Annotated in this window: 52 protein-coding genes (1 of these 52 only partly in view); 21 read left to right on the top strand and 31 right to left on the bottom strand. The window is 71.5% G+C overall.

Annotated elements, in window-relative coordinates:
* From ABT001_RS18855 to ABT001_RS18865, 3 genes are all read right to left on the bottom strand, one after another.
* Nucleotides 1-267: the start of a maleylpyruvate isomerase family mycothiol-dependent enzyme gene (locus ABT001_RS18855; protein WP_351278567.1), read on the bottom strand. Its footprint begins 486 nt before the window's first position; the window shows 267 of its 753 coding nt (coding positions 1-267); the start codon lies at nt 265-267; its stop codon lies off the left edge, out of view.
* 21 nt (nt 268-288) lie between these two features.
* Nucleotides 289-654, bottom strand: coding sequence for an SCO4225 family membrane protein (locus ABT001_RS18860; RefSeq protein WP_351278570.1), 366 nt, complete (start codon nt 652-654; stop codon nt 289-291).
* 80 nt (nt 655-734) lie between these two features.
* Nucleotides 735-1955 carry an MFS transporter gene (locus ABT001_RS18865; protein WP_351278572.1) on the bottom strand — a complete coding sequence of 407 codons (1221 nt, stop codon included), beginning with the start codon at nt 1953-1955 and terminating at the stop codon, nt 735-737.
* Between the two features lie 122 nt (nt 1956-2077).
* Here ABT001_RS18865 and ABT001_RS18870 point away from each other — a divergent pair, with 122 nt between their 5' ends.
* On the top strand, nt 2078-3292 hold the full coding sequence (locus tag ABT001_RS18870) for an ROK family protein (protein WP_351278575.1): 1215 nt from the start codon (nt 2078-2080) through the stop codon (nt 3290-3292).
* 367 nt (nt 3293-3659) lie between these two features.
* Here the strand turns inward: ABT001_RS18870 and ABT001_RS18875 are convergent, their stop codons facing one another.
* The 5 genes from ABT001_RS18875 to ABT001_RS18895 form a co-directional block, all read right to left on the bottom strand.
* On the bottom strand, nt 3660-4241 hold the full coding sequence (locus ABT001_RS18875; RefSeq protein WP_351278577.1) for a DUF4865 family protein: 582 nt from the start codon (nt 4239-4241) through the stop codon (nt 3660-3662).
* Between the two features lie 10 nt (nt 4242-4251).
* A complete protein-coding gene (locus ABT001_RS18880) occupies nt 4252-4830 on the bottom strand; it encodes a TetR/AcrR family transcriptional regulator (RefSeq protein ID WP_351278580.1) in 579 nt (192 codons plus the stop codon).
* A gap of 88 nt (nt 4831-4918) precedes the next feature.
* Nucleotides 4919-5434 carry a GNAT family N-acetyltransferase gene (locus ABT001_RS18885; protein ID WP_351278583.1) on the bottom strand — a complete coding sequence of 172 codons (516 nt, stop codon included), beginning with the start codon at nt 5432-5434 and terminating at the stop codon, nt 4919-4921.
* A gap of 234 nt (nt 5435-5668) precedes the next feature.
* Nucleotides 5669-6193, bottom strand: a complete 525-nt coding sequence (locus tag ABT001_RS18890) for an ATP-binding protein (protein WP_351278585.1) — start codon at nt 6191-6193, stop codon at nt 5669-5671.
* A 163-nt stretch (nt 6194-6356) separates the two neighbouring features.
* Nucleotides 6357-6767: a hypothetical protein gene (locus tag ABT001_RS18895; protein ID WP_351278588.1), complete on the bottom strand. Its 411-nt coding sequence runs from the start codon at nt 6765-6767 to the stop codon at nt 6357-6359.
* A 238-nt stretch (nt 6768-7005) separates the two neighbouring features.
* On the opposite strand from ABT001_RS18895, the gene cds1 reads away from it, so the two are divergent.
* Nucleotides 7006-8139 (top strand): L-cysteine desulfhydrase Cds1, encoded by a 1134-nt coding sequence (cds1, locus tag ABT001_RS18900; RefSeq protein WP_351278590.1) that lies wholly within the window; start codon nt 7006-7008, stop codon nt 8137-8139.
* 18 nt (nt 8140-8157) lie between these two features.
* Here the strand turns inward: cds1 and ABT001_RS18905 are convergent, their stop codons facing one another.
* Together ABT001_RS18905 and ABT001_RS18910 are read right to left on the bottom strand one after the other, a co-directional pair.
* Nucleotides 8158-8592 (bottom strand): SRPBCC family protein, encoded by a 435-nt coding sequence (locus ABT001_RS18905; RefSeq protein ID WP_351278593.1) that lies wholly within the window; start codon nt 8590-8592, stop codon nt 8158-8160.
* 58 nt (nt 8593-8650) lie between these two features.
* Nucleotides 8651-9478 carry a DeoR/GlpR family DNA-binding transcription regulator gene (locus ABT001_RS18910; RefSeq protein WP_351278595.1) on the bottom strand — a complete coding sequence of 276 codons (828 nt, stop codon included), beginning with the start codon at nt 9476-9478 and terminating at the stop codon, nt 8651-8653.
* A 228-nt stretch (nt 9479-9706) separates the two neighbouring features.
* Here ABT001_RS18910 and ABT001_RS18915 point away from each other — a divergent pair, with 228 nt between their 5' ends.
* Nucleotides 9707-12109: a hypothetical protein gene (locus ABT001_RS18915; RefSeq protein WP_351278598.1), complete on the top strand. Its 2403-nt coding sequence runs from the start codon at nt 9707-9709 to the stop codon at nt 12107-12109.
* On the opposite strand, the gene ABT001_RS18920 is transcribed toward ABT001_RS18915, so the two are convergent.
* The 5 genes from ABT001_RS18920 to ABT001_RS18940 all read right to left on the bottom strand — a co-directional run bounded on the left by ABT001_RS18920 (nt 12079) and on the right by ABT001_RS18940 (nt 17940).
* Nucleotides 12079-14511: a right-handed parallel beta-helix repeat-containing protein gene (locus tag ABT001_RS18920; RefSeq protein WP_351278601.1), complete on the bottom strand. Its 2433-nt coding sequence runs from the start codon at nt 14509-14511 to the stop codon at nt 12079-12081. The genes ABT001_RS18915 and ABT001_RS18920 overlap by 31 nt on opposite strands.
* Nucleotides 14512-14718: 207 nt before the next feature.
* A complete protein-coding gene (locus ABT001_RS18925; RefSeq protein WP_351278604.1) occupies nt 14719-15336 on the bottom strand; it encodes an Rv1733c family protein in 618 nt (205 codons plus the stop codon).
* A gap of 117 nt (nt 15337-15453) precedes the next feature.
* Entirely contained in the window at nt 15454-16293 is an 840-nt protein-coding gene (locus ABT001_RS18930) for an MOSC domain-containing protein (protein ID WP_351278607.1), read from the bottom strand.
* Between the two features lie 45 nt (nt 16294-16338).
* The gene (locus tag ABT001_RS18935; protein ID WP_351278609.1) at nt 16339-16830 is read right to left on the bottom strand and encodes a DUF6643 family protein; all 492 of its coding nucleotides are present in this window, start codon (nt 16828-16830) and stop codon (nt 16339-16341) included.
* Between the two features lie 450 nt (nt 16831-17280).
* Entirely contained in the window at nt 17281-17940 is a 660-nt protein-coding gene (locus ABT001_RS18940) for a ScbR family autoregulator-binding transcription factor (RefSeq protein ID WP_351278612.1), read from the bottom strand.
* A 544-nt stretch (nt 17941-18484) separates the two neighbouring features.
* On the opposite strand from ABT001_RS18940, the gene ABT001_RS18945 reads away from it, so the two are divergent.
* Nucleotides 18485-19165, top strand: coding sequence for an HAD family hydrolase (locus ABT001_RS18945; protein ID WP_351278615.1), 681 nt, complete (start codon nt 18485-18487; stop codon nt 19163-19165).
* Between the two features lie 124 nt (nt 19166-19289).
* Here the strand turns inward: ABT001_RS18945 and dhaL are convergent, their stop codons facing one another.
* From dhaL to ABT001_RS18970, 5 genes are all read right to left on the bottom strand, one after another.
* Entirely contained in the window at nt 19290-19955 is a 666-nt protein-coding gene (dhaL, locus tag ABT001_RS18950) for a dihydroxyacetone kinase subunit DhaL (protein ID WP_351278617.1), read from the bottom strand.
* Nucleotides 19956-20013: 58 nt separating this feature from the next.
* The gene (locus tag ABT001_RS18955; protein WP_351278620.1) at nt 20014-21012 is read right to left on the bottom strand and encodes a dihydroxyacetone kinase subunit DhaK; all 999 of its coding nucleotides are present in this window, start codon (nt 21010-21012) and stop codon (nt 20014-20016) included.
* 451 nt (nt 21013-21463) lie between these two features.
* Entirely contained in the window at nt 21464-22207 is a 744-nt protein-coding gene (locus tag ABT001_RS18960) for a hypothetical protein (protein WP_351278623.1), read from the bottom strand.
* Nucleotides 22208-22353: 146 nt separating this feature from the next.
* Complete coding sequence (locus ABT001_RS18965) at nt 22354-22929, bottom strand: TerD family protein (protein ID WP_351278625.1); 576 nt, start codon at nt 22927-22929, stop codon at nt 22354-22356.
* A 151-nt stretch (nt 22930-23080) separates the two neighbouring features.
* Nucleotides 23081-23803: a FadR/GntR family transcriptional regulator gene (locus tag ABT001_RS18970; RefSeq protein ID WP_351278628.1), complete on the bottom strand. Its 723-nt coding sequence runs from the start codon at nt 23801-23803 to the stop codon at nt 23081-23083.
* Between the two features lie 197 nt (nt 23804-24000).
* Between ABT001_RS18970 and ABT001_RS18975 the strand changes: the two genes are divergently transcribed.
* The 3 genes from ABT001_RS18975 to ABT001_RS18985 all read left to right on the top strand — a co-directional run bounded on the left by ABT001_RS18975 (nt 24001) and on the right by ABT001_RS18985 (nt 27038).
* Nucleotides 24001-25266: an SLC13 family permease gene (locus ABT001_RS18975; RefSeq protein ID WP_351278631.1), complete on the top strand. Its 1266-nt coding sequence runs from the start codon at nt 24001-24003 to the stop codon at nt 25264-25266.
* 64 nt (nt 25267-25330) lie between these two features.
* Entirely contained in the window at nt 25331-25633 is a 303-nt protein-coding gene (locus ABT001_RS36095; protein WP_502967486.1) for a hypothetical protein, read from the top strand.
* A gap of 76 nt (nt 25634-25709) precedes the next feature.
* Nucleotides 25710-27038, top strand: a complete 1329-nt coding sequence (locus tag ABT001_RS18985; RefSeq protein ID WP_351278633.1) for a GDSL-type esterase/lipase family protein — start codon at nt 25710-25712, stop codon at nt 27036-27038.
* Between the two features lie 63 nt (nt 27039-27101).
* Here the strand turns inward: ABT001_RS18985 and ABT001_RS18990 are convergent, their stop codons facing one another.
* Complete coding sequence (locus ABT001_RS18990; RefSeq protein ID WP_351278635.1) at nt 27102-28121, bottom strand: hemolysin family protein; 1020 nt, start codon at nt 28119-28121, stop codon at nt 27102-27104.
* A complete protein-coding gene (locus tag ABT001_RS18995; RefSeq protein ID WP_351278638.1) occupies nt 28118-29455 on the bottom strand; it encodes a hemolysin family protein in 1338 nt (445 codons plus the stop codon). The genes ABT001_RS18990 and ABT001_RS18995 overlap by 4 nt, the downstream gene beginning before the upstream one ends.
* Nucleotides 29456-29841: 386 nt before the next feature.
* On the opposite strand from ABT001_RS18995, the gene ABT001_RS19000 reads away from it, so the two are divergent.
* Nucleotides 29842-30060, top strand: a complete 219-nt coding sequence (locus ABT001_RS19000) for a hypothetical protein (protein ID WP_351278641.1) — start codon at nt 29842-29844, stop codon at nt 30058-30060.
* Between the two features lie 247 nt (nt 30061-30307).
* Complete coding sequence (locus tag ABT001_RS19005; RefSeq protein WP_351278643.1) at nt 30308-31795, top strand: hypothetical protein; 1488 nt, start codon at nt 30308-30310, stop codon at nt 31793-31795.
* A 15-nt stretch (nt 31796-31810) separates the two neighbouring features.
* Here the strand turns inward: ABT001_RS19005 and ABT001_RS19010 are convergent, their stop codons facing one another.
* Complete coding sequence (locus ABT001_RS19010; RefSeq protein ID WP_351278645.1) at nt 31811-32239, bottom strand: DUF2267 domain-containing protein; 429 nt, start codon at nt 32237-32239, stop codon at nt 31811-31813.
* A 194-nt stretch (nt 32240-32433) separates the two neighbouring features.
* On the opposite strand from ABT001_RS19010, the gene ABT001_RS19015 reads away from it, so the two are divergent.
* Together ABT001_RS19015 and ABT001_RS19020 are read left to right on the top strand one after the other, a co-directional pair.
* A complete protein-coding gene (locus ABT001_RS19015; RefSeq protein WP_502967483.1) occupies nt 32434-33108 on the top strand; it encodes a type III effector protein in 675 nt (224 codons plus the stop codon).
* A 63-nt stretch (nt 33109-33171) separates the two neighbouring features.
* The gene (locus ABT001_RS19020) at nt 33172-34434 is read left to right on the top strand and encodes a TerD family protein (protein ID WP_351278696.1); all 1263 of its coding nucleotides are present in this window, start codon (nt 33172-33174) and stop codon (nt 34432-34434) included.
* A gap of 33 nt (nt 34435-34467) precedes the next feature.
* Here the strand turns inward: ABT001_RS19020 and ABT001_RS19025 are convergent, their stop codons facing one another.
* Nucleotides 34468-35652 carry a glycosyltransferase gene (locus ABT001_RS19025; RefSeq protein WP_351278647.1) on the bottom strand — a complete coding sequence of 395 codons (1185 nt, stop codon included), beginning with the start codon at nt 35650-35652 and terminating at the stop codon, nt 34468-34470.
* A gap of 58 nt (nt 35653-35710) precedes the next feature.
* On the opposite strand from ABT001_RS19025, the gene ABT001_RS19030 reads away from it, so the two are divergent.
* The 4 genes from ABT001_RS19030 (at nt 35711) to ABT001_RS19045 (ending at nt 39340) form a co-directional block, all read left to right on the top strand.
* Nucleotides 35711-36502: a glutamate racemase gene (locus ABT001_RS19030; protein ID WP_351278650.1), complete on the top strand. Its 792-nt coding sequence runs from the start codon at nt 35711-35713 to the stop codon at nt 36500-36502.
* A 69-nt stretch (nt 36503-36571) separates the two neighbouring features.
* A complete protein-coding gene (locus ABT001_RS19035) occupies nt 36572-37135 on the top strand; it encodes a hypothetical protein (protein ID WP_351278653.1) in 564 nt (187 codons plus the stop codon).
* A gap of 70 nt (nt 37136-37205) precedes the next feature.
* Nucleotides 37206-38837: an apolipoprotein N-acyltransferase gene (lnt, locus tag ABT001_RS19040; protein WP_351278656.1), complete on the top strand. Its 1632-nt coding sequence runs from the start codon at nt 37206-37208 to the stop codon at nt 38835-38837.
* Between the two features lie 23 nt (nt 38838-38860).
* Nucleotides 38861-39340, top strand: coding sequence for an NUDIX hydrolase (locus ABT001_RS19045; RefSeq protein WP_351278659.1), 480 nt, complete (start codon nt 38861-38863; stop codon nt 39338-39340).
* Nucleotides 39341-39465: 125 nt separating this feature from the next.
* Here the strand turns inward: ABT001_RS19045 and ABT001_RS19050 are convergent, their stop codons facing one another.
* Nucleotides 39466-40506, bottom strand: a complete 1041-nt coding sequence (locus tag ABT001_RS19050; RefSeq protein WP_351278661.1) for an NAD(P)-dependent alcohol dehydrogenase — start codon at nt 40504-40506, stop codon at nt 39466-39468.
* A 171-nt stretch (nt 40507-40677) separates the two neighbouring features.
* On the opposite strand from ABT001_RS19050, the gene ABT001_RS19055 reads away from it, so the two are divergent.
* A complete protein-coding gene (locus ABT001_RS19055; RefSeq protein ID WP_351278663.1) occupies nt 40678-41622 on the top strand; it encodes a helix-turn-helix domain-containing protein in 945 nt (314 codons plus the stop codon).
* A gap of 51 nt (nt 41623-41673) precedes the next feature.
* On the opposite strand, the gene ABT001_RS19060 is transcribed toward ABT001_RS19055, so the two are convergent.
* Together ABT001_RS19060 and ABT001_RS19065 are read right to left on the bottom strand one after the other, a co-directional pair.
* Nucleotides 41674-42783, bottom strand: a complete 1110-nt coding sequence (locus ABT001_RS19060; protein WP_351278665.1) for a polyprenyl synthetase family protein — start codon at nt 42781-42783, stop codon at nt 41674-41676.
* Nucleotides 42780-43877, bottom strand: a complete 1098-nt coding sequence (locus ABT001_RS19065) for a tetratricopeptide repeat protein (protein ID WP_502967484.1) — start codon at nt 43875-43877, stop codon at nt 42780-42782. Before ABT001_RS19065 ends, ABT001_RS19060 begins: the two co-directional genes overlap by 4 nt.
* A 275-nt stretch (nt 43878-44152) precedes the next feature.
* Here ABT001_RS19065 and ABT001_RS19070 point away from each other — a divergent pair, with 275 nt between their 5' ends.
* The gene (locus ABT001_RS19070; protein ID WP_351278669.1) at nt 44153-44371 is read left to right on the top strand and encodes an MbtH family protein; all 219 of its coding nucleotides are present in this window, start codon (nt 44153-44155) and stop codon (nt 44369-44371) included.
* An 88-nt stretch (nt 44372-44459) separates the two neighbouring features.
* Here ABT001_RS19070 and ABT001_RS19075 read toward each other — a convergent pair whose 3' ends face one another.
* A complete protein-coding gene (locus ABT001_RS19075) occupies nt 44460-45449 on the bottom strand; it encodes a bile acid:sodium symporter family protein (protein WP_351278699.1) in 990 nt (329 codons plus the stop codon).
* 132 nt (nt 45450-45581) lie between these two features.
* Nucleotides 45582-47195 (bottom strand): ABC-F family ATP-binding cassette domain-containing protein, encoded by a 1614-nt coding sequence (locus ABT001_RS19080; RefSeq protein WP_351278671.1) that lies wholly within the window; start codon nt 47193-47195, stop codon nt 45582-45584.
* Between the two features lie 414 nt (nt 47196-47609).
* Here ABT001_RS19080 and ABT001_RS19085 point away from each other — a divergent pair, with 414 nt between their 5' ends.
* The 4 genes from ABT001_RS19085 (at nt 47610) to ABT001_RS19100 (ending at nt 51639) form a co-directional block, all read left to right on the top strand.
* Nucleotides 47610-48722, top strand: coding sequence for a PP2C family protein-serine/threonine phosphatase (locus ABT001_RS19085; protein WP_351278674.1), 1113 nt, complete (start codon nt 47610-47612; stop codon nt 48720-48722).
* Nucleotides 48723-48844: 122 nt separating this feature from the next.
* Nucleotides 48845-49411: a PadR family transcriptional regulator gene (locus tag ABT001_RS19090; protein ID WP_351278676.1), complete on the top strand. Its 567-nt coding sequence runs from the start codon at nt 48845-48847 to the stop codon at nt 49409-49411.
* A gap of 46 nt (nt 49412-49457) precedes the next feature.
* Nucleotides 49458-51176, top strand: coding sequence for an acyl-CoA dehydrogenase family protein (locus ABT001_RS19095; RefSeq protein ID WP_351278679.1), 1719 nt, complete (start codon nt 49458-49460; stop codon nt 51174-51176).
* Between the two features lie 106 nt (nt 51177-51282).
* Nucleotides 51283-51639, top strand: coding sequence for a hypothetical protein (locus ABT001_RS19100; RefSeq protein ID WP_351278681.1), 357 nt, complete (start codon nt 51283-51285; stop codon nt 51637-51639).
* Nucleotides 51640-51687: 48 nt separating this feature from the next.
* On the opposite strand, the gene ABT001_RS19105 is transcribed toward ABT001_RS19100, so the two are convergent.
* Complete coding sequence (locus ABT001_RS19105; RefSeq protein WP_351278683.1) at nt 51688-52680, bottom strand: 2-hydroxyacid dehydrogenase; 993 nt, start codon at nt 52678-52680, stop codon at nt 51688-51690.
* Nucleotides 52681-52696: 16 nt separating this feature from the next.
* Nucleotides 52697-53531, bottom strand: an 835-nt coding sequence (locus tag ABT001_RS19110) for an enolase C-terminal domain-like protein (RefSeq protein ID WP_502967485.1), incomplete at its 5' end; no start/stop codon positions are given.

A 53531-nucleotide genomic window follows, 5' to 3' on the forward strand; every position in this document is an offset into this window, starting at 1 on the left:
CACCAGCAGGCCGTGGCCCTCGGTGAATCGGTCGAACAGCGCGTCGCCGTCCAGACCGGGCTCCTCCTCCGCCGGACGGTACGACCGTCGACCCTCGACGACGATCGCGGTCGCCCAGCGGTGCACCATGCAGGTGTGTTCCAGGAGGTCGCGTATGCGCCAGCCCGGGCAGCTCGGGACGAGTGCCCGCGTCCCCGCTGCCCGCGCTGCGACGGCGAGGGCGTGGCCGTCCGCGGCGAGGGCGCTCAGGTGCTCGGACATCTCCACGCCGAGGATTGTGCCAGAACCTCAGGCGCCCTGGGGGTGTGCCGGGCGACCACGGCGGGGGCCGCGGAGCAACCGGGAGAACCAGCCCAGGGCACAGGCCTGTACGAGCACCGACACGATCAGGGCGACGTAGGTGAACCAGGCGGGCCCACCGGATTCCGCACCGGTCATCGAGCCGCCGAGGAGGAAGACGAAGACGGTCGGTGCGGCGAGGAAGAAGAGCCAGACGCCGGAGAACGAGGCATCCTCATGCGTCACGAACAGGGTGTCCACCGCGACGAACACCACGGTCGCCAGTACGAGGCCGAGGTATATCCGCGAGACCGTGTTGCCGAAGGTGAGCCGTGCGAGCGCGCTGAGCCGTTGGTTCGTCGTCTGGTGACGCATGTTCCGCTCCCCGTGAATCGTTGATGTCTCCATCGTGCGCCGGATGGGCCGCCGACGCCTGAGTACGACTACTCAATCGTTCAGGTGTTCGCCGCGTTGCGGGCTGCATAGCCCAGGACGGCTGCCGCAGCGGCGAGCAGCGTCACCGTCGTGAGGGCGACCGGGAGGGAGTACGCGTCGGCCAGGAAGCCGATCACCGGAGGCCCCAGGAGCATTCCGCCGTAGCCGAGGGTCGACGCGGCGGCCACCCCGCTGGGGCCGGCCAGGGCGCCCGCCCGGCCGACCGCCACGGGAAATATGTTGGCCAGACCGAGACCGGCCACGGCGAAGCCGAGCAGAGCCGACCAGACAGCCGGAGCCAGTGCCCCCAACAGCATCCCCGCCGCGGCCGTCACCCCGCCCACCACCAGTGTCCGGGTCTGCCCGAACCGATCGAGGAGAGCGGTGCCGGACAGCCTGCCGACCGCCATCGTCAGGGCGAACAAGGAGTATCCGGCGGCGGCGAGCCCGGGGGTGGCACCCAGGTCCTGACTGAGGTGCAGCGCGCCCCACTCGGCCAGTGCACCCTCGCCGTACGCCGTGCAGAGGGCGATGACGCCGAACAGGATCACGATCCGGCGCGCGTGGACGCCCGTCTTCGGTTGCCCGGAGTGGTGCACCTCCGCCTGATCCACCGGCGTTGCGGCGGGCCGGCAGCGCAGGAGCACCGGGCCGGTCACGGCGGTGACGAGAAGTCCCCAGCCGGTGAGGGCGAAGAGATGCGTCGCGGGTGAAAGGCTGCCCGCGACCAGTCCGCCGAGCCCCGCGCCCGCCATGCCACCGAAGCTGAACGCTGCGTGGAAGCCCGGCATCACGGGCCGGCGCAACGCGGTGACCAGATCGACGGCCGCGCTGTTCATCGCCACGTTCATCCCGCCGTACGCGGCGCCGAAGAGCAGGAGGACGAGACCGAGGGCGAGGGCCGAACCCGTCTGTGCCGGCAGGGCGATGCTCAGTGACAGCAGTACGCCGCAGACCACGGTGACCGCGTGACTTCCGTAGCGCCGGCAGAGCCTGCCGGTGAGCATCATGGTGATCACGGCACCGGCGGAGACGCCGAGCAGAGCGAGCCCGAGGGTGGAGGCGGTGGCCCCGGTCCGGTCCTTGATCGCCGGGATGCGGACCACCCAGCCGGCGAAGAGGAACCCGTCGAGGGCGAAGAAGACGGTCAGCGCGGTACGGAGGCGGGTTGACGCGAACGGTACGGAGTCCCCGCCGAGTCCCCCCGCCAAGGCCGCCCGCAGTTTGTTTACGTTCGGCACAAAGTGCAGCATAGGTGCGGTCCGACGGCGTACGCAAGAGCGCTGCCCCGGTGACCGGCCGGTGAACGGGGCGGGATGCCGGAGCGTCGGCAGCGGCTCCGGATCATGGGAGACTCGCCCCCATGAACGGCAAGCCGACCACCACGCGGACGAAGTTGGAGAGGGGCCGCAGCGCGCTCGGGCCCGCCCTGGAGCTCGTGCACACCGGACGCGCACCCACGCGCGCCGTGCTGACCTCCGAACTCGGTGTCACCCGTGCGACGGCCGGCGCGGTGGCCGCGGAGCTGGAGGCGCTGGGGCTCATCAAGGTCGACTCCAGCCCCGGCTCCGCCGCCGGTTCGCAGGGCCGTCCCTCGCACCGCCTGTCCGTCCTCGGTGGCGGCCCCGTGGCCCTTGCCGCCCAGGTGCACTCCGACGGCTTCCGCGCCGCACTCGTGGGGCTCGGAGGAAGGATCGTGGCCACCGCGCCCGGCTGCGTCGCCGTCACCGCCGACCCTGCCCAGGTCCTCGGCGAAGTCGTCGAGGCGGGGGCCCGACTCCTGCGCGAGAGCGGGCTGCGCTGTGTCGGTGCGGGGCTCGCCGTGCCCTCCGCCGTGGCCGAACCCGACGGGACGGCACTCAACCCGCTGCACATCGCCTGGCCGGCCGGCGCCCCGGTACGCGACATCTTCTCCGCCTGCGTACGCGACGCGGGAATCGCCGGTCCCGCGTTCACCGCCAACGACGTCAACCTCGCCGCCCTCGCGGAGCACCGGCACGGCGCCGGACGCGGTGCCCAGCACCTGCTCTGCGTCGCCACCGGACACCGGGGGGTGGGAGGCGCCCTCGTCCTGGACGGGCGTCTGCACAGCGGGAGTTCGGGACTGGCCCTGGAGGTGGGGCATCTCACCGTTAACCCCGAGGGCCGCCCCTGCTACTGCGGCGGACGAGGCTGCCTCGACGTCGAGACGGATCCCCTCGCCTTCCTCACCGCCGCACGCCGGGATCCCGGCCCCGAGGAATCGCTGCTCAAGCAGTCCGGCGACCTGCTGCGCACGGAGTACGACGACCCCGATGTGCGGGCAGCCGCCGAGGAGCTGATCGACCGGCTGGGTCTCGGGCTCGCAGGGTTGGTCAACATCCTCAACCCGGACCGCATCATCCTGGGCGGACTGCACCGCGACCTCCTGGAGGCCGACCCCGAACGGCTGCGGGCCGTGGTCGCCGACCGCAGCCTGTGGGGCCGCAGCGGCAGTGTGCCGATCCTCTCCTGCACGCTGGACCACAACAGCCTGGTGGGTGCGGCCGAACTGGCCTGGCAGCCCGTACTCGACGACCCCTTGGCCGCCCTGACCTGACCGGCCCCGCTCAGGCCGTGGCGGGTGGGCGCCCGCGTCGGACCGGCACAGGGCACCTTCCCCGGCGGCCCCTCGCCGAGCGACCGCGCCGGCCGGCTCCTGCCCGGGCGGCGCGGGACCGCGGAGCGGCGTGGGTGTCGCACGCCGAGTTCCCCGGCAGGGACGTCCCCGAGGGGGTGTTTCGAAAGTAGCGCCGTCCGCCCGAAGGGCGGGCCTGGCGGCGTCTGGTGCGTGCGATCGCAAGGCGGAGGGTCGCCCCGATACTGGATGTATCGGGGTGATCCCGACAACGCGGCGAGCGTGCGTGCCAGACGCCGCCAGGCAGGCGGGACTTTCGAAACACCCCCTCGGACCGGGCCGCCCCGGGTCACCCCTGTTCCCTCTGTCCCAGTCGGTCGCGCTCCGGCATCGACAGGTGCAGCACCTCGTAGCGGTCGCCCGGTATCTTCGGTGGCTCGTTCTCCCAGAGAGAGAAGTGGAGCAGTTCCCAGTGGCGCGGGTCGACGGCCAGCGCCGTGGCGACGGCCCCCGGGGCCTCGGCGAGCCGTCGGCTCTCCTCCGACGCGGCCTCCATCGCGGCAGCCGGAGCGACGGTGTCCGGGATCCGCGCGAGACGGCGGACCGCGGTGCGGGGGAGTTCCCCGGACGCTGTCCCCTCCCGGTAGGAGAGCCCGGACCAGTGCTGTACCTCGGGGCGCCCGAAGTCGTCGACGATGCCCTGGAAGCCGGGACCGCGGAGGAAGGTGTTCATGCCCTCGGGAGCGGACCACAGATAGAGCGGGGCGTACTGGTTGACCGGTGAGGTGGCACCGCGTTCGCGGATCAGGAAGGCCTTGAGGCCCAGGCCGGGGAAGGCGTCGAGGAGATGCCCCCTGGTCGCGACCCGTTCGCGGATGATCCCCATCTCGTAGTCGGCGGGCAGGGTGATCTCGTACTGCATGGCGTGCATCGTGTGCTCCTCAGGCGGGGCGGTCCGACGTGACGTGCGGGGAGAGCAGGGAGAGCAGCCCCTGGACCGCCGATTCGAAGGCGGCCGCCGATCCGGAGGCGCGGGCCAGGACGTAACCGCCCTGGACCGTGGCCACGACGGCCGCCGCCACTTGCTCGGGTGCGATGCCGGGGGAGAACTCGCCCGCGTCCAGGCCCTCCTGGACGATCTCGGCCAGCCGCCCCCGCAGCCAGCCGATCGTCTCGTCCACCGGGGCGCGCAGTGCGTCGCTTGCCACCACGTCGGGATCCATCGTCAGCCGGCCCACCGGGCAGCCCCGCAGGACCTCGCGTTCGCGCAGCAGGTAGGCCGAGATCCGTTCGTAGGCCGGGCCCGGCCCGTCCAGCAGGTGGCCTGCCGTCGCCCGTAGTTCGGCGGCCGTGCGGAGCACGGCGGCCAGTGCCAGATCGGGCTTGCCCGCGAAGTGGTGGTACATGCTGCCCTGGCCCGCCCCGGCGCGCTGTTGGATCGCCTTGGGGCTGGTGCCCACGTAGCCGCGCTCCCACAGGAGCTCCTGGGTGGCCTCGATCAATCGGTCCGGAGTACTCATGAACGTAATGTACATACCAGTAGGTACATTGCGCGTGCGGCGGGTGCGGCCGGGCGTCATTCCGGTGTCGCGCCAAGCGCCGCTCGGCTCAGAGCACGCGCTGGTAGCGGAGCTCCGTGAGCGTGATCCCGTCGTAGACGTCGTCCTGAGCCGCGCCGTCGGCCAGATAGCCGGCCCGTCCGTAGAAGCACTGGGCTGGATGGTTGTCGCGCAGAACCCACAGAGCCGACACCTCGAAGCCCTGGCTCCTCATCCGGGCATGAGCTTCATCCAGGAGAACCCGGCCGATGCCCCGGCCCGTCAGATCCGGCGAGACGTACAGGGCGTGGACCTCGCCGACCGGTCCCGGACCGGGCACCTCGCTTCGACACGGCCCGAAGCAGATCCACCCCACCGGGCCACGGTCACCGAGCGCCACGAGATCTCGTGACGTGCGTCCGGCTCGGGAGAACCACTGCTCCCGTTGTCTGGCGTCACCCTCCACCGTCATGGCGTCCAGATAGGTCCGGGGAACGACGCCGGTGTACGCCGCCTGCCATCCTCGGACCCTGATCGTCGAAACGGCCTCTATGTCGGCTGCATCCATCTCCCGCACGCGCACCATCGCACCACCGTAAGGGCGCGGAAGCCTCAGGGTGAAGCGCTTTACCCCGCCGCCGCCCACGGCCGGGGTGAGCCCCCGCGGGGAGCCGCCGAGCGCACAGTTCGCCGGAGGAGCGGCATGGGTGCGGATGACGGATGACGGGTGACTCCGGACGGGAAGGGAACGGAGCGCGCCGGTCCCGACGGGCCGACGCGCTCCTGCGCGTGCTGTGTATGGTGCGCCGACTCGCTCCCTTCAGCCGACGACGGCCGACCGGGTCCGCGTCCGTGCTGCCGTCGACTCCATGAGCCCCGCGAGGTCCGGGCCGAACGGGCCGTCGGTCGTCGACCCGTATACCGGGAGAGGAGGCAGAGCGGTGGTGAGGGACGGTGCGGGCAAGGTGAACCAGATGACCTTCCCCGTGTCATCGCTCGGCCGTACGCCCCAGCTCTCGCTGACCGCGGCGATCATCGCCAGCCCGCGCCCGGAGGTGGCGGACGCATCGGCATCGCACATGGTCGGCAGCCGGGGGTCGTGGTCGTGGACGGAGACCGTCAGCCGGTCGAGCAGCAGCTCGATCTCGACGGTGCATGACTTGTCCGGCTGTGCGTGCCGGTGGACATTGGTCAGCAGTTCGGTGACGCCGAGCGCTGCCGGGTCGATCAAGGGATCGAGATGCCAGTAGCGCAGTTGCGCCGAAATGATTCTGCGGACCTGACCGATCCGCGACGGCAGAGCCTTGAGCTCCACCGCGCAGTGCCTGCTTGGCTCGCTGATCACGGCTGCGACTCCCCGAAATAGGTCCGGAAGAAGACGAAGGAACGGATCCAGCAGATGGTTTGCTGCTGTTCATGGTCGTGCGTGGTCCGTCCTGATGGCTCCCGGCGGAGCGGCTTGCGCTGTCACCGCCGGTGCACCATCAGTGACGTGTGACCAGCGTGACTCAGGGGGTTGGGCTCCGCAACTCGCGGTGTCCGTACCGGGCCGTAGCGTCAGATCCCCCGACCCGCGGCGCCCGCAGTGCTGCCAGGAACCTGCGGACCGGCGCGGACCCGCCCGGCCTGCGGTTGCGCTGGCCCATGGTCAGCCGGTACCGCACCCCGTTGATGCGGGCGATCGCGGAGTCGGCGGCCGGGAACCAGGGCCTCCCGGCCCTCACCGCCGTCAGCGGGGCGCTGGCGATCTCACGCCCGTTACTGGTCAGCATTACTATCCGGCCGTCCTTGACGATCACTTGGCCGGCCCTGGTCAGTGACCGTGCCCAACGCTGGATCCTGACATCGCTCGCGCGGAACTCCACCGCGCCGAACTCCGGTGCGCCGAAATCCGCAGCGCTGAACTCTGTCTCGGCCATGGCGACTTCGCCCCCCCTTGTACAGGCTTCTGCAAGTCTGCCCGCGAACAGGGCCCGTGCACCAGGCCTCATCACCACCGATTTCCGCTCCGGATCCGGGTTCGGGCGCGCCGGGGCGGAGGATCCCGGGGGCGCCGGGCCAAGGGACGGCTATGGGCTGCCAAAGGAAACGTTTGTGCAGGTAGGGGGAATACTCTGGGTCCCAGCGAGTACCGCCGTCACCCGAAGGAGACCGCTGATGGGCACCAGTGAGCACACACCGGACGGTGGCGTCATGGAGACCGTGGACATCGACCGGAGCGATCCGGACTACAGAACCTGGCTGAAGGAAGCGGTACGCAAGGTACAGGCGGACGCCAACCGTTCGGCGGACACCCATCTCCTGCGTTTCCCGCTGCCTGAGCAGTGGGGCATCGACCTCTACCTCAAGGACGAGTCGACGCATCCGACGGGCAGTCTCAAGCACCGGCTGGCCCGATCGCTCTTCCTCTACGGGCTGTGCAACGGCTGGATCCGCCGCGGCAAGCCGGTCATCGAGGCCTCCAGCGGTTCGACGGCCGTCTCGGAGGCGTACTTCGCGAAGCTGATCGGCGTGCCCTTCGTCGCGGTGATGCCGCGGACCACCAGCCCCGAGAAGTGCCGCCTGATCGAATTCCACGGCGGTCAGTGCCACTTCGTCGACGACTCCCGCCGCCTGTACGAGGAGTCGGCGGCCCTCGCGGCCGAGACGGGCGGACACTACATGGACCAGTTCACCTACGCCGAGCGTGCCACCGACTGGCGCGGCAACAACAACATCGCCGAGTCCATCTACCAGCAGCTGAGGCTGGAGCGGTACCCCGAGCCGGCCTGGATCGTCGCCACCGCCGGAACCGGCGGGACCTCCGCGACCATCGGGCGCTACGTCCGCTACATGCAGCACGACACACGGATCTGTGTGCCGGACCCGGAGAACTCCTGTTTCTTCGACGGATGGACCCGGCACGATCAGCTGGCGACCAGCGACTGCGGCTCCCGCATCGAAGGAATCGGCAGACCTCGGATGGAACCGAGCTTCGTGCCCGGAGCCATCGACCGGATGATGAAGGTCCCCGACGCGGCCAGCGTCGCCGCGGTCCGGGTGCTGGAGCGCACCATCGGGCGCAAGGCGGGTGGCTCGACCGGGACCGGGCTGTGGAGCGCCTTCAAGCTCGTGGCCGAGATGGTGGGCGAAGGAAGCACCGGAAGTGTCGTCACGCTGTTCTGCGACCCGGGCGACCGTTACCTCGACAAGTACTACTCGGACGGCTGGCTGACCGAGCAGGGCCTGGACATCCGGCCGTACACGCGGACGATCGACCACTTCCTGGCCACCGGTTCCTGGCCCGCCTGACCCCGGACACGCGCGCCGTCAGTCCCCCAGCAGTACACCGAGCTCACGGGCGAAGACCCGCCGGCCGACGCCCGCCAGCAACGGATCGGCCCAGCGGGGCACCAGTCTCACCCGCAGCTCCTCGACCCAGATCACGTGCGAGCCCGAACCGGTCGGGCAGACGTCGATCGATGCCCGGCCACGGACCACGGACCCCCGCTTCTCCAGCCGGCACAGCCCCGCCCGGCCGGAGGCCGGAGGGGTCCACCGCACCACTTCCATCGGGTCGTCGAACCCCAGCGGCCCCACGCCGGTACGGGCCACGAAGACCGTTCCGGTCCGGGTGGGCAGGCCCGCCGGAGCGGTGACGGTGGTGAGCGGAACGGTCCCGCCGTGCCGCTCCCAGTCGGTCACCCGTCGCCACGCCTCGGCTGCGGGGAGGGGAGTGAAACGCTCGATGCGGAATACGGCCACGGGCCGATCCTAGGACGTCCGTCGACGCCGGGCCCCGTGACGGAGGGCGCGTCGCCCGCTATCCGTCCGACGGCCCGCCCGCCACCACCAGGCCCGGCAACCGCTCCTCGATCTCCTGCCTGGTGTCGTCCGGCAGGCCCGCGTCCGTCACGAAGGTGTCGACCTCGTCGAGCGCCGCGAACGAACTCAGCCCCACCGTGCCCCACTTGGTGTGGTCCGCGACCACGACGACCCGCCTGGCCGCCCGCACGAAACGACGGTTCGTCTCGGCCTCCGCGAGATTGGGCGTCGAAAGACCCGCCTCGACCGAGATCCCGTGCACACCGAGGAAGAGGACGTCGAAGTGGAGAGAACCGATCGCGCGGTCCGCGACCGGTCCGACGAGTGAGTCCGAAGGCGTACGCACCCCACCGGTCAGGACGACCGTGGCAGCCCCGGTCCGCGCCCCACCCGTCGACGGGCGCTGCGCGCCGTGGAACACATCGGCCACCCGCACCGAATTCGTCACCACCGTCAGTCCCGGCACCTCCAGAAGGTGCCGGGCCAGCGCGAACGTGGTCGTGCCACCGGAGAGCGCGATCGCACTGCCGGGCACCGCCATCGTGGCCGCCGCGCGCGCGATGTCCTCCTTGGCGCTCAGCTCCAGCGTCGATTTGGCCTCGAAGCCGGGCTCGTGCGTGCTCGCCTCGACGACGGGAACGGCTCCGCCGTGCACCTTCTCGATCACGCCCTGGCGTGCCAACGCGTCCAGATCCCGGCGGATGGTCATGTCGGAGACGCTCAGCTTGCGGGTCAGCTCGTTGACCCTGACCCCACCGCGCTTGCGTACATCGTCGAGGATGAGCGCACGTCGCTGTTCCGCGAGCAGATTCTGGTTCTCGCTCAACGCCGGGCCCCGGTCCTTCGCTCTGTCCGCACGGTCCGGCAGCGGTCCTGCGGGACGCCCTCATCCTGCCACGCACGCCCACGGCCCGTCCCACTGGGGAGATTCGGTGAGAGACGGTGCGGCGAGTACCCTCCGTCCGCGATGGTGGTGACTGCACATCAGCTCAGGTCCCAGCCGTCCCTTCCCGCCGGCCGCGAGCCGGACGGACCAGAGAGCGAGCCACCGACATTGTCCCCTGCACCCCGGTCCGAGCCCGCGCAGAGCAGCGGCGCCGCACTCGAACTGCTCGTCCACGGAGTCGGCGGGACCACCCCGCAGGAGATGCTCGGTGACCCGCGTACGACGAGGATCACCGGTGACGCCACGGCCGCCGTCCACCGGCGCACCGAGGACGTCGGAGCCGAACGGCATCCCGAGCGCCACCGGGACGGGCCGATCGCCGAGGCCTACTGCTGGTCCAACCTCACCTCGGGCAACGGCTCCAGGGCCCTCTGGCTGCTGCTGCTCCCCTTCATGGTGGTCAACCTCGCCCACTGGATGCGTCCGACCGCGCGGGGGCGCATCCGGACGGTCCGGCTCTACGGGCTCCTGGTGCGGCTCGTCGCCCTCAGCCTCACGGTGCTGCTGACGGCCGCGGCCTGCGAGGTCGCCCTCGACCTGGTGGCCTGGCAGTGCGCGGGAACTCCCGAGTGCGCCGCGCAGCGCTCCTGGCTCGGCTTCCTGTCCACACGGCAGGACGGGTGGTTCGCCCAGCCCGGACGCCGGCTCGCCGTCGCCGCACTCGTGCCCGCAGCCCTGGTGGGACTGCTCTGGTACCTGTCCCACCGCACCTGGAGTGCCTACGAAGCACAGCGCCCCCTGACCTGGGACGAACCGGACGGCGCGGCGACGGAACCGGTCACGGACGCGGCCGCGCCGTCCGGCGCGCCCCTGGTCCGCCCGGCCCTCGGCAGGCCCGGCTTCTGGTACGGACGCAGGCTGGTGGCCCGGCTGCGCGCGGCGCACACCGCGGCCGGATTCCTCACCGTCGCGGCCGCGGTCGGCGGCGCGGCCGCCCGGTACGACCGGACATCCGGCAGCCCCGTACCCGACGGGATCGGCATCCTGTTCGAGGTCGGGCTCGTCCTGTGCGCACTCGTCGTCGTCGCGGTGGTGTGCCGCCGCGGGCGCGGCGAGCGACGCCTGGACCATCGGCTCGACCGGGCCGTCATCACCTTCCTGCCCGGTGCCGCCCTCGCACTGCTGCTCTGCGCGGTGGCCTACGCCGGCTGGTCGCGTCCCGGCTGGGCGTCGTCGGGCGCCCTCCCCGGAGAGGTGGCCTTCCGGGCACTGGCGCTCGGCCAGGGCCTCCTCGTCGTCGCACTCGCCGCGGTGGCCCTGATCCTCTACCGCAGCGCCCCCGAGCCGCGCACCACCCTTCGCGGCCTCGGCGGGCCCACGGTGGCCATGCTCGCCTGCGCCCTCGGTGGTGTCATGACCGGCGGAATCGCCCAGCGCGTCGCCGACTGGCTCGACGGCCCCGGAACCCCCGGCATGGGGGCGGACGCCGACATCGTGGGCCCGCCCGTGCTCCTCAGCTGGCAGGCCTCGGTCATCCCCGTCCTGCTGCTGCTCCTGCTCCCGCCCGTCATCTGGCTGATGGTCCGCACGGTGCGCCGCGCCCGCCGGCTGGGCCCCGCGGTCGAGGCGGAGTACGAGGAGAAGCACCCCGAGCCCGGACGCACCCGGCGGATCGCGCGTACCCGGGCCACCGCGGCGCTCACCGACTCCGCACCGGGGATCCTCGGACTGCTGTCCGCCGCCACCCTGCTGCTCGGGGCGGGAGCGGTGACCGGTTCCTGGCTCACCGGCGAGGTTCCCGGCCTGGCGATGGACGGCACGGGCCCGCTCGTCGAATCGCTCGCCGAGACGGCCCAGTCGACCGGCTCCTGGCTGACCGGATTCGGGGTCATACTCTTCGTCACCTTCGGCCGTCGTGCCTACCGGGACGTCTCCGCCCGGCGCACCATCGGCATCCTCTGGGACGTGGGTACGTTCTGGCCGCGCGCGGCCCATCCCTTCGCGCCGCCCTGCTACGCCGAGCGGGCCGTACCGGACCTCTCGTCCCGGATGTGCGCCTGGACCGGCCGCACCCGCGGCAGGCTCGTCATCTCCGGCCACTCCCAGGGCAGTGTGCTCGCCGCGGCGGCGGTCTGGCAGCTCCCCGACCCGGTCCGCCACCGGGTGGCCCTGCTCACGTACGGCTCCCCGATCGAGCGTCTGTACGGCCGCTGGTTCCCGGCCTACTTCGGCAGGGTCCCCCTCGAAGGGCTGCAGCGGTCCGTGCACTGCTGGCGCAATCTCTGGCGTGCGACGGACCCGATCGGCGGCCCGGTCCGGATCGACGAGAGCGAGGGCCATGAGGTGGACCGGGGCCCGCTGAAGGACCCGCTGGTGTACGGCCGCACCGCCGAGTACCCGTTGCCGGAACCGATCCTGGGGCATTCGGACTACCAGGCCGATCCCGTGTTCGCAGCCGAGCGGGCCGTGCTCCTGGAACGGCTCGGGCCTGTCGTCCCCCAGCAGGCGGGGGCGGAGGCGGAGGACCGGGGCGGTGCCGCTCAGGGCAGCGCCGGTAGGTCCTCCGGATAGAGCATGGTCAGATCGTCCGTACTCGGCTCGGCGAGCTGGGCGACCCGGCCCGCATGCCGCTCCACCATCGACTCGAAGGTCTGACGGGCCGTTCGGCCGTTGCCGAAAGCGGGGCCCTTGGGCAGCGCTGTGAAGTACTTCAGCAGCGCTTCACCTGTGCCCTCCGCCAGGCTGTACTCGTGCTCGTCGCTCTGCTGCTGCACGATCCGCAGCAGCTCGTCGGGCTCGTAGTCGCTGAAGGTGATGGTCCGTGAGAACCGGGACGCCACACCGGGGTTGACGGTGAGGAAGCGCGCCATCTCGTGCGTGTACCCGGCCACGATCACCACCACGGCGTCGCGGTGGTCCTCCATCAGCTTCACCAGTGTGTCGATGGCCTCGCGTCCGAAGTCGCGGCCGGAGTCCTCCGGCGAGAGGGCGTAGGCCTCGTCGACGAACAGGACCCCGCCGCGCGCCCGGTCGAAGGCCTCCTGGGTGCGGATGGCCGTGGACCCGATGTGTTCGCCGACCAGGTCGACGCGGGACACCTCGACGAGATGGCCGTGCTCCAGGACACCGAGCGAGGCCAGGATCTCCCCGTACAGCCGGGCCACGGTCGTCTTGCCTGTGCCGGGGGATCCGGTGAAGACCAGGTGCCGACGCACCGACGCCGCCTTCAGACCGGCCAGCCGGCGGCGGCGGCCCACCTCGATCATGTCGGTCAGCGCCCGCACCTCGCGCTTGACGCTCTCCAGGCCCACCAGGGCGTCGAGCTCACCGAGCACGGCGCCCGAGTCGCGCACCGGCTCGGTGGGGACCGGCGGGGCGGCCGCGGGCTCGGTGGCCCGCTGCCCCGGCAGCGCGCTGAGCAGCCCGGGTGTGGTCTGCGTCGCCGTCAGGACCGCGGGGGACGGGGGAGTGGCGCCCCGGAGTCCGCTCTCGTCGCTGGTGCAGTCCTGCGTCACCGGACCGCCGGCATGGCCGTCACCGCCGGAGCCGTCGGCGAATTCGTAGCCGCCGCGTGCGCACCGTTCTGTCCGGCACCGGGTCAGGGTGGACCGGCAGCCGTCCATCACGTGGAAGCCGTAGCCCTCGCTCCCGGTGACCCGGCAGCTGTCGAAGGTGCCGCGGCCCTCGGCGGAGACGTAGAAACCGGCCTCCGTCGGCGAGGTGACCGTGCACCTCTCGATGGTCGGGTCGGCGCCCTTGGTCACGATGACCCCGGTCTGGGCCGCGTCGATGGTGCAGTTGTTCAGCGTGCCGCCGCTGCCGTGGTCGCGGAACCACGCTCCGGTGGACGCCTCACGGATCCGGCAGTCGTCGAGCTGGGCCGTGGCTCCGTCGCTCACCGACACCGCGGTGTTGCGGATCTGGGACAGGTCACTGTCCACGACGTCCGCGCGTGAGCCCCGGTCGAGGACGAAGAGGGCGTCCGGCACGTTGTGGACGCGGCACGAGTCGAGTATCACCGTGGCCCCGTCGCTGACCCACACCGCCGGGTAGTCGCCCGTGCTGTCGTGGATCTCGCACTGGTTGGCGTCGACACGGGTGCCCGGATCCCAGACCGAGAGGCCGTTGCGGCCGAACCTGCGGACGGTGGAGCGGGTCAGGGTGAGTACCGAACGGGACCGCAGGTCGACGGCGTTCTCCGGGATGTCGTGGATGTCGCAGTCCGCGAGCGTGAGGACCGCGTCGGTGTCCAGGGTGATCCCGTCGGCCGACGTGCGGTGCACGGTGCAGTCCGTGAGGTGCGCGGATCCCCGCGAGGTGACCTGCACCCCGCTGCCCTTGATCTCGTACACCTCGCAGCCCACGGCCTCCAGGCCGCTGCCCTCCCCGGTCACGCTCAGCCCCGCGCCCGACGCGTGGTGCACCCGGCAGCGCACGAGCCTCGGGTGTGCGCCGTCACGCACCGAGACACCGGACTGCCCGGCCGAGACGACCTCGCAGTCCTCGAACACGCCGCCGGCACCGTCGAGTACGGCGATGCCCACACCGGCCGGGTTGTCGACCGTGCAGCGGCGCACGGTGGGCCTGGCCGAGCCCCGTACCTCCAGACCGGCCGCGGACCTGGTCACGACGCGCAGATCCGACAGCTCGGGAGAGCCCTCCTCGACGAGCAGTGCGGGGGCGGCCGAGTCCTGGCCCTCCACGTGGAGGTCCTGGACGACGGCGGAGGCGCGGACGGTCAGCGGGACCCCGTCGGCCGGTGCGATCCGCACGGAGCCGGCGGAGCCCTCTGTGCCCCGCAGCGTCACCGCGCGGTCGATGACGAGATTCTCCCGGTAGGTGCCCGGGGCGATGGTGAGGACGTCACCGTCGGCTGCGGCCTCCAGAGCGGCGTTGAGGGAAGCGTATTCGCCCGTACGGCGTCGCCATCGGGATGTGCCGGTGTGCGTCACCTGGACCGTGCCCTGTGCCATGGTGCTGCTGTGCCCCCACCTCGTGCCGTGTGCGCCGCCTCGTGCCTGTCCGCGGATGCCGCCTTTTCGCCGGCAGCCTTCCGGCCCGCCTGCCGAGGAGTCGGGCGGTCCGGTCCACCGTAGCGCGCGCGGCGGGCGCGAGTTGACGTGCCGCCTGCTGTGGAGTCCGGCTCATCCGCGCACGGGGGGCCGGCACCCCCTGGGGGGTCAGCTGCCCGTACCCGTTCTGCCCCAGTCGGGGCCGACTTCGGCCCAGTCGCGGTCGAGCCGGGCGTACCTCTGTTGCATCATGCGCCATACGACGAGTCGACGGGCGATTTCCGTCAGGCCTGCCGCGAGCAACGCCGCACCCAGGCCTGCGAGCACCGCGTGGGTGTGTGCCGTGGAGGTGTCCATGGGACGCATCACGGGGTGACCCCGGTCGTCCGCCCAGATCCGGATCCGGGAGCCCGGAGCGGTCTCCGTGGACGCCGTCGACACGGTGCCCGTACGCGTCGTGCCGTCCGGGGCACGCCAGCGGGCGACCACGGACCTACGCATCGAGTCCTCGGCGACGGCCGCTTCGGGGTCCTGGGCGATGCGCGATGTGCCCGAGGACGCGCGGACCACGACGGCCGCCGTGAGATGGCGTTGTTCGTGCTGGGTCCGCACCACATGTCGAAGCGCGTCGTCCGTGAGCGAACCGGCCTTCCAACCGAGAGCCGGTGCCGCCAGCAGCATCAGCAGCAGCGCGACCAGCGCCACACCGGCCTCGTGGCGGTCGGTGGCCCGGCACACGGGATTGTGCCGCCACCGCCCGAATCCCAGAACCGCTCGCACAGTCATGCACCCCCTTCCCTGTCCGTGATAACCCGACAGGACCGTGATCGCGTCCGAGGACGGCGAAGAGAGAGCAACCTCACGCCGCCAACACCCCTCCCGTCCCACCGAGTTCCGGTGAGGTCACGTGCCGGGGGACCGGTCCAGGACGCGTACCGGGTCTCCGACCCGGATCACCCCGGTGCCCTCCGGGATCATGTGCCGGCCGAAAAGAACATGCCGGCCTTCCCGGCGGTGCCGGGCGAGCGTACGCAACGGCTCCCTGCCCCGTACCGACGTCGACTGGTCGGTGGTGGTGATGACGCACCGCCCGCACGCCTTGACCACACGGAACGCGACCTCCCCGATCGCGATCCGCTCCCATCCGTCCTCGGCCCAGGGTGCTGTGCCGTCCACGACGACGTTCGGCCGGAACCGGCTCATCGGAAGCGGCCCCTCCGCCGGATGGTCCCCCTGTGCCACCCACGAGTTGAGCGCGTCCAACGAGGCGCGTGCGGTGAGGAGCAGCGGGAAGCCGTCCGCCAGCGACACGGTCTCGCCGGGCCGCCCGAACTCCGGATCGACCGGTCTGCGATGCGACGGCGCGTCGAGATGGACGAGCCGGACCTCCGCACCGAGCCGAGCGCTGAACCAGGCGTGAGCGGCGTCCGCGGCCGGCACCAGCTCTACCGTGCTCCGGTGCAGTGCGGCGGTGACGGTGCGGGCCGGATCGGGCACCCCCACGGTCAGCGACGGGCTTCCGGGCGCGGACAGGGCCAGTCCGCCGCCGGGCAGGAGCTCGGCGGACAGCACCGCCATGCGGGGCTGCTGACGCTGTGTGACCACTCTGCTTCCGCTGTCGATCAGCATCCAGCGGCGGTCGCCGGCGAGTCCCCATGGCTCGACGACGGCCTCGTCGGACGGACATGCCCCCAGGGACTTGACCGGATGGATGCGCAGGGCACCGAGTGCGGGCGAAAGCATGACGTCATCCTGCCAGCCGCCACCGACAGTGGTCGGCAGAATCTGTCAGTATCCCCTGCCCTGGTACGGGCGGTTGTACGGATCCTCGTACGGTGACTGAGCGGGCGCGGGCGCGGGCCGAGGCGACGCGGGACGCATCGCCTCGTAGCCCGTCCCGGGCCGCTGCGGCTGTTGCGGCTGCTGGTAGCCGCGGGGCGCCGACGGCTGCTGCGGGATGTACGGCGCCGGCGCGTTCTGCAGTTGCGCGGGCTGCATCATCGGCGCCTGCTGCATCTGCGCGTTCTGGTACTGCGGTTGCTGCCCCTGCTGCGGGTAGCCGTGGGACCCGGTGTGCTGCGACGGGGCCGCGGGCAGGGCAGGGAGCGCGGACGGCAGGGCCGGCAGGTAGCTGTTCGCGGTGTCGTACGCGGCAGGGACCCGGATCGGCGCGATCTGAGGGGTCCCCCGCTCGGCGACCAGGGAGTCGTAGATCGGGGTGTCGGGGAACGACGGCGCGGCGTAGTAGCCGCTGCCGTAGGTGGAGCGGGGGGAGGTCATGACACATAAGTTAAGCCCACGATGTGCCGATTGGGGAGTCCCAATCTTGGGGTTATCCGTTTTACGCTGCTTTTGTCGGCTCGACCTGCCGAGGCACCGTTAAAGCCTACGTAAACAACAGGGGGCTTTTCTGTCGGAGGGCCTCCTGAGCTGACGAGAAGTGGCGGTCGGACTACAAAGGGCGACGCCCGGGTCACACCCGTCCGGATGTATGGCTCCAACCGTGAGTGCCCGCACCTCACGGGTGCCGGGAGGCCGTCGGCGGCAATGCCGGCCCGCTCCCCGTCGCCGTCGGCGGCAGGCCCCGGCGCCACCGGCCCACGGGGGCCGCCGACCGCGGGTGCGGCGGAACCCGTCCGCTGTCACGGCCGTCTCCCTCTCGTCCTTCGCCTCGGTGGCGAGGAGTCGGGCGCGCTGCCGCGGGGCGCGTCCGTCCCGGGCGGGTGTCCGTCAGGTTCGGCGCGGAGCCGGGCTCTTCGGTGACGCGGGGATCCGCTCCCGTGCGCGGGCGAGCAGAGCGCCCGGATCCGGGTCCGCCTGGAGGGACTTCAGCATGAGCAGCCACCACTGGTCCAGCCGTGTCCTCCAGTTCCGCGTGCCCGGTACCTCGTCGGTCAGCAGGCAGAGCCCGAAGAAGGAGCACACGAGCGTCACGGCCGCGGTCGACGGTTCCACTCCTTCCGCCAGTTCGCCTCTCGTGCGGGCCTGGGCGAGAAGCCGGGTGACGGCCAGTGCCCAGCCGTCGAACGGCGTGGGCACGGAGGTGTTGATGGCACGGCGTTCCGCCCAAAGGCGCGCTCCCGCGCGGGCCAGCACGTCCTCGCTGAGGAATCGCGCGACAGCGAAGCTGAGGCCGACCAGCTTCTCCAGTGGGGGAATGCCGGACGCGGCGTAGGGGGCGGCGAGTTGTGGCCATGTGGAGAACTGCTCGCGGACCACGGCCAGTGCCAACTCCTCCTTGCTGGAGTAATGGAAATAGATCGCCCCACTGGTTTTTCCGGAGTGATCACTTATGTCATTGACACTCGTTCCCGTATATCCCCGTTCGACAAATAGATGTGCTGCTGATTCGAGCAGTACTTTGCGGGTTTCGCGGGCCCTGTCCTGCACAACAGTTCTACCTTCGTTCAAGGGTTCTCGATATGTCCGCGCGCGTGGGCACGGATCTCCGCCCGGAGGGGGTGAGTGCGGCGCACGGAAGATCCTATTATTATCCGGGCATGCTCGCTTCCGGCTTGGGGTCAATCTTTTTACCTACGGCGCAGAATCGTTTCCTTGCGGCGTGAGGACATCCGTCCGGCCGGCGGTGAGTGACTCGTGAAATGACTGCCCACCAGGCGATTCGATCGCCTGCGGCAGTGGTGTCCCGATCTTGCTCCGGGGGTGCGTTCATCGTCGCCACGGGTATTTCCGTCACCCGAAATGGTGATTGCGGAGCGTGAAGGCCTAAATTAACGTAATGGCTACGATGTTTCGCCCTCGGTCGAAAAGGGCGGTCGCGTCCTTGTGAGACGCATGGCGATATCGCGTGGTGCGGCTGTGATGTGCCGCGCGCAATGCCCACCTCATTCACCGGATGGAGCAATCGCATCCCGGCATCAGTCTGTGCCCGCGCGCCGAACCGGTCGACGCGGCCCTGAAGAACGGTAGTCACATGACAGCTCATCCCATTCTTTCCTGGTCCCCTTCCGCGATCGTTTTCGACTGCGACGGGACCCTGATGGACACGGAACGACACTGGCAGGAGGCCCGGAACGCCACATTCCGAGCGTTCGGCCTCAAACCGCCGGTCGGGTTCGCGGACCGGGCCAAGGGCGTCCATTTCACCGAGTGCGGGGCGCTCATGGCCGAGGAGACGGGGAAGCCGGACCTGGCGGACGACTTGGCCGGCACGCTGCTCACGACCTTCACCGCCCTGGTCGAGCAGGACCCCGTCACCATGCCCGGTGCTGCGGCACTGGTCCGGCGGGTCGCCGGCCGACGCCCTCTCGCGGTGGCGAGCAACTGCCCCCGGGAGATGGTGGAGTCATGCCTCGGCAGGGCCGGGCTCCTGGGCTGCTTCGACCATGTCGTGGTCGCCGGCGAGGAGGTGCGGCCGAAGCCGGAGCCCGACGTCTACAGCGTGGCAGCCCGTCTGTGCGGCGTACCGCCCGAGGAAGCCCTGGCCGTGGAGGACTCGCTGACCGGGATGGAGTCGGCACGCCGGGCGGGTCTTCGCGTGATCGGAATCGGACCGTGCCCGCCGGGTCCCGAGTTGGAGAAGGCCGACCTGTGGGTCCCGAGCCTGGCCCACCGTGAGCTGGTGGAGTGGGCCACGAGCCAGCTGGGCATCTAGGGCGCGTTTCGAAAGTCCCGCCTGCCTGGCGACGCCTGGCACGCACGCTCGCCGCGTTGTCGGGGTCGCCCCGATACCGCCGGTATCGGGGCGACCCGGGCCCGGACCCGGTGTGCCCGGACGTTCAGTCCGCGGGCAGATGAGGTGCCAGGGTGCGCACGGGCGTGGCGGCGGAGGCGAAGAACAGGGCGACGCCCACCGCGCCGGGATCCGGGATGCCGGTCGCCCGCTCACCCAGGTAGCTCGCCCGGCCCATGCGTGCGGTCAGGGACGCGGTGTCCCGGACCCCCTGCCACGCTGCATCCGCCGCCGAGGCCAAGGCCGCAGCGGGCGGCGCGTCCTGCGCCGTCCTCAGCGCGGCGGTGGCCGGAGTGAGCGCGTCGACCAGTGTCTTGTCGCCGGGCGAGGCATCACCCACACGGCGGATGGCGGCCAGCCCTCGGGCGGTGCCTTCGGCGAGCGCGGCAGTCGTCAGGCCGGGGCCGGAGTCTGCGGCGGCCCTGCTCAAGGCCTGGAACAGCAGGCCGAACAAGGGGCCGCTGGTGCCGCCGATCTCGTCGAGAAAGGCGTGGGCCAGGGTGTCCAGGGTCTCCGCAGGGCCGGCCGGTGCCTCCATCCGGTCGAGCAGCAGACCGGCGGCCCGGACCCCGGCCGCGAGATTCGCTCCGAAGTCGCCGTCCCCCGTCCGCTGGTCGAGTGCGGTCAGTTCGGGCTCGGTGGCGTACACCGATTCGGTGAAGCCGTGAACCCAGGAGCGGGTCTGCGCGGCGTCGAAAGCGGTGGGCGTCATGGCGTCGTCCTCCTCCGTCTGTCCGGACCTGTCCGGAGCCCCACGGCAGGTCCGCCGTTCACCATCGCAGGGCCGGAGTGCGGACCGGCGCATCATAGAAATCCAGCACGGCCCGGTCGGCGAGCATGAGGGTGAGCGAGAAGCCCCGCATGTCGAGGGCGGTGACGTAGTCGCCCACGAGGTGCCGGGCGAGCCGCATCCGCCGGGCGTCGAGAACCCGGCCCAGTTCCCCGAATATGCCGTACAGCTCGAGAGGGGTGACCGCACCCAGGCCGTTGACCAGAGCGACGACCGAATCTTCGGGGCCAGGGCGCAACGCGTCCAGCAGTGCGCCCGTCATTTCCTCCACCAGCGCACCCACACGGCCCTGGCTCCGTGTCCGGCCCGCGCGCTCACCGTGGATTCCGACGCCGTACTCCAGTTCGCCGGGCGGCAGCGCGAAGGCCGGCTCGCCGTCGGCCGGCGCGTGGTGAGCGGCGGAGGCGGCTGCGAGCGTCCGGCACCGGCCTGCCAGCGTGGTGCCGAGCTCGGTCAGCCCGGCGAGTCCCCATCCGCTGTCGGCGGCGCCACCCAGGACCTTCTCCACCAGCACCGTGGCACCGGTGCCACGGCGCCCGGCGGCGATCTCGGCGGAGTCGGAGGCGAGATCGTCGTCGACGAGGACGCGGGCGCAGGGGACGCCCGCGTCCGAGAGCCGCTCGGCGGCGATTCCGAAGTTGATCCGGTCCCCGGTGTAGTTCTTGACCACGTGCAGCACGCCTTCGGGCCTCGCCACCGCGAGGGACGCCCGGTAGATCTGCCGGTTGTGCGGGGACGCGAAGATCCTTCCGGGGCAGGCGGCGTCGAGCATGCCTGCCCCGACGTAGCCGATGTGCAGGGGTTCGTGTCCTGAGCCGCCGCCCGAGAGGAGGCCCACCAGCCGAGTGGGCGCGGTGTGCAGAGCCGCGACGTACCCGTCGGCGGCGTTGTACTCCACGAGGTCCGCGTGCGCGCGGGCGAAGCCGGACAGGGCGTCGGAAGCCAGTTCACCGGACCCGTTGTCGAAGTACCTGGCCATGGGTGGCACCCCTTTCGTCCCCGGCACGGGACCGGATGAGCCGGATGGGTCAGCCTCCGGACGAGAACTCCATGGTGCGGGTCACGGTGCGCATACGGCAACTCGCTCCAAGTGCCCGCAGGCGGCGAGGTACGGAAAGCCGGCCGCCGGTCGGCGGTGCCGGGGCGCCCACGTCCCGTGCCCGAAAGGCCTGCGGCCGGGTGGGAGCGCGCGGTGTGGTGGTCCCGTACGTGGGACCACGGTGGCGCGTCCGTGGCGCCATCGGACCGTCGGGGGCTGTGGGCCGGTCGGCGGACGGTCCGGCGCGGTCCCGTCTCCTGAGTCGGTCGCGGGACCTGCCGAAGAGAACGCGGTACGCGATCCTCCAGCTGATGATTCCCATGAGGTTGCCTTGCTTCCATTCAGGGCGCGGGGGGTCGGGCAGAACTCCGTCGCCCGGACCCCGCGCCTGTCAGTTCCGCGAGCGCGTCGCAGGGCCGGTGAAGCCCGGGCTCCGGAAGTCGGGGCTGGTCCAGCCCGGACGGCCGCGGTCCTCCGGGGGCGGCTCGACGGCGGACCGGCGGAGCGGTGACTGCTTCGCGGCGCTGTTGCCCTGACCGGTCAGTTGCTCGTGCAGGAAGGGCAGGATGCCGCGTTCCAGCAGCGACTGCCGCCACGCCTGGTGAGCCGCGGCGACGGACGGGGTGACCTGGTGCGGGGGGCGGCCCGGGGTGAAGCGGTGCCGGGCGGCCGTGACGACGAGGGCGATCGCTGAGGCGAGTGCCGTGAGTGCGGCCAGAGCCGCGGTGATCCACCCGGTTCCCACGAGGGCGGCCCCGAGTTGCTGTTGGGTGCCGACGAGCCGGAGGCCGTAGCCGAGGAGGAGGAATATCGCCGCCGCGGCGGCGGACAGCAGCAGTGTGAGTACGGCGATCGCGCTCAGCAGTCCGCTGCCCGCCGTGTCGTCCGCACCCCGCCGGTGGGCCGCCTGGTCGCCGGCGCGGGTCCGCAGGCCGAGGTAGCGGCGGTACTCGGCCGTGGCCTCGGCCGCGATGGCCTCGGCGGCGGCCAATGCCTGGGTGCGCAGACGCTCGGCGTCGCTCTCGGTGTCCCGGTGCCGCAGCGCGGCCCGGATCTCGGGCATGTCCAGGGCGCGGTCCAATACCTGTTCGAAGTCGGCTCTGTGTTCCGCCTCGAGCCGGCCGGGCGCATGCATGAGAGGTATCCCCGTTCGTAACTGCCCATGGAGCGGCAGGTGTTCGTGCCGTGGCCTGGGCTCGGTGTCGGCGCCTCGGAGGCGAACGGCGCCCGGGGCCGGCGGCCGGACGGCCTGTACGGCCGCCGGCCGGAGGTGGTGACGGCTCAGACTCCGACGCCGTAGTCGGCGGCGATTCCGGCGAGTCCGGAGGCGTATCCCTGGCCGACGGCGCGGAACTTCCACTCCTCGCCGTGCCGGTAGAGCTCGCCGAAGACCATGGCCGTCTCGGTCGCCGCGTCCTCGGACAAGTCGTAGCGGGCGAGTTCGGCGCCGCCGGACTGGTTGACCACACGGATGAACGCGTTACGGACCTGGCCGAAGCTGTGGCCCCGGTTGGCGGCATCGTGGATGGAGACGGGGAAGACGATCTTCGTGACCTCGGCGGGGACGGTGGTCAGATTGACCTTGAGGGACTCGTCGTCGCCCTCGCCCTCACCGGTGAGGTTGTCCCCGGTGTGCTCGACGGAACCGTCCGGGCTCTTCAGGTTGTTGTAGAAGACGAAGTGCTGGTCGGAGAGCACCTTCCCGTTGCTGTCCACCAGCAGCGCGCTGGCGTCCAGGTCGTAGTCGGTGCCGGTGGTGCTGCGGGCGTCCCAGCCGAGTCCGACGAGGACGGCGGTCAGGCCCGGGGCCTCCTTGCTGAGCGAGACGTTGCCGCCCTTGGCCAGGCTGACACCCATGGTGCTGTTCCCTTCGCGTCTGCGCGCACCGCACCCCGGATCGAGAAGCGGGTCTGGTGATGACCAGTCCCTTGAATCTACAGCACTGTAGAAGTTGGGAAGAGGGGTGTCGGCCGGGCGCCAGGGATCGGACCGGTGTGCGCGACCGCGGTCAGGAGGCCCCGTCGGTGCTGTCCGGTTCGGGGTTCCAGTCCAGGAGCCGCACTTTCGCGACCGTCCGGACATGGCGACGCATCGCAGCGGCCGCCGCCTTGCCGCGCTGTCCCTCGATCGCGTCGAGGACGGCCTGATGCTGGATCAGGGAACGGCCGGGCCGGCGCGGCTGGCGCAGGGACTCGTGCCTGCTCTCCGTGATCTGGTCGGCGATGGACCGCATGAACTCGGCGAGCAGGGTGCTGCGGGCCGCAGCGGTCACCGCGGCGTGGAAGCGCCGGTCACCCTCGACGCCGTGGCCGCCGTCCGCGATCTCCGCGGCCATGTGGGCCAGTGAGGCCCGCAGCGTGATCAGGTCCCGCTCGGTGCGCCGCTCGGCCGCGAGTTCGGCGAGCTTCGTCTCCAACGCCTCGCGTGCCTCGAGCACGTCGGGCAGCCTGCGCCGGCGCTCTACGAGACGCTCGACGGGTTCGGCGTCCAGTCCGTTTCCCAGGAGGTAGGTGCCTCCTCCGTGGCGCACCTCGACGAGACCCTGCACTTCGAGGACCACGATGGCCTGTTTCACCGAGGCCCGCGAGACTCCCAGGCGCTGAGCCAGGTCGCGCTCCGGCGGGAGTCTGTCGCCAACGGCCAGAGCGCTCTCGGAGGCGTAGGAGCGCAACCGGTCGAGCACCTGCTCGTACAGTCGTGTACGGCCCACGGGCCGCAGTGCGTCGGACATCCCCTGCCCCTGTTCCGGAAGGCCCCCGCGCCCTCGTGGCACCGGAAGCCTAGCAGCGCCGGGCGGTCCAGTGGCTGAACCAATTCTGCGCAACCCCTTGACGGTTGTATCCGCTCCGCCGACTCTGAGTGCCGTCAACAGGCCAAGTGGCTCATCCACCAGACCAATCAGGGTCGGCCCAGGACGGGAGCCCGCACATGTCCGCGGAACTCATCTCCATCCTCGTACTCGTGGTCGTCTTCGTGATTGCCACCACCCGCTCCATCAACATGGGCGCGCTCGCCTTCGCCGCCGCGTTCGCGGTGGGTGAGCTGGCCGCAGGCCTGGACGCGGACGGGATCTTCGCCGGGTTTCCCGGAGACCTCTTCGTCGTCCTGGTCGGAGTCACCTACCTGTTCGCGATCGCCCGGGCGAACGGCACCACGGACTGGCTGGTGCACGCGTCCATACGCCTCGTCGGCGGGCGTATCGCTCTCATCCCCTGGGTGATGTTCGTGATCACCGGAGCGCTGACCGCGATCGGTGCGGTCAGTCCGGCCGCGGTGGCGATCGTCGCGCCGATCGCCCTGAGCTTCGCCGTCCGTTACGGCATCAGCCCGCTCCTGATGGGTGCGATGGTGGTGCACGGAGCGCAGGGCGGCGGCTTCTCCCCGATCAGCATCTACGGCTCGATCGTCAACGGCATCGTGGAGCGCGAGAACCTGCCGGGCAACGAGATCGCGCTGTTCCTCACCTCGTTGGCCGCCAACCTGCTGATCGCCGGGGTGGTGTTCGTGCTGTTCGGCGGGATGAAGCTTGCCCGGCACCGCACGGTGGAGAGTGACGAGGGCTCGCCCGGTTCTCCCGCGGAGGAGGGGCGCGTCCGGCTGGACGCGCCCCGCACGGCCACCCTTCTCGCGCTCCTCGCTCTGGTCGTCGCCGTACTCGGCTTCGATCTGGACGCGGGTCTGACCGCCATCACGCTGGCGGTGCTGATCAGTGCCGTGTGGCCGGACACCAGCCGTAAGGCGGTCGGTTCGATCGCCTGGCCCACGGTGCTGCTCATCTGCGGTGTGCTGACCTATGTCGGCGTACTCGAGGAGATGGGCACGATCACGTGGGCGGGGGAGGGCGTCGGCGGCATCGGCGTTCCGCTGCTCGCGGCCCTGCTGCTGTGCTACATCGGCGCGATCGTGTCGGCGTTCGCCTCGTCGGTCGGCATCATGGGTGCGCTGATCCCGCTGGCTGTGCCATTCCTCGCACAGGGGGAGATCGGGGCGGTCGGAATGATCGCGGCGCTGGCGGTGTCGGCGACCGTGGTGGACGTCAGCCCCTTCTCGACCAACGGCGCGCTGGTTCTCGCCGCGGCCCCCGACGTCGACCGCGATCGTTTCTTCAGGCAGCTGATGGTCTACGGCGGGGTCGTGGTCGCGGCGGTGCCCGGCATCGCATGGCTCGCCCTGGTTGTTCCGGGGTTCGGGTGACCACCAGGAACCCCGTGGCTACGGCTTTCCCTCTCCTGCCGGTCCGTCGATGGGAGTACGACGCGTGAATCGCACCACGGAACTGTTCCCCGCACCGGCCCGCGGCAGTTCGCGGCCCGCCCTGCGATTCGGGGACCGGACACTGTCCTACGCCGAACTCGCGGCGTGGGCCCGGGTGCGCGGTCCGCACCTTTTCACCGAGTACCTCAACCGTCCCTACGCCACCGCCGAGGCGTTCACCGAGGACGGTTGGTTCCGCTCAGGAGACATGGCGGTCCGTGAACAGGACGGTCACGTCCGGATCGTCGGCCGCGAACTGTGCGTTACCTGTCCGAGCTGCCTTGCAACGACCTCGGCAAGATCATGAAACGGGCCCTGCGGGTGTGAGGTCCCGGCACGGACGAGCTGAGGAACCTCCCTTCTCCCCAAGGAAAGGCAAGTCCTTGATCAGTTCACCCTTCGCCGGAGCCCGCCGCGCCCGGTCGCTGCCGGCCGGACGCATCTCGATCACCTTGGCCGCCCTTTCGACCGTGGCCGCACTTGCCGTCCCGGCCCTGACCACGGATGCCGCGGGTGACACCGCGTCCGGACAGCGCACCGCCACCCGCGGCTGGTTCACGTCCTGGGCCGGCGCCCAGCACGACCTCGCCCCCACCCCGTTACGCGACCAGAGCGTCCGCATGATCAGCCACCTCAGCCAGGGGGGTGACGCACTGCGCATCCGGATCCAGAACACGTTCGGCACGACCCCCCTCGTCGTGGACGCCGCCACGGTGGCACTCACCGATGGAAAGAGCGCTGCCACTCAGGAGCGCCCCGAACCCGTCACCTTCACCGGCCGGCACGAGGCCGTCGTACCGGCCGGCGGCGAGCTCTGGAGTGATGCCACCGTCCTGTCGACCCGTGCCGGGAGTGATGTCGCGGTCTCCCTGTCCGTCTCGGGCACCGTGGTCCCGGGCCTTCACAGGACCGCCTTCCGCACCAACTACCTGACGGCGCCCGGCGCCGGCGACCACACCCGGGACACGAGCGCCGCCGCGTACACGGAGACGACCGAGTCCACCTATCTGGTCACCGCGGTGGACGTGCACAACCCGCGGCTGAAGGGCAGCCTCGTCGCCTACGGCAGCTCGGTGGTCGACGGAGTCGGGTCCACCGACTGCGGGCCCGGCTGCACACAATTCGGTGCCGACCGCCGATGGGCCGACGTCCTCGCCCGGCGGATCACCTCGGAGCTCCCTCCCACCCGCCAGTTCGCCGTCGCCAACGCAGGTGTCAACGGCACCACCAGCGCCCCCGACTGCCCGCACCTCGCCGAGTCGGTCCGCGGTCTCGACGCGCGGGCACGCCTGCAGAGAGACGTCCTGGCCCTCCACGGAGTCACCGGAGTCCTCTACTACTACGGCACCAACGACCTGCCCGCGGGCTGCGACGCACAACAGGTGCTGGCGAGCTACCGTGACGTCTTCCGCCGCCTGCACGCGGCCGGGATCAAGGTGTACGTCACTCCGGTGACCCCTCGCCCGGGCTATACCGACGAGCACAACAGGGTGCGCCACACGGTCAACTCGTTCGTCTCGAAGTGGAACAACTGCAGCGGCACCTGTGACGGCGTCATGGGGTTCGACCAGGTACTCAAGGACCCGCTGAAGCCGAACTCCATCAACCCGCCCTACGACACCGGGGACGGTGTCCACGTGAACATCGCCGGTCAGCAGGTTCTGGCCGACACCGTTTCGCTGCCGATGCTCGCCTCGTCCGCACAGCGGTGACGATGTCCTGAGCACGCCGGTGAGCGCCCCGGGGGACCGGGGCGCTCACCGGAGGGTGGGCGGTCACGCCTCCCTGGGCTGGAGGTAGCGGGCCAGCAGGTCGTCAAGGCTCACCATGCCGGTGAGCATGCCGGTCTCGTCGCGCACCACCGCGAGTGTGGCCCGGCGGCGGCGCAGCACCTCGATCGCGTCGGCGACCGTGGTGGACTCGGCCAGCTCGGGCACGGGGCGTGCCAGGGCGCGCGCGCTGGTGGCCCGCCCCTGGGCCCGGGCCACCAGGACGTCACGCGCGTGCACCGAGCCGAGGACCTCCCCGCCCTCCCGGACCAGGAGTCTGGTGCGGTCGCTGTCGGCGGCCCGGCGAAGGATCTGCTCCGCGTCGGCCCGGCCGTCGATCGAGGTGATGTCAGCCGCCGGGATCCGGAGGTCGCGCACCGGGGTCTCCGGCTCGGTCAGTGAGCGGGTCAGCAGGTCGGAATCCGTCTCGCTGATCAGACCGAGCCGCTCGGACTCCTCCACCAGATGGGTGAGCTGTTCCCTGTTGTGGACGGAGACCAGCTCGTCGCGCGGGGTGACACGGCACAGCCGGACCAGACCGTTGCTCACCCTGTTCAGGATCCGGATGAGGGGGCGTACGACCTTCACGACGCCCCGGAAGGGCGGGGAGAGCAGCATCGCGGAGCGCTCGGGGTGAGCGATGGCCCACGACTTGGGCGCCATCTCGCCGAGGACCATGTGGAGGAACACGACCACGAGCATCGCCACCGCGAATGCCACGCCGTAACTGAGCGCGGCGGGCAGGCCCAGCTTGTGCAGCAGGGGATCCAGTTCGTGAGAGATCGCGGGTTTGGACACGGAGCCGAGGCCCAGTGTGCACACGGTGATGCCGAGTTGGGCGCCGGCCAGCATCAGCGAGAGCTCACGCATGCCGGCCAAGGCCGCTCCGGCGCCGCGTCGCCCTTCGGCCGCGGCCTTCTCCAAGCGGTGGCGTCTGGCGGCGACCAGCGCGAACTCGGCCGCGACGAAGAAACCGCTGCCGACGAGCAGCAGGACGGTGACGAGGAGTGCCATCGGGAAAGTCATGCCTGGTCCACCGTCTTCCGGGACAGCCGCTCGATCCGTACCCGCTCCGGCACGTGCCGGTCGAGGGTGCGTACGTCGATCACCACACCGCCGCCGTCGGGCAGCGTGAGGGTGAGGTGGTCGCCGATGGCGGGGAAACGGCCGAGCCGGTCGACGATCAGGCCGGCCACGGTGTCGTAGTCCCCTCCTTCGGGCAGTTCGACGCCGGTGGCGTCGGAGACCTCGTCCAGACGTCGCCCGGCGTCCACCAGCCAGCCTCCGTCATCCGCGACCGCGACGTCGGTGACGGTGTCCGACTCGTCGGCGATGTCACCGACGAGCTCCTCGGCGATGTCCTCATAGGTGACGAGGCCCGCCACACCGCCGTGTTCGTCGAGGACCACGGCGAACTCGTCGTCCCTCTCACGCATCCGTTCGACGGCGTCCGGCAGAGCCAGGGTGTCCGGCAGCAGCAGCGGCCTCCGGGCCACCGCGCCTGCCGTGGCGGCGGTGAGCCTGCCGGAGGGCAGCCTCATGAGCTCCCGCACACCCAGGACGCCGACGACGTCGTCCGGGTGGTCGCCGAGTACGGGGTAGTGGGAGTGGCCGTGTCTGCCGATGAGGTCGACGGTCTCGGCGGCGGTGGCGTCCTTGCGGACGAAGACCGCGTCGACGCGCGGAACCATCACCTCGTGCAGTGTCCGCTCGGAGAACTCCAAGGCGTGGTCGAGCAGGTCTGCGGTCCCGCGCGGCAGCTGACCCTGCTCGTGGGACTCGCCGATCAGGTGTCCCAGCTCCTCCAGAGTGGCGCCGTGGTGCAGCTCCTCGACCGGCTCGATACCGACCTTGCGCAGCAGACCGTTCGCCGCGCCGTCGAAGATCCGGACCACCGGGCCGACGACGCGCAGGTAGGCCAGGGTGGAGGCGGCGAGTGACTTCGCCAGTCGTTCCGGGACGGCGATGGCGAGGTTCTTGGGGGCCAGTTCGCCCAGCACCATCTGCACGACGGTGGCCAGGGTGAAGGCGAGCACGACGGAGATGCCGGTGACGGCGCCCTCGGGGATGCCGAGGGCGGACAGCGCCGGCCTGAGCAGTGTGGAGACCGAAGGTTCGGCGATGAAACCGACGACCAGGCCGGTCACGGTGATGCCGAGCTGGGCGCCCGAGAGCATGAACGACAGACGCTCCAGTACCTTCAGGGCCCGGGCGGCCCTGGGGTCCCCGGCCTTGGCCTCGCGTGCGAGGGCGAGCCGGTCGGCGGAGACGTAAGCGAACTCCTGGGCGACGAAATAGCCGGTACCCGCGGTCAGCACGAACACGGCCAGTACGCCGAGCCAGGCTTCCAGGGCACTCATTCCGCACCACCCCGCCGCGTGCCGTGCCCAGGACATACGGGGCGGGAAGGCCGGGGACTGTGCCCCGACGGGTCCGTCGATCTGGCGGACAAGTGCTGGCTCCTCATCTAGGTGTGCGCAAACACAAAACGATTCCGACCGGAACAGGGTTCCCGGCCACTTCGCGCACCGGTCCGGCGTGGGCGTCCTGCCCTGGTCCGCACCGGTGCGCCACCGGGGACGGCCTCCGACGGCAGGGGCATCTCCGGCCGCGCGGGAGCGTATTTCGGCCTTTCCCGGCGAGAGGGCCCGGAGCGTACTCCCGGTCCTCCGGGACAACTCTATGCTTCTACACGCATGTAGAAGAAGGCCCGTGGCGGGCCACACACCCCTGGGAGACGGAACACATGGCAACGATCGATCTGGACAAGGTCCTGGACAAGGCGTGGGCGGACAAGAGTCTGCCGGAGATCATGGGCGCCCCGGTGGGGGCGTTGAAGGGGGTTTCCGACCGGGACGGGGAACTGCTGCGCGAGGCGTTCGGAGTCAAGACCGTCTCGGACCTGGCCGAACTGAAGTACGCCCGGTGGGCGCAGGCCCTCGCGGTTCTCGCGGCGGCGGAGTAACCGGGAGGCGCCCTCGCGGACGAGGAGGGCGAGGCCCGTCCGTGCGGCGGCCCCGCTCTTCTCGCCGGAGGGCGGGGCGCGGGAGTCGCGGCGGCACATCCAAGACCTCCCCGAGGAGGGCGCCGCAGCGTACCGGGGTGTGCGCGCCGTCGATCCGGACCGCCGTGGACCGGAAGATCTCGGCGGGGCGGGCGTCGGACCGTGAGGCCACGCTCCTGACGTCACCGCGACGCGAGACGATGTCCTGATGTCCTCCCCTCTCGCGGAACGGTGGCTCCGAGGTGTCGCGGTCAACTCCGCCGCGCCGTCCGAGGTCCTTCTCCGCCTGCTGAGCGATCAGGCTCGCGCCGTCCGGACACTCCTCTGCGAGGAGCGCCAACTTCCCGCGGTCGTCGTGGAGGCGGTGGTCGCGCACCCGGAGCGCGATGTCCGCCGCCGCTTCGCCCGCAACCGGTACGCGTCCGCCGAGCAGCGCGGCCGATTGGCCGACGACGTGGACGATCTCGTCCGCGCGGCCCTTGCCTCGGGCCCGCGCCCCCGGTTGGGCAGGGTCGAGGCGCTGTCCGACGGTGTCCTGGAGCGCCTGTTGACGGTGCGGGACGGCGATGGGGAGGGCCGCGTGCTGACAGGTGACGACATCAGGCAGGAGCTGGTGGTTTCCGGACAGATCCCACCGTCGTTCCGCCGTAGGATGCCGGACCACCCGAACCCCGAACTCCGTTACCAGGCAACCGGACTGTGGCTGTGGCTCACGCCTGTGCAGCGCGAGGCTCTCCTGGGCGACCCGGAGCACGCGGTGCGCGAGGCGGCTCTCCGGAGCAGTCGGAGACTTGACCCGGCGGTGACGGAGGAGGAACTGCCGGAAGTCGACTGTCACCACCGGTCGTTCCTGCTCGTCAACTACGCGGTCTCTCCGGCCGTGGCCGCGCGGTGCCTCGCGGACCGGCGTGATCTGTCGGCGCTCGCCCGCAACCCTCACACGCCCCGTGACTCCGTCGCCCGCCTCGCACGCGACCCCGACCCCGACGTCCGTGAACGGGTGGCCGCCCGGGCCGACCTCGATCCGGCGCTCCTGGCGGAACTGGCCCAGGACCCGGACGCCACCGTGCGGGCCCGGGCATCGCTCCAGCCGCTGCCGCGCACCTGGCCCGAGCGGGCCGCCATCGACCGGATCATCGGCCGCACGGCCGAGGACATCGGTGCCGTCGAGGAGATGCTGATCGAACCGCCGACCGGATGGTACGAGGCGTGTGCCGCCTCCACTCATCCCGTGCTGCGCCGCGTCGCCGCGAGCTGCGCCCGGCTGCCCGAGGAGCTCGTGCGCCGCTTGGCGGACGATCCCGACGCCGATGTGAGGCACCTGCTCGCCTGCAACCACCCGCTCGCTCCGCCCGCGGTCGTCCTGGACGCCTTCGTCGCCGCGCCGCGCCAACGCCCCTACCTGCTCACGTCGCCCCGCCTGCCCCGCACCGGGCTGCGGCACCTGCTCGGCCACGGGGATCCCGCTGTCCGCGCGCTGGCCGCCGCCGATGCCGGCCTCGCCCGGCCGCCGCTCCACCTGCTCGGCGATCCTGAGCCGCGCGTGCGCCGAGCGGCGGCTGCCAACCCGCTCCTCCCTCTCGGCCTGCTCTCCTCACTCCTCGACACCCCGGAGCACGCCGAAGGGGCCGCGGCCAACCCCGGACTGCCCGCGGAACGCCTGCACCGGCTGCTCGATCTGAGCGGGCTGCCCTGAGGGGAGGGGGAGTGTTCATGCGGCCCGGGTGAGCTCCGCGCCGCCGAACAGCAGGGCGTACCCGGGCGGGAGCTGGTCGAGGATCCGGTCCAGGAGGCCGGGTCCGGCCAGGTGGCGTACGACGGTGAGGACGGCTCCGGTGTCCCAGCGGGTGGTGGCGGGGGTGCCGCCCGTGCGGGTGGCCAGATCCTTGACGAACCCCCAGCCTGTGAGCGGTCGGTGGTCCGGGGCCTCCCCGGTGAGGGCGAGCGCGGCCTCGACCGGGAGCCGGGCGGCGAGATCGACGCGTTCGTCGCCGGTGAGCTGACGGCCCAGGGCTGCCAGCACCGTCCGTGTGACGTTCTCGGCCCGCTCCCGGGTGGGGTACGCGCCTTCGTACCGAATTCTCTCCACCATCTGTCGGAACGTCATGCCGGGCCGGGCATGCTCGTGCTGCGGAGGCATCGCAGGGGGGTTGCCTTTCTCGATCGTCTCTGTGTGCGGTCACGCTCGTCCGGACGCAGTCACCCCGGGGCGGCCGGCGAGAAGGCCGGTCGTGCCACAGGAGAGCAGCAGGGAGCGGCGGGCGAGGAGCCCGCCCGCCGTTCCGTCGGGGCCGCGCTCGGGTTCGGTGGCGGAGGGGGCCGGAGCCTCAGCCGTTGATCTGCCTGTGCCCGGAAGGGTTCCTATGCCGGCTTCGTCCGAGCCCCCGCGATCCCACCCCGTTCCTCGCGGCCGAGGCAGCGCTGAACGCGATCGACGACGCCATCCGCACCGCCAGGAGCGGCACACACGGGGAGGGCGGCCAAGTCGGCGCGGATCAGGCCCTGGCCGCACTCCTCCTCCTGCGCGAACTGCGCGATCAGCTCGCAGGATGGGAACCGGCCCTGATCGAGGCAGCCCGGGAGGCGGGCTCCAGCTGGGCGGACCTCGCCCATCCGCTGGGTGTCTCCAGCCGTCAGGCCGCCGAGCGGCGCTATCTCCGTGTACGTCCCGGAGCCCCCGGAGCCACCGGCGAACAGCGTGTGGAGGCCACCCGCAGCCGCCGCGCCGCGGATCGCACCGTCTCGGCCTGGGCGAGGGCCAACGCCGCCGACCTACGCCAGCTCGCCGGTCAGATCACCGCCCTGACCGACCTCTCCGGCCCCGCCCGCCCGCCTCTGGCCCGCCTCGCGGAAGCCCTCGCCGACAACGACGCGGCCAACCTCATCAACCCGCTCTCGGACACCCGCACCCATCTCGAGGCAGGCCACCCCGACCTGGCCGCCCGGGTCGGTGCCGTCACCCGCCACACCGACCTGATCCGCGGTGACCACGGCCGAACCGCCGGCTGACGTCCGTGGATTCCCGCGGCCATGGGTAGGTTGGCGGAAACTCTCCGGGCAGCCGGACTCGTGATGGGGGCGAGCATGACCATGCAAAAGGGAACGAACGTCGCGGTGCCGGCTCGGACCGTGCGGGTCGAACTGGGCTGGTGTACCACCCCCGGGACACCTGACGTGGATGCCTCGGCGCTCCTGCTCGTGTCGGGCAAGGTGCGCGGCGACGCCGACTTCGTCTTCTACAACCAGGCGGCGCACGCGTCCGGTGCGGTGCGCCACGAAGGCAAGCGGGCGGAAGGGGGTGCCGTGACGGACAGCCTCACGGTCGACTTCGCCCGGATGGAGCCGGCGATCGACCGCGTCGTCGTCGTCGCCTCCGCGGACGGCGGCACGTTCGGACGGGTGAACGGCCTCTACGTCAGGATCGTGGACCCGGCGAACGGCTCCGAGATCGCGCGCTTCGAGAGCGCGGACGCGACCGTCGAGACCGCCTTCATCCTCGGCGAGCTCTACCTGCGCCAGGGTGCCTGGAAATTCAGGGCCGTAGGACAGGGGTACGACACCGGACTCGCGGGCCTCGCGACGGACTTCGGCATCTCCGTCGACGAGCCGCAGCAGGCGCCGCCACCCCCGCAGCAGCGTCGTGCTCCCCGGCCACCCGCGCCCCCGGCCGCCCCCGCGCCCCCCGTCGCGCAGCCCGTGAGGCTGACCAAGGTCACGCTCACGAAGGAAGCGCCGTCGGTATCGCTGTCGAAGCAGGGCGGCACGTCCGGAGCGCTGCGGGTCAATCTCAACTGGGAGGTGCGCAAGCAGTTCAAGGGCTGGGGCGCGAAACTCGGCAGGGCGGTCGCCATGCACGGCGATCTGGATCTCGACCTCTGCGCGCTCTACGAGCTCACCGACGGCAGCAAGGGAGTGGTGCAGGCGCTCGGAAACGCCTTCGGGTCGCTCCGGCAGCCGCCCTACGTCCACCTCGACGGCGACGACCGCACCGGCGCGCTGTCCAGCGGTGAGAACCTCACGGTCAACCTCGACCACAAGGACAGGCTGCGCCGTGTGCTGATCTTCGTCACCGTCTACGAAGGCGCCCGCAGCTTCGCCGATCTGCACGCCACGGTCACGCTCCAGCCGCAGAACGGCGCGGCGATCGACTTCTCCCTCGACGAGTGCACCGTGCCGTCCACCGTGTGCGCGCTCGCACTGCTCACCAGTGAAGGGGGAGACCTCACCGTGCGGCGAGAGGCCCGCTATCTCGTCCCCGAGCGCGGGGTCAGTCCGCAGCGGACCATCGACGCCGCCTACGGGTGGGGCATGAACTGGACCCCGGGGCGCAAGTGACCCGGGAGGAGTCGCCGGGACGCCCGCCGGGGCTCAGGGCTCCGGCGCGGCCTCGGGACGGGCGTACGTACGCCCCTTCCACGCCGCACCGAGGCCCCGGTAGTGCTGCACCGCGGAGCTCACCGTCATCAGGACGTAGAGGACCGCGGTGAAGGGCAGCAGCGGGGCCAGCCAGAGCGACTGGCGGTAGTACCCGAGCATGGGCATGTAGGTCCCCGCCATCACCGCCCACGCCGCCCCACCCGCCACCGCGGTCACCGGATCGCCCGCCAGAAGACCGACGCCCAGCGTGACGGGCGGCGCGACGTACACCAGGCCCAGACCGAGGACCGTGCCGACCAGCAGCGTCGGACTGTGCCGCAACTGCGCGTACGCGCTCCGCGCGACCATCCGCCACAGGTCCACCAGCCGCGGGTAAGGGCGCACGCTGTCCACCCGGTCCGCCAGCCCCAGCCAGATCCGGCCGCCGCTGCGCCGGACCGCCCGCGCCAGCGACACGTCGTCGATCACCGCCTGGCGGATGGACTCCGGGATCCGCGCCCGCTCGGCGGCCCCGGCCCGCAGCAGCACACAGCCGCCCGCCGCCGCGGCCGTCCGCGATCCCTTCCCGTTCACCCAGCGGAACGGGTAGAGCTGCCCGAAGAAGTAGACGAAGGCGGGCACGACCAGCCGCTCCCAGGTACTCGCCACCCGCAGTCTGGCCATCTGCGAGACCAGGTCGAACCGGTCCGCCCCACCGCTCCCGGCCGCGGCCACGAGTTCCCGCAGGCTGTCCGGCTCATGCGCGATGTCGGCGTCCGTCAGGAGGAGGAACTCGGGCTTCCGCTGCCGGGCCAGTGCCATCCCGTGCCGCAGCGCCCACAGTTTGCCCGTCCATCCGGGCTCCGGGTCACCGGGCGTCACCACCGTGAGCGGCAGCCCGCCGCACCGCTCGGACAGCTCCCGGGCGAGCTCGCCGGTGCCGTCGCCGCTGTTGTCGTCGACCAGGTAGATCTCCGCGTCACCCGGGTAGTCCTGCGCGAGCAGCGACGGCAGGCTCACCGGCAGGACCTCGGCCTCGTCCCTCGCGGGGACGACCACCGCCACCGAGGGCCAGCGCGCGGGATCGTCCCCGCGCACGGGCAACCGTTGGTCGGTCCGCCAGAAGAAGCCCTGGCCGAACAGCAGCCATACCCACACGATCAGTGAACCCACGGCGATCCAGGCAACGGCGCTCATCCGTCGAAGTGTGCCCCACTCCGGCGGTACCGCAAGGGCTGTCGACTATGGTGACCGGGTGAAGATCGCACTCATGGACTCGGGAATCGGCCTCCTCGCGGCAGCCGCCGCCGTACGCAGGCTACGGCCCGACGCCGACCTGGTGCTGTCGTCCGACCCCGGCTCGATGCCTTGGGGGCCCCGTACGCCGGATGACGTGATCCGGCGTGCCCTCGCCGTGGCACGTGCGGCGGCGGCCCGCCGCCCGGACGCGCTGATCGTCGCCTGCAACACCGCCTCCGTCCACGCCCTGCCCGCCCTGCGGGCCGAGCTGGAGCCCGGGCTGCCGGTCATCGGGACGGTGCCCGCGATCAAGCCGGCCGCCGCGGGCGGCGGCCCCTTCGCCATCTGGGCCACACCGGCGACCACGGGGAGCCCCTACCAGCGCGGACTGATCCACGACTTCGCCCGCTCCGCGGACGTGACGGCAGTACCCTGCCCGGGGCTCGCAGACGCCGTGGAGCACGCCGACGAGGACGCGATCGACCGCGCGGTCGCCGCCGCGGCCGCCTCGACCCCGGCCGAGGTGACGGACGTCGTCCTGGGCTGCACCCACTACGAGCTGGTCGCCGAACGCATCCGTGCCGCGGTGGAAGCCGGCCGGCCGGGCCGCGCGCCGCTCGTGCTCCACGGCTCCGCCGAAGCGGTGGCAGCCCAGGCGCTGCGCCGTATCGGGGCGGCACCCGCTCCGTCGGCCGAACCCGTCGGCACCCTCACCGTGCTCCTCGGCGGGGAGGCCGCTGACCTCACCGAACCCGCTCTGGCCTACGCCGAGGGCCTGCTGCTCAAGGCCGTCACCCCCGCGGTCTGACCGCGGGCGGCGCCTCGCCGAGGCCGCGCACCCCTCCTCACCGCGCGGAACGTGGGTACGCTGCTTGGCATGACGGACCACCCCGGCAACACGCGGCACGGTTCGAGCCAGGCCCCGGGCACGGTCTGGACGGGACGGGCCACCAATCGCTTCCAGTGGCTGCTCGCGGCCGCGGGGGCAGGCTGCTTGGCACTCGGTATCGAACTCGCTGTCGACTCGGCCTGGAGCGGTGGGTTCGCCCCGCTGCTCATGTCCGTCATCGGCTGTGTCGCCGCAGGACTCCTCATCCTCTTCGGGACCCTCGCCTTCGTGCACGTGGCCGTCAAGGTCGACGGTGACGCCCTCGAGGTGCGCTGCGGTCACGCCGGGCTGCCCAGGCGGCGGATCCTGCTCACCCATGTGGTGGGCGCGGACTTCGCCCCCAAGGTGACCCCACGCCACTGGGGCGGATGGGGCTACCGCTGGCGCCCCGAGCAGGGCACGGCCGTGGTCGTGCGCCGCGGGGAGGGACTCGTGCTCCGGCTGGGGGACGGCCGGAGCTTCACCGTCACGGTGGACGACGCGGAGGCCGCCGTACGGTTCATCCGGGACCGGCTGCACCTTGCGGCGACCGGGAAGCCCCCGGGCACCTGACTCCGACGTCGGGGCCCGGGTGGCCGGAGCGGCTGCCGCCCGCACGGGCGGCCACCGTAGACTCCGGCAGGTGAGCGCCACCGTCACCACCGTCGAACCGCCGCCCGCCCCCGTGTCCCGCAGCAGGAAGCTGTGGCCGCGGCTCGTCCGGCCTGCCGCAGCCGTGCTGTCCGGTGCGCTGCTCTACGCGAGCTTCCCGCCCCGACCCCTGTGGTGGCTGGTGCTGCCCGGCTTCGCCCTGCTGGGCTGGGTCCTGACCGCGCGCGGGCCGCGCGCGGCGCTGGGCCTCGGCCTCCTCGCGGGCCTCGGCTTCATGATGCCGCTGCTGCACTGGACGGGCGAGGAGGTCGGCCCGGTACCGTGGCTGGCCCTCGCGTTCCTCGAGGCGCTGTTCGTCGCCGTCGGCTGCGTCGGGATCGCCGCGGTCTCGCGGCTCCCGTACTGGCCCGTCTGGGCAGCGGCGGTGTGGACCCTCGACGAGGCGCTCCGGTCCCGGGTCCCGTTCGGCGGCTTCCCCTGGGGCAAGATGGCCTTCGGACAGGCCGACAGCGCGTTCCTGCCCCTCGCCGCTCTCGGCGGCACCCCGCTGCTCTCGTTCGCCGTCGTGCTGTGCGGCTTCGGCCTCCTGGAGGCCGCCCGGCAGGTCCGCCGTCACCGGGCCGTCGGCACCGTGCCCCGCTCCGCCGTCGTCGCGGCGGCCGTCACCGTCGCCGCGCCGGTCGTCGCCGCGCTGGCGGCCCTCCCGCTCGTCGACGACTCACCCGAGGACGGCACCGCCACGGTCGCCGCGATCCAGGGCAACGTGCCGCGGCTGGGCCTCGACTTCAACTCCCAGCGCCGGGCCGTCCTGGACAACCACGCGGAGCGCACGGAACAGCTCGCGCGGGACGTGAAGGCGGGGAAGGCGCCCCAGCCCGACTTCGTCCTGTGGCCTGAGAACTCCTCCGACCTCGATCCGTACCGCAACGCCGACGCCCGGGAGGCCATCGACCGGGCCGTACGCGCCATCGGCGTCCCCACCGTCATCGGCGCCGTCCTCACCCCCGACACCGGCCCTCTCCGCAACACCCTGATCGAGTGGGACCCCGAGAGCGGTCCCGTGGACACCTACGACAAGCGGCACATCCAGCCGTTCGGCGAGTACATGCCGATGCGGTCCGTCGCACGGATCTTCAGCGAGGACGTCGACCGGGTACAGCGGGACTTCGGCCCCGGCAGCAAGGTCGGCGTGTTCGACCTGGCGGGAACGAAGGTCGGGCTCGTCACCTGTTACGAGGCCGCCTTCGACGACGCCGTACGCGACACCGTCAAGGACGGCGGGCAGCTGATCGCCGTACCGAGCAACAACGCGACCTTCGGGCGCAGCGAGATGACCTACCAGCAGCTGGCCATGAGCCAGGTGCGGGCGGTCGAGCACGGGCGGTCCGTCGTCGTGCCCGTCACCAGCGGTGTCAGCGCGGTGATCCGGCCGGACGGCACGATCGTGGAGAAGACGAAGATGTTCACCCCGGACGCCCTGGTCGACGAGGTGCCCCTGCGGTCCTCGCTCACGCCCGCCACCCGGCTCGGAACCCTGCCGGAGGGCGCCCTGGCACTGCTCGCCCTGGCCGGTCTCGGCTGGGCGGCAGCCACGGCGGTGCGGGCGAGGAGGACGCGGAAGGACCGGGCGGCCGGGCAGGAGAACGCCCCCGCCGCCGCATGATCCCTTTCGCATAGGCTCCTCGCATGGCTACTCCAGACTTCATCCGTGAGATCCGCGCCACCGCCGGGCACCAGCTGCTCCTGCTGCCGGGAGTCACCGCTGTCGTCTTCGACGACGAGGGCCGGGTGCTGCTCGGCCGGCGGACGGACACCGGCAGGTGGGCGGTCATCGGCGGCATCGGGGAGCCCGGGGAAGAGCCCGCGGCGACGGCGGAGCGCGAGGTGTACGAGGAGACGGCGGTGCACTGCGTCGCGGAGCGGGTCGTGCTCACCCAGGCCCTGAAGCCGGTGCAGTACGCCAACGGCGACCGGTGTCAGTATGTCGACATCACCTTCCGCTGCCGGGCCACGGGCGGCGAGGCACGGGTGAACGACGACGAGTCGCTGGAAGTCGCCTGGTTCGACATCGACGCGCTGCCGCCGCTGAGCGAGTTCGCGCTGTTCCGGATCAAGCAGTCCCTCACGGACGCCCCCACCTGGTTCGCGCGGACCCCCGGCGTCTGACAGGCCCGGCGCACGGCGGAGCCGAGCCGACCGCACCCCCCGCAGCCGCGTCCGTCCGTGCCACAGGGGGTGCGTTCACGTCACCCGCTGAGCACCGGGGCGCGGTCCTCAGCGGGAACGGAACCTCAGATCGTCGCCGTGTCGATCACGAACCGGTACCGCACGTCGCTGTTCAGCACGCGCTCGTACGCCTCGTTGATCTCGGCCGCGCCGATCAGTTCGATCTCCGCGCCGAATCCGTGCTCGGCGCAGAAGTCCAGCATCTCCTGGGTCTCCTGGATGCCGCCGATCGCGGAGCCGGAGAGGGACTTGCGGCCGCCGATCAGGGAGAAGAGGTTGACCGAGACGGGCTCCTCGGGGGCGCCGACGTTCACCAGCGCACCGTCCGTCTTGAGGAGGGAGAGGTAGGCGCCGAAGTCCAGCGGCGCGGACACCGTGGACAGGATGATGTCGAACGTGCCCGCCAGCTCCTCGAAGGTTTTCGGGTCGCTGGTGGCGTAGTAGTGGTCGGCGCCGAGCTTCAGCCCGTCGTCCCGCTTGCGCAGGGACTGGGAGAGGACGGTCACCTCCGCCCCGAGCGCGTGCGCGATCTTGACGCCCACGTGGCCGAGGCCGCCCATACCGAGGACGGCGACCTTCTTGCCGGGACCGGCGTTCCACCGCCGCAGCGGGGAGTACGTGGTGATTCCCGCGCAGAGCAGCGGCGCGGCCTCGTCCAGTGCCAGGCCGTCGGGGATGCGGACGGTGTAGTTCTCGTCCACGACGATGTGCGTGGAGTAGCCGCCGTAGGTGGGGTCGCCGTTCTTGTCGAGGGCGTTGTACGTGCCGATGTTCCCCTTGGCGCAGTACTGCTCGAGACCGGCCTTGCAGTTGTCGCACTCGCGGCAGGAGTCGACCATGCAGCCCACGCCCACGCGGTCACCCACGGCGAACCGGGTGACGCCGGGGCCGGCCTCGGTGACGATGCCGGCGATCTCGTGGCCGGGCACCATCGGGAATATGCCCTCGCCCCAGCCGTCGCGGGCCTGGTGGATGTCCGAGTGGCAGATACCGGCGAACTTGATGTCGATCAGGACGTCGAACTCACCGACCGCACGACGCTCGATGGTGGTGCGCTCCAGCGGAGCCTTGGCGGAGGGTGCGGCGTACGCGGCGACAGTGGTCATGCGGAGTTCTCCTAAGGAGTGGTCCTGCGCCCGGCAGCTTTCGGTCCGGGCACGCACTCCAGCGTGCCCCACCTGCGCACATCCACCCAGGTCCCGGATGTACGTACGTCCAGTGGTCCTACTACCGGCGGGGACAGGATGGTGTGCGTACGACGGTGGATACTGGAACCCATGGACGAGCAGCCTGTACGCGAGCGGCGGGACGCCGACGGCCCCGGGCCCGGTGGCGGTGGCCCTCATGCCCTCGGCCGGCGTGCCGAGCTCAGCGAGTTCCTGCGCAGCCGGCGTGCCAGGCTGAAGCCGGAGGACGTGGGGCTGCGCGACTTCGGGCGGCACCGCCGGGTCCCGGGGCTGCGCCGGGAGGAGCTCGCCCAACTGGCCGGAGTGTCCGTGGCGTACTACACGCGTCTCGAGCAGGGCAACGGACAGAACGTGTCCGCGGAGGTCCTGAGTGCCATCGCGGCCGCGCTGAGACTGACGGACGCCGAACAGGCACACCTCACCCATCTGGCGAAGCCCAAGGAGCACAGGAAGAAGCCGTCGACCCGGCAGCAGCGGGTACGCGGGTCCCTCTGCGGGCTCCTCGACACCATGGATGGTGTTCCGGCGTACGTGACGGGGCGGCGAGCGGAGATCCTGGCGTGGAACCGGATGGCCGCGGCGGTCTTCGGCGACTGGTCCCAGTTGCCGCCGCAGGAGCGGAACTGGGCGCGGCTGGTGTTCCTGAAGCCGGAGTACCGCGAGCTGTTCGTGGAGTGGGACCAGAAGGCGTCGGACATCGTCAGCTATCTGCGGATGGACGCGGGCTGCCACCCCGACGACCCCCGTCTCTCCGCGCTCGTCGGTGAACTGTCCGTCAAGAGCGACGAGTTCCGGCGGCTCTGGGCCCGGCACGACGTCAAGGAGAAGAGCCACGGCGTCAAGCGGCTGCACCACCCCCTGGTCGGCGAGCTGTCACTCTCCTTCGAGACGTTCGCTCTGCCCGACGACGCCGAGCAGTCGGTCGTCGCGTATCACGCGGAGCCGGACTCGGCGTCGGCGGAGGCGTTGCGCCTGCTCGCGAGCTGGGGCACGGACGCCACGCGGGCCGGGACGGCCGCGTCCGGGAGTCCGTAGCGGCGGGCGGTGTTCGCCCCGTCGTGCGAACACCGCCCGCCGCGGCAGGTCTCACATCCTTCGGTGCAGCAGGAACCCGAGCAGCGCCTCGATCTCGCGCGCCGCGCCCGGGGCGAGCGGCACGCTCCGCAGGCAGGCGCGGGCCGCGTCGAGGTGGTGGCGGGCCTCGTCCAGGGTGGCGACGCGGCCGCCGCACGTTTCGACGAGTGCGGCCACGCGCGCCGTACCCGCGTCGTCGAGGGGGAGCGGGGAGCCGAGGAGTGCGGCCAGTTCCCGGGCGGGCGGGCCGTCGCCGGCGAGGGCCGCCAGCACCGGGTAGGTCTTCTTCTGCTGCCGTAGGTCGCTGTGCACGGGTTTGCCCGTCACCGCCGGGTCGCCCCAGATGCCGAGCAGGTCGTCGACGGCCTGGAACGCCACCCCCAGGTGGCGCCCGGCCCGGTCCAGCGCGCTGACCGTCCCGGCGGGAGCCCCGCCCAGGAGGGCTCCGAGCGCCGCCGCGCAGCCCAGCAGCGTGCCGGTCTTGAGTTCCGCCATGGCCCGGTACTCATCGGTCCGGACGGCCTCCGGCCCGGTCCAGGGGCGGGCGGCGAAGAGCAGGTCCTCCGCCTGGCCGCGCACGAGGCCGCTGAGCGTCTCGGACAGGCGGCCGACCGCCGCCGGCGTATGGGGTCCCGGGGCTTCGGCGAGGGTCTGCACCGCGAGGGCGAACAGCGCGTCGCCCGCGAGTACGGCGGGCCCGGTGCCGTAGGCCTTCCACACCGTCTCCCGCTGCCTCCGGGTTCCGTCCCCGTCCATGATGTCGTCGTGCAGCAGCGAGAAGGTGTGGACCAGCTCGACGGCCACCGCCCCGGCCACGGCGCTCTCTCCCGGGGCGCCGGCCGCCTCGGCGCACAGGACCGCGAGAGCCTGGCGCACCCCCTTGCCCTCGGAGGATCCGTCGGCTGGCGCACCGCCGACCTCGCACCAGCCGAGTGAGAACGCCGCCATCTCGCCAGGCCAGGGATGGAGCCGGCCTATCGCGGCGGAGAGGGAGGGCCGCACCAGGTCGCGGCAGCGGGCGAGCACGCGGTGAACGTCGTCCTCGGCCTGGGGCGGCGGGTACGACCCTGAGGGACCGGAGTCGCGTACCGTGCCGGCGGAAACGGTCGTGGGGGTGGTCATCGCGTCGCCGCCGCCTCGGCCCGGTGGCCCACGTCGGGCAGTGGGCCCACTCCCAGCTCCGCCGTCGCCTTGTCGACCATGTCCCGGGCATGCCGCAGGCCGATCCGGTCCAGCGTCCTGCAGAGGTCGGCCAGTTCCACGACCGTTTCCGCCGGGTTCCGCCCGAGCCGGGCCAGCGACTTGGCGAGCCCGAGCCGGGACAGCGCGGTGCCCCGCGGCTCGTTCATCTCCTGGAACTCCGCGAGTGCCTGCGTGTAGGTGTCCCGGGCCTGTACGTACTGCCCGGCCCGGTAGTGCACATTGCCCCGCATCTTGTGGTTGTACGCCAGCGCGCTGGACAACTTCATCTCGCGGCAGGCGGATTCGGCCTCGGTGAGCAGCGCCAGCGCACGCTCCACGTCACCGTCACGTACGGACACCACGTCGGCTATGCCGCGCAGCGCCCATGCCCGGCCCCGTCGGTCATCGGCCCGGCCCGCGGTCTCGGCCGCCTCCTCGAAGAGGGCGAGCGCCCTGTCGTACGAGCCGGTGTTCCGGTGCATCTGCGCTATGCCCTCCAGCGCCCACACCGTGTGCCGGGCCTCGCCCCGCCTGCGGGCCTCGGCGAGCAGTTGTTCGTGCAGTTCGCCGACGGCCTGGTAGTCGCCCTGGATGCGTCCGGTCTCCGCGAGGCCGGCGAGCGAGTAGCCGCGTACCACCACGTCACCCCCTCGTTCACCCAGGTCGGCCGCGATCCCGAGCAGTCGGTAGGCCAGGGCCAGCGAACCCCGCTGACGGGCGAGCGTGCCACCGCTCCACAGGGCCCAGGCCATCGCCCCGACGTCCCCCGCCGAACGGGCCGCCCGATAACTCGCCTTCCAGGCGGCGTCGGCATCCGCCACCCGCCCCAGCCGGCGGTACGCCTCCGCCACGGCGAGTCCGCAGCGCGCCATCTCCCCCTGGCTGCCGGCGCGTTCGGCGGCCCGCAGTTCATCGATGCCCTTGGCCAGTACCTCGGTGAGGGAGGAGTTCACCGACAGGGAGCCGAGGGCCCCCTGGTACTCGGGGGCGAACGCCTTGTCCTTCGGCTGGTCGTGCTGAGTCACCCGTGCCACCTGCTCACTGTCTCGCCCTTCCTCGGAACCGCTGTTCCCGGCGGTGGTCGGCCGCCGTCCCTGATCAAGACGGTAGGAGCGGGAAGGGGTTCCACGAATCCCTCTCCGTGTTGGTCCTGGGGTCCTCCCTGAGTGCTACGGGGTGGAGCCGGGACCGGCCGGTGGGATGAGCGGCGTCCGGGAAAGGGCGACGTCCGATGCGACAACCGGGAGTGGGATGGGTAAGGTACCGACGGATAAGTGAAGGTAGCCTTACCTAAGTTCGAGGAGTATCGGTGACCAACCCCTTCGAGGACGAGAACGGCACCTATCTGGTGCTCGTCAATGACGAGGGACAGCACTCGCTGTGGCCCGCCTTCGCGGAGGTGCCCGGCGGCTGGACCGTGGCCCACCAGGAGGACACCCGCCAGGCCTGCCTCGACTACGTGGAGCGGAACTGGACCGATCTGCGGCCCAAGAGCCTGATACGGAGCATGTCCGCCCAATCCGAGTGAGCCTCCCCCCGGAGGCCGTCGGGAACGCAGGAGGCGTTCGTCCGGAACTCCGGACGAACGCCTTCGGGCGGGTGGAGCCGGTGTCCGGTCAGGAGTCCCCGGCCGTCGCCCGCTCCGGGGCCGGACCGGCGGCCGCCGGTGCCGACTCCTCGCGGCGTGACCGGTGGGCCATCCAGGCGGCGACCAGGGCCCCCGAGATGTTGTGCCACACGGAGAACACCGCGGCGGGCAGAGCGGCCAGCGGGCTGAAGTGGGCCGTCGCCAGCGAGGCGGCGAGCCCGGAATTCTGCATGCCGACCTCGAAGGCCATGGCGCGGCTGGCGGGCCGGCCGAGCCCCGCGATCTTGCCCGCGCCGTAACCGAGCGCGAGTCCGAGGCCGTTGTGCAGCACCACGGCGATCAGCACGGTCACCGCGGCCGACTTGATCGTGTCGGCGCTGCCCGCAACGACGGCGCAGACGATCGCGGCGATGGCCAGCGAGGACAGCCAGGGCATGAGGCCCAGCACCCGGTCGACCGCTCTGCCCGCCACCAGGCGCACCACCAGGCCGCCGAGGACAGGGAGAAGCACCGTCTTGAGGATGTCCGTGATCATCGAACCGGCGTCCACCGGCAGGTACGCCCCCGCCAGCAGCAGCGTGAGCGGCGGCGTGACCAGAGGGGCGACGAGAGTGGAGACGGTGGCGACGGAGACCGACAGCGCCACATCGCCGCGGGCCAGGAAGGTCACCACGTTCGACGCCGTGCCGCTCGGTGCGCAGCCGACCAGGATGAGTCCGGCCGCCAGTTGTGGTGGCAGTCCGAGCAGGTGGGCGATGGCCCAGCCCAGCCCCGGCATGATCACGTAATGCGCCACCAGGCCGATCGCCACGGCCCACGGACGCCTCACCACGCCCTGGAAGTCGAGCGGAGTCATCGTCAGTCCCATGCAGAACATGACGATGCCCAGCAGGTACGGGACCGACTCGGTCCAGCCGTCGAACGTGCCGGGGGTGACGAGACCCGCCACGCCCGCCACGAGCACGAGGACTGGGAACACCGTGACGGCGCGCCTCGCCGCCTTGCCGTCGGATCCCATGTGATCTGCGGTTATCTGTTCGTTCTGCACAGGCGAGATGGAACGCCGCAGGCAAGGGCCTCCGCAAGCGCGTCTCATCATGCGGACGATATGTCCAAGATGTGTGCGCCTGGTGCTCTTCGCCGGCCACGGTCAGAGGCGTAGCTCGCGCCCCTGCCAGCGCCTCCGCAGCCAGCGGTCGTGGCCGGCCACGACGATCGCTCCAGGACCCGCCCCCATCGCCGCCTCCAGTTCGTCACAGAGCCGCGGGGAGAGATGGTTCGTGGGCTCGTCCAGCAGGAGCAACTCGGGCGGGTGCGCCACCAGAAGGGCCAGCGCGAGCCGACGGCGCTGTCCGACGGACAGGCGTCCGACCTGCTTGCCCAGATCCGCCTCGCTCATCAGCCCCAGCGAACTCAGCGGTACGGCCTCCGCGCGCTCCCCGCCGAGCTCCTGCGCGTAGGTGTCCCGCACGGTGCGGTCCGGCCGCTCGAACACCGTGTCCTGGGCCAGCAGTCCCACCGAGAGCCCAGCCTTCCGCCGTACCTCGCCATCGGCTTCGAGCCGTCCGGCGAGCACGGCGAGGAGTGTCGACTTCCCCGCGCCGTTGTCCCCCGTCACGAGCAGGCGCTCGGTCGCCGACACATCGAGACGGCCGAGGGAGAGGCGGCCCCGCACCCGCGCGTCACGCAGGGAGACGAGGGTGCCGTCCGCCGACGGTCCGGCGAGTGCGGTGCGACGGAACCGCAGTGGCTGCGGCGGCTCGGCGATCCGGTGCCGCTCCAGTTCGTCGAGCCTGCGAGCGGCGTTGCGCGCCCGTCGCGAGATCTGGCTCTGCACCCGGTTGGCCCGGAGACCGTAGCCCATCTTCTCGTTGTCACGCGGTCCACGGTCCGGGGCGACTCGATGCGTGGTCGTGCCGAGGGACCGGTGCAGGGCCTCCCGTTCCTCCTGCTCCTCGGCGTAGCGACGTTCCCAGCGTTCCCGCTCGGAGCGCTTCTCGGCCTGGTAGGCGGTGTAGCCGCCGCCGTACCGGACCGGTCCTTCCATGGCAGGGTCGAGGTCGATCAGGGCCGTGCACACGGCGTCGAGGAAGGCCCGGTCATGGCTCGCCACGACGACGGCGCCGGGCAGGTCCCATACCTGTTGCTCCAGGAATTCGGCCGCGTGGTCGTCCAGGTGGTTGGTCGGCTCGTCCAGCAACAGCGCGGACGGTCTCCGGACCAGCAGCGAGGCCAGCGCCAGGCGCCCTCGCTGCCCGCCGGAGAGGGAGCCGAGCGTCCGGTCCCACCGGATACCGCCGAGGCCGAGGCCTTCGAGCACGATGCCGGCGCGCCGGTCGGCGTCCCATGCCTCCTGTTCCTGGGCGCGCTGGAGCCGTCGGCCGTAGGTGTCGAGGAGTACGGCGTGACCGGGGGAGTCCTCCGGGGTGCGGGCGAGTTGTTCCGCGAGGTGTTCCAGCCCGGCGAGACCGTCGCGGACCTCGCGCAGGGCCTCGTCCAGCACATCGGCGATCGTGGCGGCCGCGTCGAACGGCATCTCCTGGTGCAGGAACCCCAGGTCGGCGGGGCGGGTGACGGTGCCCGCGTCCGGTTCGTCGGCCCCGGCGAGCAGGCGGAGCAACGTCGACTTGCCGACGCCGTTCTCGCCGATCAGGCCGATGCGGTGGCCGGGAGGTGCGGTGAGGGAGAAGCCGTCGACCACCCGCCCGGTCCCGAAGGAGCGGACGAGGTCGCGCGCGAGCAGGGGAGCGGAGGCATCGGACATGGGAAAGACCTCTTACGGCACAGGGCGGACAGAGCTCTGCCCGGGGCGGACACAGGGAGCGGGAACGACGCAGGGCTCGTGGCCACGGTGCTTGTTGCGCACCGGCCGACGGCCGCTCACATCCGGGTGTCACCCGGAGATGTCGTCGTCTCCCACCATGTCCGGTCTCCTCGCCGAGGGATCGATATCCCGGGAAACCCTAGCAGCAGGCGTTCCACCGTTCCCGGAATTCCCGTGTGCCGAGGTACCGGCCGTTCTCGACGAGCACGTACAGGGGCGGTCCACCCGATGGTCCGGCCGGGGGCACGGGCCTGCCCGCGACCTCGAGGCGGACTCCCCGTACGGGCGTGTCATGTACGCCGACGGCGTCTGCCCGGGGATGCGGACGGCCGCGCTTGCGGGGAGCGTGGGGGAGTGCCGCAGCTGCTGAGAACCCAGTGGATCCCCGTAGGCCTCATCGTGCTGGCCGTGGTGGTCGACCTGGTCACCCCGCACGATGTGACGTCCGCGCCGCTCCTCATGGCGGTGCCGGTCGCCGCCGCCCCGCTCCTCGGCGTGCGCGGCATCATCGGCGTGGGACTCACCGCGATGGCCGTCCACGCGGTCCTCGCATGGTTCGACGGCACCTTCGGCTGGCGCGCGGGCGTGGCCAACCAGATCACCCTCGCGGCCGTCACCACGCTCGCCGTCCTGATCCATCGCACGCTGCGCAGGCAGGACGCCCGTGCCCGGCGCGCACAGCACGTCGCGGCCGTCGCCCAGCGGGCCGTGCTGCCCAGGCCCCCGACACGGCTGGGGGACCTGCACGTCGACGCGCGGTACGTGCCCGCCGAGAGCGAGGCCATGATCGGTGGAGACCTGTACGTGGTGCAGAGCACCCCGTACGGAATCAGGGTCATGGTCGGTGACGTGCGAGGGAAGGGCCTCGGGGCGGTCAGCGCCGTCAGCGCCGATCTCGGCGCCTTCAGGTACGCGGCGGACGAGGCCGAGGACCTTCCGCAGCTGGTGACCCGGCTGGAGCGGGCGCTCCTGCGCGAGGGCGGCCGACGCGGTGGTCAGCAGCAGGAGGAGGGCTTCACGACGGCGCTCATCGCGGAGTTCTCCACGGACCTGGGGACCGTGCGCCTGGTCAACCGAGGCCATCCGCCCCCGGTGCTGCTCGACGCGCGCGGTCGCGCCACGCTCCTGGAGGCGTCGGAGGAGGCACCTCCGCTGGGCATGAGCGACCTCGGTGCGTGGTCCGCCCCGGTCGACAGCTTCCCGTTCCCGGTCGGCTCCACCCTCATCTGCTACACCGACGGCGTCACCGAGGCCCGCAACGCCACCGGGCGTTTCTACGCCCCGGTCGCCCGCCTGCCGCTCGTGCTCGCGAGACGGGCGCGGCCCGGCGTCCGCACGGCGCCGGGGCAGATCCTGGATCTGCTGATCCAGGACGTGCGCCGCCACACCGGCGGCCGACCCCAGGACGACCAGGCGATGCTGGCCCTCTACCGCGCGCCGGCCGGACACGGATCCGCCCCGGCCTGACCGCCGGGTGCACGGCCGGACCCCGGGACGGGCTCAGGTCCGGCGGGCGGTGGCAGGGTGAGACACGTCTCACCCTGCCACTGCCGCTTGCTATGCAATCAGTTGCATAGAACCATCGGGGTATGGCGCTCGAACACGCGATCCTCGTCTCCCTGCTGGAACAGCCGGGCTCGGGCTATGAGCTCGCCCGGCGGTTCGAGCGGTCCATCGGGTACTTCTGGACCGCCACGCACCAGCAGATCTACCGCGTCCTCAAGCGCATGGAGGGCGACGGCCTGCTCGACGTCCGCGACGTCCCGCAGGAGCGCCGGCCGGACAAGAAGGAGTACTCCGTCGCGGACCCGGGCCGCGCCGCCCTCTCCGGCTGGCTGCACGAGCCGATCGAACCCGAGAGCCTGCGTCACGATCTCGCCGTGAAGATCCGCGGCGCGGCCTTCGACGACCCGGCCGCGCTGCTGGACGAGGTCGAGCGGCACCACCGGGTCCACAGCGACCGGCTCGCGCACTACCTCGCGGGAGAGCTCCGCGACTTCACCGGCCCCGGCGCCCCCGCCCCGCTCGACGCGGGTCAGGAGCTGCAGCACGTCGTGCTGCGCGGCGGCATCGCGTACGAACGCATGACGGTCGCCTGGCTCGACGACGTACTCGCCACCCTGCACCGGCTCGGCGCGGCCGGCCCGCGTGTCTGAGCGGTCCCGCATCCTCCGTCCCCCATCCTCCGGAAGGCGTATCACCATGGCCGACCCGCTGCTGTTCAACCCGCGTACCTACGACCCGGCGCACTTCGACCCGGAGACCCGCAGGCTGCTGCGCGCCACCATCGACTGGTTCGAGGCCCGTGGCAGGCGTCGGCTGACCGAGGACTACCGGTCGCGCGCCTGGCTGGGTGACTTCCTGGAGTTCGCCGCGAAGGAGGGCCTGTTCGCCACCTTCCTCACCCCCGCCTCCGCCGCGGAGCGGGAGGACCAGCGCTGGGACACCGCGCGGATCGCCGCGCTCAACGAGATCTTCGGGTTCTACGGACTCGACTACTGGTACGCCTGGCAGGTGACCATCCTCGGCCTCGGCCCGGTCTGGCAGAGCGACAACGCCGCCGCCCGCAGCCGCGCGGCTCAGCTCCTCTCCGAGGGCGAGGTCTTCGCCTTCGGCCTGTCGGAGAAGGCGCACGGCGCCGACATCTACTCCACCGACATGCTGCTGGAACCGGACGGCGACGGCGGCTTCCTCGCCACCGGCTCCAAGTACTACATCGGCAACGGCAACGCCGCGGGCCTCGTGTCCGTCTTCGGCCGCCGCACGGACGTCGAAGGCCCGGACGGCTACGTCTTCTTCGCGGCCGACAGCCGCCACTCCGCCTACCACCTGGTGAAGAACGTCGTCGACTCCTCCAAGTACGTCAGCGAGTTCCGCCTCGACGGCTACCCGGTCGGCCCCGACGACGTCCTGCACACCGGCCGCGCCGCCTTCGACGCCGCCCTCAACACCGTCAACGTGGGCAAGTTCAACCTCTGTACCGCCTCGATCGGCATCTGCGAGCACGCGATGTACGAGGCCGTCACCCATGCGCGGAACCGAGTCCTCTACGGCCGCCCCGTCACCGCCTTCCCGCACGTCCGCCGTGAGCTGGCCGACGCCTACGTCCGGCTCGTCGGCATGAAGCTGTTCAGTGACCGTGCCGTCGACTACTTCCGCTCTGCCGGCCCTGACGACCGCCGTTACCTGCTCTTCAACCCGATGACGAAGATGAAGGTGACCACGGAGGGCGAGAAGGTCATCGACCTGATGTGGGACGTCATCGCCGCCAAGGGCTTCGAGAAGGACACGTACTTCGCCCAGGCGGCCGTGGAGATCCGCAGCCTGCCGAAGCTGGAGGGCACGGTCCACGTCAACCTCGCCCTCATCCTGAAGTTCATGCGCAACCACCTGCTGGACCCGGTGGGTTACGAGGCCGTGCCCACACGTCTGGACGCCGCGGACGACGCGTTCCTCTTCCGGCAGGGGCCGGCCCGGGGCCTGGGCTCCGTGCGCTTCCACGACTGGCGCCAGGCCTACGACGCCTACGCCGCGCTCCCCAACGTCGCCCGGTTCCGGGAGCAGGCGGACGCACTGTGCGAGTTCGTGGCCGACGCCGCGCCCGACGAGGAGCAGAGCCGCGACCTCGACTTCCTGCTGTCCGTCGGCCGGCTCTTCGCCCTGGTGGTCCACGGCCAGTTGATCCTGGAGCAGGCCCGGCTCACCGGCCTGGACGAGGACGTCCTCGACGAGCTGTTCTCCGTGCTCGTCCGTGACTTCTCCGCGGACGCCGTCGAACTGCACGGCAAGGACTCCGCGACGGCGGAACAGCAGCACCGGGCCCTGGCCGCGGTGCGGCGCCCCGTCGTGGACGAGGCTCGCTCGGCGCGGGTCTGGGACCGCGTCGAGGCGCTGTCCGGGGCCTACGAGATGGGTCTGTAGCCCCGAGCGGACACCGAAACCGGGCCCGGCCCGCATCGCCCGCGTCTGCGGGGGCATATGGAAGCTCCGGCGGCCGGATCCGGCCGGCTGCCAGGAGGAGGCGACGATGGAAACGATCTGGACAGGCCCCGCGGAGCTGGACCGCGCGCTGGACGACGACGTGATCGGGTACGGCGTGGAGGCGCCGGACGGGAGCGTGGGAACCGTCATCAGGCTCTCCCCGGTCCCGGGGTTCGGCCACCTGGTGATCGACGCGGGGGTCTGGAAGTTCGGAAGAAGTGTCGTCGTGCCCGCCGGCCTGGTGACCGCCGTCGACGGCGCCGATCGGGTGATCCGGGTCGGGTGCACCAAGGAGCAGATCAAGGACGCCCCTCGCTTCGAGCGCGATCAGGACACGGGCGACCTCTTCTACCTGCGGAAGCTCGGCACGTACTACGCATCGCTGGCCGCCGCTTCCGAATGAGAGCGGCCCGCGCCGCGCCACCGGCCGGCCCGGCGTGCCGCCTGCTGCTCAGGCCCCGGGGCGTGGTCCGTCGTCCGTGACTCCGGCGCGCACCACGTTCACCAGCGGCTCGCCGCGCCCCAGCCGGCCGATGTTGTCGGCGATCTCCTCCGCCCGGGCGGCGAAGGTGTCCGTGGTGTGGCCCGAGTGATGCGGGGTCATGAGCACGTTGGAGAGGTCGTGGAAGGGCAGCCTGCTCGGCGTTTCCGGCGGGCCGGACCACCACACGTCCAGGGCGGCGCCGCCGATGGCGCCGGAGCGGAGCGCCTCGTAGAGCGCCTCCTCCTGCACCACCGGCCCCCGGGCCACGTTGACCAGCAGTGACCCGGGCCCCATGGCCTTCAGTTCGTCCGGGCCGATCAGCCCCCGGGTGGCGGGACTCAGGGGGACTGTGACCACCACGATGTCGGACTCGGCGAGCAGGTCGGGCAACCGGTCGTCGCCGCCCACCCATTCGGGCCTCAGGTCGGCGGGGAACGGCGCGGTGGGGTCACGCCGCACGGCGCGCACCCCGAGGCCGACCGCCTGGCACAGCCGTGCGACCTCGGTGCCGGTCTCGCCGAAGCCGATGATCCCGACCCGCCGGCCCCGCAGTGTCGACCCGAACGGGAGGCCGGGATCGACGGCCACGTTCCGCCAGCGCCCGGCGCGCAGTGCGCGGTCTGCCGTCAGCACGTCGCGGGAGAGCATCAGCACGGACATCAGCACGTGCTCCGCGATGGAGCTGCCGTGGTGATGGGTGGTGGCGACCGTCACCCCGGGGTGCAGCGCGTCGAGGGGGATGCCGTCGTAGCCCGCGCCGACGACGTGCACGAGCCGCAGACGTGCGGCCCGCCGGGCGTCCTCGGGCCGGAGCTTCGATCCGATGTACACCTCGACCTCGGGGAGGGCTGCGGAGGTCCGGTCGGCGTCCCATTCGCCGGCGTCCAGCCAGACGTGCCCGCTCTCCGCGCGCGCCGTGAGCGATTCGCGGAACCTGCTGAGTATGCGGTGATCGATCATGATGCGCACGAGAGGGTCACCACCGGGGGGTCTTGGTCGAGAACGAGGGATCAAAACTACGCATGTAGCCGGTGTCGTCGCGGTCGCGCAGCCCGCAGTCGAGGTACTGGCGATGGAGCCTGGCGAGCGCCTCCCGGTCCAGTTCCACGCCGAGACCGGGAGCCGTCGGTACGGCGAGGCTCCCTTCGCTGAACCGCAGCACCCCCGGGTCCACCACGTCCTCGTCAGGCCGCTTCCAGGGCCAGTGGGTGTCACAGGCGTAGGTCAGGCGGGGGGTGGCCGCCGCCAGGTGGGTCATCGCCGCGAGGCTGATGCCCAGGTGCGAGTTGGAGTGCATCGACATGCCCAGCCCGAAGGTCTCGCAGATCGCGGAGAGCTGGCCGCAACGTCGCAGTCCGCCCCAGAAGTGGTGGTCGGACAGGACGATGCCCACCGCTCCCCGGGCCACCGCCGGGGCCAGGTCGTCGAAGGAGACCACGCACATGTTGGTCGCCAGCGGGGTCGGCGTCCGCCCGGCCACGGAGGCCATGCCGGCGATCCCCTCGGTCGGGTCCTCCAGGTACTGGAGGACCCCGTCGAGCTCGCGGGCGACGTACAGCGAAGTCTCCGTGCTCCAGGCGGCATTCGGATCGAGGCGCAGGGGCATGTCCGGGAAGGCCTTCCGCAGAGCCCTGATCGCCGCGATCTCCTCGTCGGGAGGGAAGACACCTCCCTTGAGCTTGATGGAGGAGAAGCCGTACGTGCCGATCATGCGGCGGGGGGGGGGGGCCCGCCCCGCCCGGGCGGGGGGCGCGCCCCCCTCGGCGCTCGTACCAGATGCCGGGGGGGATCTCCACCGCGGGGAGGGGAGG

Origin of the sequence: Streptomyces sp. NPDC002793 (assembly GCF_040295485.1) — a bacterium.
Lineage (GTDB): Bacteria > Actinomycetota > Actinomycetes > Streptomycetales > Streptomycetaceae > Streptomyces.

Bases quoted from the DNA above. Each gene is read 5' to 3' on its own strand.
- ABT001_RS18945 (WP_351278615.1), top strand. From the start codon at position 18,485: ATGACAGCTCATCCCATTCTTTCCTGGTCCCCTTCCGCGATCGTTTTC.
- ABT001_RS19025 (WP_351278647.1), bottom strand. From the start codon at position 35,652: ATGAGCGCCGTTGCCTGGATCGCCGTGGGTTCACTGATCGTGTGGGTA.
- ABT001_RS18920 (WP_351278601.1), bottom strand. From the start codon at position 14,511: ATGGCACAGGGCACGGTCCAGGTGACGCACACCGGCACATCCCGATGG.
- ABT001_RS19050 (WP_351278661.1), bottom strand. From the start codon at position 40,506: ATGACCACTGTCGCCGCGTACGCCGCACCCTCCGCCAAGGCTCCGCTG.
- ABT001_RS19055 (WP_351278663.1), top strand. From the start codon at position 40,678: ATGGACGAGCAGCCTGTACGCGAGCGGCGGGACGCCGACGGCCCCGGG.
- ABT001_RS18975 (WP_351278631.1), top strand. From the start codon at position 24,001: ATGTCCGCGGAACTCATCTCCATCCTCGTACTCGTGGTCGTCTTCGTG.
- ABT001_RS19105 (WP_351278683.1), bottom strand. From the start codon at position 52,680: ATGATCGATCACCGCATACTCAGCAGGTTCCGCGAATCGCTCACGGCG.
- dhaL (WP_351278617.1), bottom strand. From the start codon at position 19,955: ATGACGCCCACCGCTTTCGACGCCGCGCAGACCCGCTCCTGGGTTCAC.
- ABT001_RS18970 (WP_351278628.1), bottom strand. From the start codon at position 23,803: ATGTCCGACGCACTGCGGCCCGTGGGCCGTACACGACTGTACGAGCAG.
- ABT001_RS18925 (WP_351278604.1), bottom strand. From the start codon at position 15,336: ATGACTGTGCGAGCGGTTCTGGGATTCGGGCGGTGGCGGCACAATCCC.
- ABT001_RS19000 (WP_351278641.1), top strand. From the start codon at position 29,842: ATGGCAACGATCGATCTGGACAAGGTCCTGGACAAGGCGTGGGCGGAC.
- ABT001_RS19060 (WP_351278665.1), bottom strand. From the start codon at position 42,783: ATGACCACCCCCACGACCGTTTCCGCCGGCACGGTACGCGACTCCGGT.
- ABT001_RS18880 (WP_351278580.1), bottom strand. From the start codon at position 4,830: ATGAGTACTCCGGACCGATTGATCGAGGCCACCCAGGAGCTCCTGTGG.
- ABT001_RS19090 (WP_351278676.1), top strand. From the start codon at position 48,845: ATGGCGCTCGAACACGCGATCCTCGTCTCCCTGCTGGAACAGCCGGGC.
- ABT001_RS18990 (WP_351278635.1), bottom strand. From the start codon at position 28,121: ATGACTTTCCCGATGGCACTCCTCGTCACCGTCCTGCTGCTCGTCGGC.
- ABT001_RS18955 (WP_351278620.1), bottom strand. From the start codon at position 21,012: ATGGCCAGGTACTTCGACAACGGGTCCGGTGAACTGGCTTCCGACGCC.
- ABT001_RS19035 (WP_351278653.1), top strand. From the start codon at position 36,572: ATGACGGACCACCCCGGCAACACGCGGCACGGTTCGAGCCAGGCCCCG.
- ABT001_RS19045 (WP_351278659.1), top strand. From the start codon at position 38,861: ATGGCTACTCCAGACTTCATCCGTGAGATCCGCGCCACCGCCGGGCAC.
- ABT001_RS19100 (WP_351278681.1), top strand. From the start codon at position 51,283: ATGGAAACGATCTGGACAGGCCCCGCGGAGCTGGACCGCGCGCTGGAC.
- ABT001_RS18885 (WP_351278583.1), bottom strand. From the start codon at position 5,434: ATGGTGCGCGTGCGGGAGATGGATGCAGCCGACATAGAGGCCGTTTCG.
- ABT001_RS19010 (WP_351278645.1), bottom strand. From the start codon at position 32,239: ATGCCTCCGCAGCACGAGCATGCCCGGCCCGGCATGACGTTCCGACAG.
- ABT001_RS19080 (WP_351278671.1), bottom strand. From the start codon at position 47,195: ATGTCCGATGCCTCCGCTCCCCTGCTCGCGCGCGACCTCGTCCGCTCC.
- ABT001_RS19020 (WP_351278696.1), top strand. From the start codon at position 33,172: ATGGGGGCGAGCATGACCATGCAAAAGGGAACGAACGTCGCGGTGCCG.
- ABT001_RS18860 (WP_351278570.1), bottom strand. From the start codon at position 654: ATGCGTCACCAGACGACGAACCAACGGCTCAGCGCGCTCGCACGGCTC.
- ABT001_RS18960 (WP_351278623.1), bottom strand. From the start codon at position 22,207: ATGCATGCGCCCGGCCGGCTCGAGGCGGAACACAGAGCCGACTTCGAA.
- ABT001_RS19095 (WP_351278679.1), top strand. From the start codon at position 49,458: ATGGCCGACCCGCTGCTGTTCAACCCGCGTACCTACGACCCGGCGCAC.
- cds1 (WP_351278590.1), top strand. From the start codon at position 7,006: ATGGGCACCAGTGAGCACACACCGGACGGTGGCGTCATGGAGACCGTG.
- ABT001_RS19005 (WP_351278643.1), top strand. From the start codon at position 30,308: ATGTCCTCCCCTCTCGCGGAACGGTGGCTCCGAGGTGTCGCGGTCAAC.
- ABT001_RS18875 (WP_351278577.1), bottom strand. From the start codon at position 4,241: ATGCACGCCATGCAGTACGAGATCACCCTGCCCGCCGACTACGAGATG.
- ABT001_RS18995 (WP_351278638.1), bottom strand. From the start codon at position 29,455: ATGAGTGCCCTGGAAGCCTGGCTCGGCGTACTGGCCGTGTTCGTGCTG.
- ABT001_RS19075 (WP_351278699.1), bottom strand. From the start codon at position 45,449: ATGGGATCCGACGGCAAGGCGGCGAGGCGCGCCGTCACGGTGTTCCCA.
- ABT001_RS18870 (WP_351278575.1), top strand. From the start codon at position 2,078: ATGAACGGCAAGCCGACCACCACGCGGACGAAGTTGGAGAGGGGCCGC.
- ABT001_RS18935 (WP_351278609.1), bottom strand. From the start codon at position 16,830: ATGACCTCCCCCCGCTCCACCTACGGCAGCGGCTACTACGCCGCGCCG.
- ABT001_RS18930 (WP_351278607.1), bottom strand. From the start codon at position 16,293: ATGCTTTCGCCCGCACTCGGTGCCCTGCGCATCCATCCGGTCAAGTCC.
- ABT001_RS18895 (WP_351278588.1), bottom strand. From the start codon at position 6,767: ATGGCCGAGACAGAGTTCAGCGCTGCGGATTTCGGCGCACCGGAGTTC.
- ABT001_RS18965 (WP_351278625.1), bottom strand. From the start codon at position 22,929: ATGGGTGTCAGCCTGGCCAAGGGCGGCAACGTCTCGCTCAGCAAGGAG.